General features: G+C 58.9%; 30 protein-coding genes and 1 tRNA gene (2 of these 31 only partly in view). 12 read left to right on the forward strand and 19 right to left on the reverse strand.

The annotated features are described in order from the left end of the window. Together Pan189_RS11835 and Pan189_RS11840 are read left to right on the forward strand one after the other, a co-directional pair. Positions 1–315, forward strand: the end of a protein-coding gene (locus Pan189_RS11835; protein ID WP_145364113.1) for an NYN domain-containing protein. The gene continues 576 nt to the left of window position 1, outside the view; only the last 315 of its 891 coding nucleotides appear in the window; the start codon falls outside the window, past its left edge; its stop codon occupies positions 313–315. 129 nt (positions 316–444) lie between these two features. Then, positions 445–1,263, forward strand: coding sequence for a hypothetical protein (locus tag Pan189_RS11840; RefSeq protein ID WP_145364114.1), 819 nt, complete (start codon positions 445–447; stop codon positions 1,261–1,263). Positions 1,264–1,329: 66 nt separating this feature from the next. On the opposite strand, the gene Pan189_RS11845 is transcribed toward Pan189_RS11840, so the two are convergent. From Pan189_RS11845 to Pan189_RS11855, 3 genes are all read right to left on the reverse strand, one after another. Continuing rightward, positions 1,330–5,124, reverse strand: coding sequence for a hypothetical protein (locus tag Pan189_RS11845; RefSeq protein ID WP_145364115.1), 3,795 nt, complete (start codon positions 5,122–5,124; stop codon positions 1,330–1,332). Positions 5,125–5,300: 176 nt separating this feature from the next. Then, entirely contained in the window at positions 5,301–7,592 is a 2,292-nt protein-coding gene (locus Pan189_RS11850; protein ID WP_145364116.1) for a hypothetical protein, read from the reverse strand. Then, the gene (locus Pan189_RS11855; RefSeq protein ID WP_145364117.1) at positions 7,589–10,027 is read right to left on the reverse strand and encodes a BatA domain-containing protein; all 2,439 of its coding nucleotides are present in this window, start codon (positions 10,025–10,027) and stop codon (positions 7,589–7,591) included. The genes Pan189_RS11850 and Pan189_RS11855 overlap by 4 nt, the downstream gene beginning before the upstream one ends. 45 nt (positions 10,028–10,072) lie before the next feature. Here Pan189_RS11855 and Pan189_RS11860 point away from each other — a divergent pair, with 45 nt between their 5' ends. Beyond that, positions 10,073–11,728, forward strand: coding sequence for a sulfatase family protein (locus tag Pan189_RS11860; protein ID WP_310820372.1), 1,656 nt, complete (start codon positions 10,073–10,075; stop codon positions 11,726–11,728). 77 nt (positions 11,729–11,805) lie between these two features. Here Pan189_RS11860 and Pan189_RS11865 read toward each other — a convergent pair whose 3' ends face one another. The 5 genes from Pan189_RS11865 to Pan189_RS11885 all read right to left on the reverse strand — a co-directional run bounded on the left by Pan189_RS11865 (position 11,806) and on the right by Pan189_RS11885 (position 17,486). Continuing rightward, entirely contained in the window at positions 11,806–12,621 is an 816-nt protein-coding gene (locus Pan189_RS11865; RefSeq protein WP_145364118.1) for a metal-dependent hydrolase, read from the reverse strand. Positions 12,622–12,783: 162 nt separating this feature from the next. Next, a complete protein-coding gene (locus Pan189_RS11870) occupies positions 12,784–13,428 on the reverse strand; it encodes a SpoVG family protein (RefSeq protein ID WP_145364119.1) in 645 nt (214 codons plus the stop codon). Between the two features lie 134 nt (positions 13,429–13,562). Next, positions 13,563–14,450: a 4-(cytidine 5'-diphospho)-2-C-methyl-D-erythritol kinase gene (gene ispE, locus Pan189_RS11875; RefSeq protein WP_145364120.1), complete on the reverse strand. Its 888-nt coding sequence runs from the start codon at positions 14,448–14,450 to the stop codon at positions 13,563–13,565. Between the two features lie 341 nt (positions 14,451–14,791). Continuing rightward, a complete protein-coding gene (locus tag Pan189_RS11880; RefSeq protein WP_310820374.1) occupies positions 14,792–16,123 on the reverse strand; it encodes a Gfo/Idh/MocA family oxidoreductase in 1,332 nt (443 codons plus the stop codon). 190 nt (positions 16,124–16,313) lie between these two features. Further along, positions 16,314–17,486, reverse strand: a complete 1,173-nt coding sequence (locus Pan189_RS11885) for a formylglycine-generating enzyme family protein (RefSeq protein WP_145364121.1) — start codon at positions 17,484–17,486, stop codon at positions 16,314–16,316. A 27-nt stretch (positions 17,487–17,513) separates the two neighbouring features. Between Pan189_RS11885 and Pan189_RS11890 the strand changes: the two genes are divergently transcribed. Both Pan189_RS11890 and Pan189_RS11895 read left to right on the forward strand, forming a co-directional pair. After that, positions 17,514–18,539, forward strand: a complete 1,026-nt coding sequence (locus tag Pan189_RS11890; protein WP_145364122.1) for an FAD:protein FMN transferase — start codon at positions 17,514–17,516, stop codon at positions 18,537–18,539. A gap of 320 nt (positions 18,540–18,859) precedes the next feature. Continuing rightward, positions 18,860–20,023 (forward strand): hypothetical protein, encoded by a 1,164-nt coding sequence (locus Pan189_RS11895; protein WP_145364123.1) that lies wholly within the window; start codon positions 18,860–18,862, stop codon positions 20,021–20,023. Between the two features lie 100 nt (positions 20,024–20,123). Here Pan189_RS11895 and Pan189_RS11900 read toward each other — a convergent pair whose 3' ends face one another. Continuing rightward, positions 20,124–20,918: an inositol monophosphatase family protein gene (locus Pan189_RS11900; protein WP_145364124.1), complete on the reverse strand. Its 795-nt coding sequence runs from the start codon at positions 20,916–20,918 to the stop codon at positions 20,124–20,126. Between the two features lie 253 nt (positions 20,919–21,171). Then, positions 21,172–22,419, reverse strand: a complete 1,248-nt coding sequence (locus tag Pan189_RS11905) for a lactate racemase domain-containing protein (RefSeq protein WP_145364125.1) — start codon at positions 22,417–22,419, stop codon at positions 21,172–21,174. 347 nt (positions 22,420–22,766) lie between these two features. Here Pan189_RS11905 and Pan189_RS11910 point away from each other — a divergent pair, with 347 nt between their 5' ends. Then, positions 22,767–26,096, forward strand: a complete 3,330-nt coding sequence (locus Pan189_RS11910) for a DEAD/DEAH box helicase (RefSeq protein WP_145364126.1) — start codon at positions 22,767–22,769, stop codon at positions 26,094–26,096. Positions 26,097–26,214: 118 nt separating this feature from the next. Here the strand turns inward: Pan189_RS11910 and Pan189_RS11915 are convergent, their stop codons facing one another. The 5 genes from Pan189_RS11915 to Pan189_RS11935 form a co-directional block, all read right to left on the reverse strand. Further along, positions 26,215–29,649: an AsmA family protein gene (locus tag Pan189_RS11915; protein WP_145364127.1), complete on the reverse strand. Its 3,435-nt coding sequence runs from the start codon at positions 29,647–29,649 to the stop codon at positions 26,215–26,217. Then, positions 29,646–30,914 (reverse strand): ArnT family glycosyltransferase, encoded by a 1,269-nt coding sequence (locus Pan189_RS11920; RefSeq protein WP_145364128.1) that lies wholly within the window; start codon positions 30,912–30,914, stop codon positions 29,646–29,648. The genes Pan189_RS11915 and Pan189_RS11920 overlap by 4 nt, the downstream gene beginning before the upstream one ends. A gap of 140 nt (positions 30,915–31,054) precedes the next feature. Continuing rightward, positions 31,055–31,513: an RpiB/LacA/LacB family sugar-phosphate isomerase gene (locus Pan189_RS11925; protein WP_145366173.1), complete on the reverse strand. Its 459-nt coding sequence runs from the start codon at positions 31,511–31,513 to the stop codon at positions 31,055–31,057. A 161-nt stretch (positions 31,514–31,674) separates the two neighbouring features. Further along, on the reverse strand, positions 31,675–32,469 hold the full coding sequence (locus Pan189_RS11930; RefSeq protein ID WP_145364129.1) for an MBL fold metallo-hydrolase: 795 nt from the start codon (positions 32,467–32,469) through the stop codon (positions 31,675–31,677). Positions 32,470–33,151: 682 nt separating this feature from the next. After that, positions 33,152–33,349 (reverse strand): hypothetical protein, encoded by a 198-nt coding sequence (locus Pan189_RS11935; RefSeq protein WP_145364130.1) that lies wholly within the window; start codon positions 33,347–33,349, stop codon positions 33,152–33,154. Between the two features lie 335 nt (positions 33,350–33,684). Here Pan189_RS11935 and Pan189_RS11940 point away from each other — a divergent pair, with 335 nt between their 5' ends. The 3 genes from Pan189_RS11940 (at position 33,685) to hemG (ending at position 37,036) form a co-directional block, all read left to right on the forward strand. Beyond that, positions 33,685–34,461: a uroporphyrinogen-III synthase gene (locus tag Pan189_RS11940; protein ID WP_145364131.1), complete on the forward strand. Its 777-nt coding sequence runs from the start codon at positions 33,685–33,687 to the stop codon at positions 34,459–34,461. A 62-nt stretch (positions 34,462–34,523) separates the two neighbouring features. After that, positions 34,524–35,585 carry a uroporphyrinogen decarboxylase gene (hemE, locus tag Pan189_RS11945; protein WP_310820375.1) on the forward strand — a complete coding sequence of 354 codons (1,062 nt, stop codon included), beginning with the start codon at positions 34,524–34,526 and terminating at the stop codon, positions 35,583–35,585. Positions 35,586–35,602: 17 nt separating this feature from the next. Next, positions 35,603–37,036 (forward strand): protoporphyrinogen oxidase, encoded by a 1,434-nt coding sequence (hemG, locus tag Pan189_RS11950; RefSeq protein ID WP_145364132.1) that lies wholly within the window; start codon positions 35,603–35,605, stop codon positions 37,034–37,036. 29 nt (positions 37,037–37,065) lie between these two features. Here hemG and rny read toward each other — a convergent pair whose 3' ends face one another. After that, complete coding sequence (gene rny, locus Pan189_RS11955) at positions 37,066–38,607, reverse strand: ribonuclease Y (RefSeq protein WP_145364133.1); 1,542 nt, start codon at positions 38,605–38,607, stop codon at positions 37,066–37,068. Between the two features lie 819 nt (positions 38,608–39,426). Here rny and tilS point away from each other — a divergent pair. The 3 genes from tilS to rimK all read left to right on the forward strand — a co-directional run bounded on the left by tilS (position 39,427) and on the right by rimK (position 43,762). After that, the gene (gene tilS / locus Pan189_RS11965; RefSeq protein WP_145364135.1) at positions 39,427–40,428 is read left to right on the forward strand and encodes a tRNA lysidine(34) synthetase TilS; all 1,002 of its coding nucleotides are present in this window, start codon (positions 39,427–39,429) and stop codon (positions 40,426–40,428) included. A gap of 173 nt (positions 40,429–40,601) precedes the next feature. Beyond that, positions 40,602–42,311 (forward strand): MFS transporter, encoded by a 1,710-nt coding sequence (locus Pan189_RS11970; protein ID WP_310820376.1) that lies wholly within the window; start codon positions 40,602–40,604, stop codon positions 42,309–42,311. 575 nt (positions 42,312–42,886) lie between these two features. Beyond that, the gene (rimK, locus tag Pan189_RS11975) at positions 42,887–43,762 is read left to right on the forward strand and encodes a 30S ribosomal protein S6--L-glutamate ligase (RefSeq protein WP_145364136.1); all 876 of its coding nucleotides are present in this window, start codon (positions 42,887–42,889) and stop codon (positions 43,760–43,762) included. Between the two features lie 5 nt (positions 43,763–43,767). Here rimK and Pan189_RS11980 read toward each other — a convergent pair whose 3' ends face one another. The 3 genes from Pan189_RS11980 to Pan189_RS11990 all read right to left on the reverse strand — a co-directional run. Beyond that, the gene (locus tag Pan189_RS11980) at positions 43,768–44,241 is read right to left on the reverse strand and encodes a response regulator (protein ID WP_145364137.1); all 474 of its coding nucleotides are present in this window, start codon (positions 44,239–44,241) and stop codon (positions 43,768–43,770) included. A gap of 184 nt (positions 44,242–44,425) precedes the next feature. After that, positions 44,426–44,496: transfer RNA gene (locus tag Pan189_RS11985), tRNA-Gly, on the reverse strand. A gap of 157 nt (positions 44,497–44,653) precedes the next feature. Then, a protein-coding gene (locus Pan189_RS11990; RefSeq protein ID WP_145364138.1) for an outer membrane protein assembly factor BamB family protein crosses the window boundary here: on the reverse strand, positions 44,654–49,173 show its 3' portion. It continues 58 nt past the right edge of the window; the window shows 4,520 of its 4,578 coding nt (coding positions 59–4,578); the start codon falls outside the window, past its right edge — the gene reads right to left on this strand; the stop codon is at positions 44,654–44,656.

A 49,173-nucleotide genomic window follows, 5' to 3' on the forward strand; every position in this document is an offset into this window, starting at 1 on the left:
CGGACCGGCGATATACTCGGGACTAACGAAGTCGACTATTGGCTCAAGGAATTCGGCGACGACTTGCCGCAGACATCAGGCGATGTTGATGACTCTCCGACAAATTCACCGCGATCTGGCGGCGGTCATTCGAATCGAAAACCGGATCGGGATTCGTCGACAAAACATGCCGCCGAATCCGATGCTCCCACCGTCGATTCCGCCGAAGCCTCGACCTCCGATCGAGAACCGCAATCGAGAGCCGGAGACATCGATTATTGGCAATCTCAGATCGATGACGTGATCCGCGAGGAACGTAATTCCGACAAGCGTTAAATCGTGACGGGACGCGATAAGTCATCTCAGCTCCGGCTGTCGCATTGACGGCGATGCTGCCGGACAGTCCAATACGGAACTGTACAAACTATGGTTAAGCGGTCTCACCAGCGCGACGCGAAGAGTTTTATGCGAATAACGAGCGTAGTTACCGGGCTTGTCTGTGCCACTTTGCTGACCGGATGCGGTTCGGGCACGTACGAATCGCGGATGCAGCAGGCGACGATCCCCTACTTCAAATATCGAAACGAAGTCGACGCGAACCTGTCGGCCGAATGGGCACGTGATACGCTGCGGTTTCGCGTGCCAAAACAGTTTCAGGAAGTGTTGGGGGGCAAACCCAAAGACGACGAACGAGATCCGCGACAGCCCGAATTCCTAGACGCCGATTTGCCCGGATTGGTGGCGGCGTGGACGGCCCAAATCGGCATTGATACGCCGGTCGAGCCTCGGCAACCGGGGGAAGAGCCGCGGGCCGCTCCGCTGCAACGACCGACGGTGCAGTCTTACGTCTACCTGCTATGGAATCGCGCGGTGAAGGGATCGCAGGGCGAAAATTTTGACTTGGTTGTCGTCAATCGAATTCTCGGCGGGCTCGGCCAATCGCGATTTACTTCGGAAGGATTAGCGTCGGCAACGAACTCGAAATTGGTGGGGGTCGGCGACTTCAAAGTCGAAAAACGGATCAGCCAGGTCGGGTTTCGGACCGAGGAGATCGTCGACGGCGTTCCGATGGACATCATCGTCGCGTTCTACCAGCAGCGAAGCGATCAGGTCGCCATGGTCTACGTGGTCCCACAAACTGCGAACTTCTCCGAGAGCATCCCGAAAAGAATTGATCTCTCGATCGAGTCTCTTCGCGTGGAATCCATGGCGGCTCCGGTTGGTGTGACTCCAGCGGGTGGAGAGCCTGCGGCGCCAGAAGGTGGCGGCGGACCGGCGTTTTAAGCCAACTATCCCGCTGATTGGTGCGACTCCGGTCGCAAGTAGCACACATGCGCTGTTCCGCCGGCACTACTCTTCTCCGGGCAGACCATTCTTGCCTGCGATCGATCGCGTGAAAGCATCATAAAGATCGCGGTATTCAGGCGGGGCTTTCGTTCGACGACCGGCCGAGCCACCCTGCGGTGACGAATCGATTTGGCGATTGCGGACCTCGGGAATCGGGTTGTCGAAGTCGATCGATTTGAGCATCTCGTCGAACTCGCGAGACTTCGCTTGCTCGCGTGCCGTCTCTGGCTTCTTCTGCGAAAGTCGATCTCGTAACCGCTGGCTGAATCGTTTCAGGTCGTCATCACCCCAGCCAAGTTTTTCGAGCAATTCCGGATCGGGTTCGCCTCGCTCCAAATCTTCCTCGAGCCGTTTGAGAACCAGATCGGTCGCCTGTTTCGCATAGTCGAGGTCGGCTTCTTCACCTCCGGACGATCCTCCGCCGGTGCCGCCTTCAGAGCTGCTTTCTCCCGCGGCAGTTCCGCCGCCTGCTCCAGCGCTATCTTTCGCAGAATTCTGGTCGTCGCTCGACGACTGCCCACCGGTTCCGCCTCCTCCTTCTGAGGAGCCACTTTCCGAAGAAGAGCTTCCGGCTTCTCCACTCGAAGAGCTCGAGCCGTCTGAACTCGAGCCACTCCCTTGGCCCTTGCCGGATTCACCCGCGGACGATGAGGACTCGCTGGACGACTCTCCACTCGATCCGCTGCCTTGCGATTCTCCATCCGATTTGGACTTCTCGCTCGAGCCGCCCGACTCAGAGGACTCGCCACTTTCGTCGCCAGCGGATGACTCGCTCTGAGATTTCTCACTTCCGTCTTTGGGAGTCATCGACGGATCGCTCTCCTCAGGCGAACCCGACTCACCGGGTGTCCCGTTCGGGTCCTGTTGATCGGTCGTCTCAGCCGTTCCCGTCCCGTCAGGTCCTCGGTTTCCCTCACTCGCTTCCTGAGAGCCTCCCGCTTCCCCTCCATCGGGCTGATCAGACTTCTGACCGTCGGGCTGGCCGGAACCGGCAGGTTCATCTGCGCCGGCAGGGGCATCGCGAGTCGACTGTTGGGTGCCATTATCTTCCGCGTTGTTGGGACTCTCGCGATCGACATCGGAGTTCCCGTTGCCTTCATTCGCTGAAGGATCAGATTGCCCACCATCGTCGGAGGAGCCGCGGTCCGGTCGGGCACCTTCGGGCGGCGGTCCCTCTTCGGAACGAGAATTTTCAGGTCGCTCACCTTCGTCGGGAGTCCGCTGTTCGGTCGCCCCCTTCGGTCCTTCGCGCTCGAGCGGCCCGTCGGCCTTAGCCGCATTCGGATCTCGTTCGTCCGAGCCGCGGGCCGGGCCTTTCTCCGAGCCATCCGCGGGCCGCGACTCTGCATTGCCGTCGTCCGACGCCGGGGTCTGTTCGCCAGAATCCGTTCCGTCTTCAGATTGCGCGGCGTCTCCTTCGTCACTGCCCGGTCGTTCGTTCTTTCCGCGTCCGGCCTGCGGATCGGCTTCGCCATCACCGGGACCAGTGGATTCTCCGCTGCCCGCGCCTTCATCGCTCGCTTCGCCGGCATCGGGAGCGCCGTCGGTCGCGTTGCCACCATCGCCCTCGGAGCCGTCACCCGGCTTGGGCATCCCGCCATCGGAATTCTGACCGCCTTGGGCGTCTTCCCCTTTCTGACCGTTCTCATCCGGTCGCTGTTCGTCAGATTGATTCGAGGGCGCCTCAGGGTCCTGTTCTTCTCGCCCCTGCGGATCTCGCTCCCCGGACTGATTCTCGGTTCCCGCTTCCCCGGTCCCGCCTGAGTCTTTCGGCTCGTCTTCTCCGTCTTTCTGCTCATCGAGTTCGTTGAAGTGCTCTACTGCCCGACGCAACGCCTGATCGTCGGCGGAACCATCATTGGCCAGCGGTTCGCTTGGAGAATTCTGTTCGCCGGATGAACCGTTCTTCGACTGCGAACCGTCCTGCCCGCCGGTATCGGACGAATTGGAGTCCTCCGAGTCGCCGGCGTTTTTATCGTTGCCCGGCTCTCCCGGTCCATCCTGCTTTCCGATCTCCTGCTTCGTTCCACTTTCGCCCCCTTCACCCTCAGACGAATCGTCGTCGGCGGACGGGTCGTCGCCGCGATCATCGTTCGCATCCGAGGCGTCGTTGCGATCTTTAACCAGTTCGTCCTGCTTGCGACGGTCTTCTTCGAGACGCTCTTCGACTTCTTCGGGCGAAACCGGTTCGATGATCGAGATACGGACCCGTTGGCTGTTCGTCGCATTCGGCTTGGGCTCGCGGTTGTCGAACGCTTTGAGCCAGAAGGTCAATTCATCGCCGGCTTCCAACCGGAAGTTCTCGAGTTTGAGCTGGCTTTGATTTCCGACCGACGAAGCCGCCCCTTTGGCCAATTGCAATTCTTTGGGCAACGCGGAACCGTTCTTCTCAAAGCGGACCGCGACCGAAGTGACCGCGAAGTCATCGCGCGCCGCCCACAGCAAAGGGACGATCGCGTTGGCCGGTCGCTCGATGTCGGAGCGTGGATCGCGCAGCAGGATTTCCGGATCGAGGTCGGGGCGAATTCGTACTTCGTAAACGGCGTGATCGCGACTCTTCAGGCCCGATTCGGAGACGCACTCGATGCGGTAGTACTTCGGACTCGATTGATCGGATCGCAACCGCAGCGGAAAGCGCGCGGTCAGCCGTTCGCCGGAAGAGCCGAGTTCGAATGAACGCTCTTCAGCGACCGCGCTGATTCCGCCCTCGGCATCGAAATTCGGGCTATCGGCAAAGACCAGCCGAGCCGAACGAAGTGGCTGATTCGCCAACGCCGTCACCGTAACTTCGGTTCCTTCGTACGCATCGATTTCCGGCTCGCTGCGGGTCGTGTCTTCGAAGCCCATGTAGTCGGGAAAGTCATAGGCGATCGTTTCCACCTCGGCCGAAGGGGGCCGCACAACTTCGATCCGGAATGGTCCGGCCGAAGCGTCACCCGCTTTGACGCGATAGGAGAAACCAACGTCGATGCCTAAGCCTTCCGGCCCCGACCACGACCGGCTCCACAGGCGGCTCACTTCGTCTTCGGCACTCAGCTTTAAGGATTCGTCAACCAGTCGACGATCATCGGTGGTCACGGTCAGGCTCACGACCTCGGGCTGCTTGCCGCCCAGATTGACTTCGAACAGAACCGGCTCTCCGGCCGCCAGCGTCGCGTCGCCGGGAAGAACCTTGAGAATTTCCGTTTCCGTGTCGACATCGACCGCGGCAGCCGGCAGAAAAGCCCGAACGATCGAATTGCCGATCGACTTCGGAGAGAAGACCGCATAGAGGCAGACCAAAACCACGGCTGCGAGGACGGCGTACGACAACCACAGCAATCGTCGCCGATCAATCGCATGATCGACGTCGACCTTGGTGAGCGCGGTCGCCGCCCGCTTTTGAATCGCCTGCCGCACTCCGAGATTGACGCCACCTGTTCCGCCGGCACCATCGACCAGACTGAGAAGCGACCCGCGCATCTCGGGACTGGAACGCTCGATCTGCCAAGCAGCGTATAACGAGTTGACCTTACGCCAATAGGGGACCACGACGCGCCAAATGATCCAGCCGAGGGAGACGATCGCCAATCCGCCGAGCATCAAGGCTCGACCGAGCTTGCTCATCCCGCCTTCAATAACCCAGTGATCCAAAATCGCGAACGCGAGCAGATAGACCAACCCGAGCAGAGCGATTCCAGCCAGCGACGTCAGGATGTCGGTCCATTTGATCGCGGACCGGGCCTTATCAACCTGAAAGTCGACGTACTCCTGAAAATCGAGGTACTTGCGGCTCGATTTTTCGACGGTCCCTGCCATCAGCTCCCCCGAATAGAATGACTCTGCTACCGATTATAGTCGGCGATCGCCTTGAAGGGACGGCAGTGCCAACACTTCTGAACAGAAAATCGCGGTCACCGCTCCCGAGCAATAACCGGTAATACCGTTCCAAACAGTCTAATTCTGTATTCGACACGCGGACATCGCCATTCGCGTTACGCGAGCCCCGATCGCTTCCTCACAATCCACTCCGCGGTCATCAGTGCGATGAAGGCGGCCAAGACCAACGGGTGATCCCACAACGTTTGACGGCGTGTGCGTTCAAGAAGTTCCTCGCCCGGGGGCGAGCGGTTCCAGCGGGCCAGCAACTGCCCTAATTCTTCGGGCGCGAGGAATGCTCCGCCCGAGAGATCGGAAATTTCGCGCAACAGCGTCAAATTGGCCGCGGGCTCGTCCAGCTCGAGGTCGCGTTGATCGACGATAAACCGCGCGAATGCATCGAGGCCGAGAAATCGTCCGCCCCGAGATGCCGACACTTTGGCCCAATAGTCTCCCGGCTGCCCGGTACCGTCGAAGGTCGATCTCCGGACTCCGTCGACATTGACCGAGTCAGCACTGACTGCAGCGGATTGACCATCCGGAATCAAAATTGTGGCTTTGATGTCGGCGTCGGCAAGGGTTTCGGCCGTTTCGTCTTGAACGCCGTATTCGAGCTCGATAGTCCCGTCAGGCAGGACATTGCGCCGGTCGAGTCGAACGAAGACCGGTTGATCCGTTTCGGCTTCTTTCCGGGCGAGCCACAAAATGACCTGCCGCCAGAATCGCTGATGTTTTTCGCCCAAGCCGCCAAGCACCCAGAGGAACGTCGTATCGCCCGCAAACGCCAGCACGCGTGAGCCCCCGACCTCCGAAGCCATTAGGAGCGGTACTCCCTTTTCGCTTTCCGCCCAGATCTCGACCAGTGGATTGGCTGCAACCAGACGATTCGCTCCTTCGAGCCTCGGCAACTCCGCCCATGCCTCGGCATTGTCGGCCCCCGATACCAGTTGCATCACATATCTGCGATCCCCGATCGACGTCGGCACCATCGCGACAGCCTCACCGATGTGCCGCTCTGCGGGAACGGGCTGCCCCGTTGGGATCGGCCGATCGTTCAGACGAACCGGGAGATACTGAGCGAGTGCCGAGCGGCCGTATCCGCCGGTCGCAAAATTCTGATAACCGCCGAGCATCATCAGCCCGGACCCATCGCGGAGGCATCGAATCAGGCGAGCCGTCCTATCGGAACCGAACGCTGACGCCGGTACATCTCCGATGATGTAAGCATCATAGAGACCGGGCTCGAAGTACTTCACATCGATTGAACTCGCAGTGCCGCCGGGCAAGACGGGGACGAAATCGAGTTGGATTTTGTCCGACGTGTTGATCAGCCGCAGAAATTTTTGCTCCGGTCGAAGTCGATCGAAATAGGCAACGCGAATACCGCCCTGCTTGACGGTGACGATCGTTTCGCGGCGATTGTTTTGCGTTCGCACTTCGCCGTCGACCGCTTCAATTTCCAAGCCGACCTTGATCTCTCCATTTCGATCGGGAATGAAGGACAGCTCGACGGGAATCCGTTCAGAATTGGAGACCGGTTTGACGGTCGTGACGGGATTGGCCCCGCCTCCGCCGGCGACGGGGTTCATCGGACCGCTCTCACCGAGCGTTTTGCCGGTTCGATCTTCGACCAATAATCGTACTGAGAATTCGCGTCCCGCTCCTCCGATGATTCGCACGACGCCGTTGACCGGGACGATCTTCTTTTCGAACACGACCGGATCAATTTGAAACTCTTCGACGGCCAGTTCCGTTCCGCCGCCGGTCGCCCCGTCACTACCGAACCCGACGGTGTAGATCGGAACGCCGGACAGACCCAACCGACGTGCGACGCCACGAACGTCTTCAGCCGGATCGACGTTCGGAGTTCGTTCCGCCCCGTCACTCAGGACGAGAACCGCTGCCGATCGATCCGATGCCCCGCCTTCGGCAATGCGAGAGAGAACCCGACCGATCGCGCTTTCTTCGCCCATCGCGTCGGACGACCATTGGCCGTCGTCAGCGTCGAGCAAAGTTAACTGCGCCGCAAAGTCATAGAATTTGACTTCGACCTGCTCTGAAATCGACCGGAATGCCGGCAATTGCTCTTTCACGACAGCGAGTGCTCGTTCGCGACGCGGCAGTCGTCCAGCGGTATCCGCGATCGTCATACTGCGGCTTTCGTCGATGAGGACATGCACCGTGACGACGTCGTCGGAACGATCGCGGAATCGGAACTCCGGACGCAACAAAGCCAACAGCACGAGTAGCAACGCGAGGAAGCGACAAGTCAGAATCGACCACTTCGCCGCCGGAGAGAGCGAGCCGATGCGACGTCGATAGGTCCACCACGTCATCGCGACCGCGACGACGATCACACCGAAAGTGACAGGCCACGACCAGATCGGACTGACGCCAAGCTCGATCACCGTCGGCCCTCCGTCGGGGATACGCCACTCGCCTCTTCGCCGCGACCGCCGTAGAAGCGATTTGCTAGAAGACCCTCACCAAAAAACGCCAGCAGCAAAATGATGATCAGGCCCGGCCCCGCTTCGACACCGAGTGTGGTTTCTCGCAACTCAAGGTTCACGCCGTCCATATCGGTGATGACGTCGTATCCATCCGGACCGAGCGTTTCATCGAGCCGCTCCGCCGGAACCCGTTCAAAATTTGATTCTCGGTCGGACGCATTCACGGCCAACCAAGTGGAATCGGTCGTCGAATCACGTCGAACCGTCAGCCGGTAAAGCCCGGCTTCCTCGAACGGATCAAGCGTGATTTCCGATTGCTCGCCACTGACCGGCAGAATCTGATCTTCGAGCGAGGGTAATTTCAACACAACGTTAGCTGTGTCGGTGGTCGCCGACTCGGAGAGCCGAACCGTCGCGATCTCTCCGGCCCGAAAATTGAGTCGCTGCCCGGACAGATCAATCAGCCAGCTGGTCAACTGGTCGACCAACGCCACGAACGCCCATTGAGCCGACGTCAAATCGTTCCAATCGGAGCTGCCCAGCCCGGTCGTCATGAGGGCCGTCCGACCGGCACCGACCGTTGCCGTCAGTAGCGCCGCACGCGGCTCGCCCGGTAGCGTATATTTGAGCAATTCGCGAGCGGTCGGGTCGACGGCGACCTTCCAGTGACGACGAATATCCCACGCGGTCAATTCGGTCAGTCCTTCGAACTCATCGAGTCGGCGGATGACTCGGTGTGACCTGTCGCCGGAGACCAAACGCTGCGGTGGTTCGAAAGCGAGATTCACGAGCAATTCCGCAGGCAATATCGACTGGGCCTCCGCCGAGTTATAGGCGAAGCTCTCGACCGCCGTCCCCAGCACCACGCCGAGACCTCCTCCGGCTCGGACGAATTTCCCGAGACGTTCCCACTGCCTGTCGGAAGGCTCTCGCACATCGACAAGCAGGACGGCGTCGAACTCGTCGAGCTTCGCGTCATAAAACGCGGAGGTGCTGATGCGGGTGACGACAAATCTCGCAAGGTTCTGTCGCACCAAGATTGAGGGGGCCAACGCTTCACCGGTCAGATACGTCGCCTCAAGCGAGTCGGAGACCAACAGCACCCGAGGCGGGTCGACGACCCGAACCACGAAGAATCGTCGGTCATCGGCCGAGAAGGGATCGCCGACCGTCGTACCCACGGTTCCGCGGACGAAGCCGGCATGATCGACAGGAATCCGAAATTCGAACGTCCCCGTTCCATCAGTCGAAATACTCTTCTGACCGCGGACGACTTCCGAGTCCGCCGATTCTTCGACTCGTACTTCAACGGGCACCTTCGACTCAGTCGGATTGACGCCGACGATCCTCCCGCGGAGCGTCGCAATGCCGCCAGCGAGCACGCCGTCATCAGCCAGTTCAACATCGGCGAGTCCGATATTCGAAGGTTCGGTCACACCGACATCGACGAAGAACACCGGGTAGGCGGGGTCGGCAACTTCTTCCGAAACAATCTGTGAGCTGTCCCAAGATGATGCAGTCAGATCTGTGAACACAAAGACCGCGCGAGCGAACGGGTCACGTCGAAGTTCAGCCGGGCCGTCTCCGAGGTCCTCGATCAATCGGGAGCGATCATCCTCGAGCGTCCTAATCGCTTCCCGAACGCTGCGATTTAATGCCCCTCCACCCGCTCTCGGTTCGAGGGAATCGATTTTCGCCCTCACTCCTTCTTTGTCCCGAAAGAAAACCGGCCGCACGTTCGTCGATGAGTCGGCCACCGCGATGCGCGAACCGCTCGGAAGGTCTGAGAGGTGTTGCTCCGCAAGTTCGGCTGCCGCCTCCAACCGGCTTTGTCCCTCGCGGATGTAGCCCATGCTGAGGCTTGTGTCGAACAGATAGACGGCGGCGAGCGGAACGTCATCGTCAGCATCCATCGAAGGCGACTGGGCATCAGCAAATACGCGAGAGCCGTAGGGCCAACCGACGAGCAAACCGACTACAACGACGACCAACGTGATCACCGCGGTCGCCGAAACTGACCGTCGATACGACTCTTCATGCTGTTGAGAAGCACGCCGATTCCAAAGCAACTCAGACACCAAGAATATCAGCCCTCCGGTCACGACAATCGCCAGTGCGGTAATCCACTCGGTCGATGTCGGTCGATAGCTCGCCGCCGGCAACAGCGGTCGGGCTAGCAGAAAGATAAATGCGGCCAGCAGGACCAGCCGCAGTACGAGCAACCAGAAGCGTCTGAGTCGAATTCGTCGTACATTCCGTTTCTTGCGCCGTGCGACGAGCTGCAACGCAGGGAACAGCATCCGCTTCGGCTTCGGACGCATCAACAGATGGATAATGACCGGCACCGCCAACGCGGCCAGGAAGGCGAGCAATCCCGGATGAATGAACGACATTCTCGAGCGACGTGATAGGCAAAGATTGGCGGCTGGATTCCGAATGTGTCATTCTACGCAGCCGAGCCGTCCTTCGCACCGGCAGAGGTCTTCATCGACCGGGCTCTTTACGCGATGCGAAGCTCTAATCGCTTTGAGAATCGTTCCCCGACCTACGCCACCCTCTCCAGAAATTTGACAATGCGCGTCTCGCTCGCCGCTCAATGGCTCTTTCTCACCGCAGTAATACCCACAGGATGGGACTGTTTCGTCAGTGCAGCTTCTGGATCGGAGTCGAATCCGCCGAACATTCTGCTCGCGATTTCAGATGATCAATCTTTCCCCCACGCCGGCGCATATGGGTGTCGCGGCATATCGACCGCCGCGTTCGATCGAGTCGCCGCGGCGGGTGTCCTATTCACGAACGGTTATTGCGCCTCGCCGGGATGCAGCCCATCTCGTGCGGCACTATTGACCGGTCGGCACACCTGGGAACTGTCCGAAGCCGGCACGCACGCGAGCTATTTTCCGAAAGAGTTCGACACGTTCCCATATATGCTGGAGCGCTCAGGCTATCACATCGGCAGTACCGGCAAGACGTGGGGACCGGGCAACTGGCGCGACGCGGGCTGGGACGAGAGCCCCGGCGGCCCGAAAACTATGACCGAACGAATGAAGTCCCCGAAGTTCATCGGCACCCCCGACTACGCCGGCAACTTCGAAAGTTTTCTCGACTCGGCCCCGGACGAGAAACCGTTTTTCTTCTGGTTCGGATCGTACGAACCCCATCGCCCCTATGAGCCCGGCATTGGCGTCAAAAACGGCAAGTCGATCGATGATGTCGAAGTCCCTCCTTATCTGCCCGATACACCCGAAGTCCGATCGGACCTGCTCGATTATTACTTCGAAATCGAATGGTTCGACCAGCATCTCGCCCGGATGCTCAAACGCCTCGAGCGCGACGGCCAACTTGAAAACACATTGGTGATTGTCACTTCTGACAACGGGATGCCGTTCCCGCGTGCCAAAGCGAATTGCTATGAAGCCGGCATTCACGTTCCGCTGGCAATCAGTTGGCCGAATTCCGTTCCGCCGGGCCGGCAGTCGGACGACCTCGTCGGTTTCGTCGATCTGACCGCAACAATGCTGCAGGCAGCCGATGTCGAGGCAGCGACGCCACTGTCGGGTCGCAGTCTTCTGAGCCTGCTGAAGTCGAACGCCGAAGGCGTCATCGAACCCGACCGCGACGCCATCTTCGCCGGGCGTGAGCGACATTCGTGCTCGCGTCACAACAATCTTGCCTATCCCATGCGGGCCATTCGGACGCGGGACTATCTGCTGATTCATAACTTTCGCCCCGACCGCTGGCCCGCAGGGCATCCCAAGGGCTTTCGCGATGATCCGTTCGGCTTTTACGACATCGACGCGGCGCCGACGAAGACACTGATGATCGAGCGGCGAAAGGAGCCGGACATGAAAAAACTGTTTGAACTCTCGGTCGCCAAGCGTCCGGAGTATGAACTCTTCCGACTTTCGGACGATCCGCACTGCTTGAAGAACTTGGCGCAGGATCGCGATTTGTCCATTGAGATGGCTGAACTCAAGGTCAAACTTCGAAAAGAACTTCACCGAACCAAAGACCCGCGCATCGGCCCGGGCGAAGGCAACGTCTACGAGACTTACCCGCGCTTTAACGTGATGCGCACATTCCCCCCGAATTAAATTCGGTTCGTCCTTCCAATACTGCGGTCGGACGCAGCAGTCCGTCAGCGTAAGGGAGCACGATTCGCAATCAACGCTTAGAGCGGTGCCGGGCCGAACTCGGCGGCAAAGCGGTCCAGCGTCTCGTCGCGAGGGCGTTGATTGGCCGGACCGCTTATAGCGGGACGCTTGGGATTCGGCGTCGCTTTTTGATCGGGCGTTGCTGGGCCTGTCTGTTGTTCCAGCGGTTCGACCTGTTCCACAATCATCCGCGGCGGCAGAAGGCGGTCGGACTTCATAACGACCGCGTAGCTCAGAAACATCAGCAGGCCGTACGTGATCGCATTGGGGCCGAAGCCGGGACCGAAGAATTTGATCGCTGTTCCCGCAGACTTCGCCAAGCGAGGGCGAATTCCGTTCCACTGCACACTGTAGAATTCGTCAAGCAACAGGTGAGAGAAGAAGCCAACCCCCACACCGGCTGCCATCAATAACCGGACGGACAACTCGGGGCTCTTATAGGCCAGGAACACAATCTGTGCCGCGATCAGCATCGCCGGCAGACTATGGAACATCCCGCGATGGACCGTGAACTTGTCGAGCAGCCAGGTGCCGCCGTAGCGGATCGCGGCATAGAGCAGAATTCCTGTCAGGATCGTCGCGTCGATCCCGCCGGTCACGTCGACCAGCCGCCGAATGGCAATCATCGGTCCGACCGCGGCAAGAAGTGCCGTGATCTCGCGAACCGGTCGGCCGCCGCGAGCATCGAGATCAGGCAACATTCCGCCGATCCAGGTCAGGCAGCCAGCGATCGCTCCCTGAACCGGATCGAACCCGAGCAGCAGCGTGGTCGCAGTACCGTAGCCGACACCGCAAAGTCCACTGACGGTAATGTGCTCGCGATATCCGGCCACCGGGAATCCTTTCCCTCAACGCGTTCGGCAATTTCCGCACTGCCGCCCAATCGAATTAACAATTGGCGATTGAGGACCTTCACGCTCGAGACGATTCGAACAAGCTCAACCGGCAAGGCTCGCGCGATCGGCGGGCAAACCGGCATGACGACGGGGTCGACGCTAAAATAAGCCCTCACCGAATTCATCGGTCGCATGAGCCTGTCGACTGCGGGATTTCATGTTCGCGTGGCGATCTCCGGCCGAATTCGTCGGTTTGCCGCCGCTTGAGTCCGACCGCGCCGGCGGGTCCACGCGGTGCTTCCGCTCGCCCTGCAGGAACGAAACGGACTGCGGGCGTTTATCCTCTTCAATGGGATTCAAATCTTCGTCGTGCAGGCCGGCGTAGCGCTCTTCGCCGTAATCGTCGTATTTGCAAATGTATTCGGGCGATTCGGAAAGCAATATCTCACTCTCGTACGCCGTGACGACCGCTTCCTGAATCATCTCGCGACAAGCGGCATTAATCGGATGAGCGATGTCGGCATAGAGCTTTGCTCGCCCCTCCGAGTCTTTTTCGGCGCGCTCGTCGCTCAGACGGGCACCACACTGATTGCAGTACTCGGCGCGCAAATGGTTCTTGCAGTGGCAACGCGGACAATGATCGGTCAGCTTGCGGCTGGGCATGGCGACGAAAATGCCGCGCCCGCCCTGAATGATTTTTAAATCACGAATCACAAAGGATCCGTCGAACGTAATCGAGCAGAACGCGAGCAGCCGGTCCTGCGCATCGGACATTAATTTGATTCGGACCTCAGTAATCTCCACTGCCGTCCTCCTTCTCGGTCGCACGTATTCAAGTTGCAGCCGTGCCTCCGGGCACGGGGAAGTGTCACACTGTCCGCAGTTGTCAGTTCAGTCGAAGTCAGTCGGAATCGTGCTCATGATCAATCCGCAAGGTGTCAGAGTGTGTGAGTCACGAAGACGTGACCCAGGCGTTGCTGTCGAAGTCGCTCAGCCACGCGACTTACTTCGCGCTTGGATCGACTAATCGCGAAACAGGTCGTTCCGCTGCCGCTCATAAGAACTCGGCCGGGAAGCTCGCGGCGCATCGCGTCACAAACCTTGGAGACTTCAGAACTGAGCCGCTGCGCCGGTTCCTGCAAACCGTTCGAAAGGGCACTGACAACGTCTGCAAAATCTCCGTGCTCAAGCCCACGGATCATCCGTGTCGTTTCTTCGGTATCCCCGGGTTCGACAGCCCGATAGACGGCTCCCGCGGAAAGCCCGGAAGCCGGTTTGACTAAGACAACTTGTAATCGCAGAGGCGACGGAATCTGTTCGATTTCCTCTCCACGCCCGCGACCAACCGCGTACGGGACGCCGGAAACGAAGAAGGCCACGTCGCTGCCGAGTTCGGCTGCCATTTCAGTAAGGCGATCGCGGCCCAAGTTGAGGGACCACAGATTATTGAGGGCGAGTAGCGTGGCCGCCGCGTTTGCGGAACCGCCGCCCAAACCAGCTTCGACCGGTACTCGCTTCCAAAGCGTGATCGCAGCACCGCTACGACAGCCCGCGCGCTCACGGAGAAGTTCAGCGGCTTGCATGATCAGATTGCGAGAGTCGACCGGTAGGGGCGTACTCAAACCGCCGGTGCAATCTCTGACTCGCAGCGTCAACGCATTGTCTGGCTCGATCGCGAACGCCAAATCGTCGCCGAACTCAAGCGCCGCAAACACCGTCTCAATATCGTGGAAACCGTCCGAGCGGCGCTTCCGGATATCGAGTGTCAAATTGATTTTGGATGGCGATCGGACCGTCAGACCACCGCCGTCACGTCGCAGAACCATCGCCGGCCGCGTCCTTTCACCGGTGAATCGGGCCGCTGCGGCAATCCCGACGATGCTGAGCGTCCGGAACCGAGCGCTTTCGTATTCCAAACCTGCCGACAATTGCCAAGATCACGCTAGGAGAGACTTCTCAAACTGTCAAGATAATTCCGATCCGTTCAGTACATTGGACGAAGAACGACGATTGCTGTTCTTCATCATTTTGACTGACGGCTATTGGCCAATCTGCTTCGTCGTCACGACCGACACTCCGTGAGCCCGTGCTAGAAATAAAAACGGCCCTCCCCACTGCGGGGAAGGCCGTCGTCATGTTTTCACTGCCGAACTCAAACGGAGGTCGATCAGATGAACGGTGAATAGACGCCCGGCATCGGAACCGGATACTCGCCTTTGTCATTCGGCATGACAGGAGGTTCGCTTTCCCAGGTCATTTCGGTGGGAACCAGCGACTTGTCAGAGGCCAGTGCCTTCTCCATTGAGATATCTTTGCCGGAGTAGGTCGCCATCCGGCCCAAAATTGCCGTCATGGTGCTCATCGCGCCGTATTCGCCTTCGTTGTAGCTCTTTCCTTTGCGAATGGCCTCTTGCATATCATCGTGCTCGATCTGATACGGATCGCCGTCGGAGGTCAGGCGGACCCGTTCAGAATCGGTCATCATGCGACCGCGACGGTCGGCCATGTCGAGCATACCTTTGGTCCCGTAGGCTTTCTCGGAAACGCTGTTCCAAACCCGAGGGATGTGACGGCACTCGCTGAACACGTGGGTATCGTCATCGAACTCGAATTGCACTGCAAAGTGATCGAAAATCTGACCGTACTTCGGATCGGTGCGGAACTGTCGACCGCCCATCCCGCGTGCCACCGTCGGATATTGGTCTTTGAACCAGCAGGCCACGTCGATGTTATGGATGTGCTGTTCGACGATATGGTCGCCGCAAATCCACGTGTAGTAGTACCAGTTGCGAAGTTGGTACTCGAGTTCGTTCTTGCACTGGCTACGCGACTTGCGCGGGTCCCACACTCCGGCACTGTTCCAATAAACCCGCCAGAACAAGACTTCGCCGAGGTCGCCGTTGCGATACCGGTCGAGCGCCTCGAGGTAGTTCGGTTGATGCCGCCGCTGGAGGCCGACGCCGACTTTCAAGTCTTTCTTCTTCGCCTCTTCAACGGCCGCTAGAACTTTCCGCACTCCCGGCGCGTCGACCGCAACCGGCTTCTCCATAAAGATGTGTTTGCCCTTCTCGACGGCGTACTCGAATTGTCCCGGTCGGAAGCCCGGCGGGGTGGCGAGAATCACTAGGTCGATGTCACTGTCGATCACCTTCTTGAACGCGTCGAAGCCGACGAATTGGCGGTCTTCGGGAACGTCAACCCGCTCGGGACGTGACTTGAACTGAGCCTGCAAGTTGCCCAGTTTACTTTGCAGATGATCTTCAAAAATATCGCCCATCGCGACCAGCTTGACGCTGCCCTCGGTGCTGAGAGCCTGCTTGGCTGCACCGGTTCCGCGTCCACCACAGCCGACCAGACCGACTCGAATCGTGTCGTCACCGCCGGAGTACGCCTTTGCCGAGCCGGCAAAGTTACTCAACACGCCGGTGCCGATCGCGGCGGCAGTCCCGGCCTTCATAAAATCACGACGGGACGAATCGATCCGAGGAGTATCTGCCATCGTCATACCTGCTTTTGGATTAAGAGCGAATTGCTCGGTCAGTTTTTAGAGGCCTCAAACAACCTATCAACATTGACTGATTGTTGTACGGCGTCAGCTGTTTGAACGCAAATGTCGATCCTGACGAGGCAAAGCGGCTCGTATGACGCATCAAGATCGGCCAGACCAATCCGGCCGAACCGATCGCGACCTAATCTTTCAGCTCCCGACGCACATCGGCAGGTGCGGAGCCATCGCCATCGTCGATCCAGCCGCCTTTAAGGCCGTCTTCAGTCACCTCGCCCGGCAATGGCTCCCAACCCATCTCGATCCGTTTCTCCTTTGCAGGAACGTGAAGCGGACGGACCACGCGGAAGCCGACATGCAGGGCGTCGGTAAAGTACCAGATACTCTGCGGAATCTGCGGGTCCTGAATCTTCCAATCAGGATTTGACGACAGACGTGATGCACTTCTGAGTTCGTCGGCCGGCTGATCCCACGATCCGCCCCGCGCCACACGTGGATACTCCTCGGTCGCTTTCGGAACGACGACCGGATTGACCAGCAGGTCGCCTTCCATGCCGGGGTAGAGCGTCGGCGTGTAACGGTCGAGGACCCACTCGGCGACGTTGCCGTGCATATCGAACAGGCCCCAAGCGTTCGGCTTCAGTTGCCCGATCTTCATGTATTGAAAGTCGCTCGTGTCCTCATTCCAGGCGTAGTCTTCCAGGTCGTCGGGATCATCTCCCCACGAGTAGGGCGTGTTCGTCCCGGCCCGGCAGGCATACTCCCATTCGGCTTCCGTCGGAAGCCGATAGTAGTGCCCGGTCTTTTCGCTCAGCCAGACGCAGTACATTTTCGCAGCCAAATGCGTCATCGAAATTGCTGGAAAGCCGTCATGACCCATCTCAAACGTCATGTCGACGTAGGGCTTGGTCGGCCGCGTGACGGCGTCGGCCTTCACGTCGAGATTCGTCGGTTTGATACCAGCCTGCTCACGACGGAGCTCGTCGAGGCGAAAGCTCCAGATGTCGTACTCATCCCACGTGACCTCGTGCTTGCCCATCCAGAATGGTGAGACCTTGACCTTCCGCTGTGGACCCTCGTCCGGATTGCGGCCCTCTTCATCGGCCGGGCTGCCCATCGTAAAGGTGCCCCCCGGGATTGGAACCAAATCAAACTTCACACCGGTCCCGCTAATGACTTCGGTGTAAGGTTTCATTTCCGAAGCCGGTCCGGACTCGGGCGTTCCCGTTTCGGCTTTTGCCGTAGCCGCTTCGGCTTCTGCGGCTGGCGCAACCTCAGCCCAAGAGGCAGAGGCCAAAATCACGGCGGAAAAAACGAGCCATTGAGAACCGGCGTATCGCGTTCGTATGGTTTCCATAGATATCGAGATCAGTCGAGGACGGTGATGATGCGGGGCGGGATTGTTGTGATCGGAATCCTGACGTTCGTCGCGGCCATGCCTTTAGGCTTTGGCGGCGAAACGAACGAAACGCCTAAACTTTCGAGATATGCGTTTCGGCAAATCCAGATGGGGGTTCCGTTCACTCTGATAATGTACGCCCCCGACGAAGCGCGAGCAAATCGGGCGGCCGAAGCGGCCTTCGCGCGAGCGAAAGAACTCAACGCGATCCTCAGCGATTACGACCCCGATAGCGAACTCCGCCAATGGCCGAAATCGGCACAACCCGGAGAACCGTATCCGATCAGCCGAGAACTGTCCGAGGTCTTGCATCGCTCGCAGGAAATCGCTCGAAAGACCAACGGCTCATTCGATGTGACGGTCGGTCCGCTATCGCGACTTTGGCGCATCGCCCGTCGCAAAAAGGAATTGCCGAACACCGAGGCTGTTGCAAGCGCGATGCAATCGGTCGGCTACCGACACCTCGAAATCGATGCTGACGAGCAGATGGCTACGCTGAAACGACCGAACATGCGGTTTGATCTCGGGGGCATTGCCAAGGGCTACGCGGGCGACGAGATGCTGCGAATCCTCCGGGAGCATGGAATCACGCGGGCCATGATCGACGCCTCCGGCGACTTGGCATTAGGCGATTCACCACCGACGAAAAAGGGTTGGACGATCGCCGTTGCCGCCCTCGACACGCCCGACAGCGAGTCGTCCAGAACCATCATTGCCAGAAATTGCGGCATTGCGACGTCGGGCGATGCCTACAACTTTCTCGAAATCGACGGCACCAGATATTCCCACATCGTCGATCCCCGAACCGGTTACGGCCTGACCGATCGCAGCAGCGTCACGGTCATTGCGAAGAACGGGACTGACGCCGATGCCTACGCGTCAGCGATTAGCGTCCTCGGGCCGGAGAAAGGCCTCGCATTGGCTCGCTGCACCGACGACCTCGAAGTACTCGTCGCCTATTCGGAGGCTGAAGAAATCAAAGTGTCGCAGAGTGCAGGGTTTCCGAAATAACGCGGCGTATCGAGGAAGAACTTTCCTTCGCGCGGGACGCTTTTCAGATTTCCGATCCCGTGACTCAGCTCTGCCCGAAATACTTTGACACCGCACTATTGCGCGGCTCCGCCGGAGCAATCGATCGAGTCCGCACTATTAGTGCCATCCGATTTTGCGGAGTTCCGTGCGACAACGGAGCAGCCGATTCCGATGTTTGAGACCAGAAGACAAGGAATCCGGCAGAGCGACGCTCGTCGATTCCATCTCCGTTTCCACACGACAATATCGGCCTGCACGGACGCGGGCCGAGCCAAGCAACAAGCACGGAAGCACGAATGATGTCTACGATCTCTCGCCTCGCGGTCGTCCTCTGTCTAATCCCCTTGGGAATGGAAGCCCGAGCGATGTCGCCCGACGACATATTCGCGTACCCGGCTTCCCACAAAACGTGCGACCGCGACTCGACTCACCAAAGTTGCGGCAATATGGGCTGCGATGAGCGCCCCCTTGATGTCGACTGCGGCACTGATTGTTGCGGAGAGATCGGCTGTGGCTCGGATTGCTCCGCCTGCGGCTTCGGACTCTGCGATACGCTCGGCGGGCTGATCATCCCGCAGCCGTCCTGCCGATACGACCGCACCAAATGCCACCCGATTCCCCAACAGGGTATTCTCTTCGGCTTGCTGCCGCCGGAGTATTTCCTCAGCGATCACTGCTTCGACGACTTCATCCAGCCGGTGACGAACCCGGTCTACGCGACCGACCCGCGGTCGTTCACCCGGGCTCGCTTCCTGTTCATCTCTCAGACCGTGCCCGAAGACATCTTCGGCGGAGGCGACTTCCAGGTTTATGCGCTCCAAGCCACATTCGCGATCAATGAACGATTTGCGATCATCGCGGAAAAAGACGGCTTCATCGTGACCGACCTGCCGGGACTGGCACCGCTCGGAGTGGGCGACGGCTGGGCCAATATCGCCCTCGGGGCCAAATACGTCGCACTCCGTGACGTTTGCAACCAGCAGCTCCTGACAGTCGGTTTGATGTACGAAACCGCCACTGGTGAAGCGGACGCCCTCCAAAGCGGGACCGATGGCATTTGGAACTTCTTCGCCAGTTACGGGAAAGAAATCTTCGACGATACTCACTTCGTCGGCGTGTTCGGGTGGTCGCTGCCCAACAACGGCAGCCTCGATTCCGAATCGATTTACTACAGCGCTCACCTTGACCATGAAGTCTTCGATGGGATCTATGCTCTCGTCGAGTTCAATGGGCGAACCTACATCGACGGCGCTGACGAGTTCCCGTTGCCGATCGAAGGCTTTGACCTGATCAATCTTGGAGCGGCCGGCGTCGACGGCCAGACGACCGTGACCGCGGCGATCGGCGGGGCCTATAAGCCCAACCCGCACTTGGAATTCGCCGCCGCTTGGGAATTCCCGATCTCCAGCAACCGACACCTGTTCGACAATCGAACGACGGTCGGAATCAGCCTGATCTATTAAGCGTTGAATCCGGCGAGTTCAGGGACGGAAGGCCGAGCAAGGGATTTCGCGAGTCGAGAGCGAAATCCCTTGCTTGCGATGCGGGCTTGTGTCGATATCCTCACTCCGCCAGCATCCTGAGTACGTCGTCCTTTAATCCGGGCACCACGGAAATTCCGTCGCCGCCGTAAATGGTGGCTTCACCTTTCCACGTCACGAAGTGCCCGCCCGCTTCTTCGACGATCGGCAGCAGAGGCGCCGCATCCCAGGCACTCATCGCCGGGTCGATCATGAGTTGAGTGCGGCCTGTCGCGACCAAGCAGTGCCCATAGCAATCGCCCCACCCACGGGTCAGCTTCGCCCTTCGGCAGAGCTCTTCAAACGTCGGTTGCCGGCCCATTGAGGCCCAGCGTCGCATCGTTGTGGTGCAAAAGACACCCTGTTCGAGCTTGGGAACGTCGTTCACTCTGGCTCGTCGTGGCTCCCGATTTCGAATCTGCCAATACGCCCCGCCTCCTTTGGCCGCGTACACGACTTCGTCCAGAGCCGGAAACCGCGAGACGCCCGCGAGTGCTTGCCCCTCGTGCTCAATTCCGATCAGCGTGCCGAACAGCGGCACGCCCTGCACGAACGATTTTGTCCCGTCGATCGGATCGAGAATCCAGCGGTACCCGTTCTTCGAGGGCACCTCTTCGAATTCCTCTCCGAGAACCCCGTCTTCAGAAAAGACGGTGTGAATCAAATCCCTGAGTTTCTCCTCGGCTCCCTTATCGGCCACCGTCACCGGGGTCGCATCCTCTTTCGACTCGACCACCAGATCGGGATTCTGAAAGTACTCGAGGATGAACGGACTGACGTCGCGCGCGATCTTCACCGCGAAGTCGAGTCGTGATTGAATTTCAGGATCAACGGGCATGGAGAGTCGAGGGTTAAGAGTCGAGGGTCGAGAGCACGTCCCGTGCGTCCGCCGACACTAAATTCGCGTCGGCACAAACTCAATCGTCCCATATGATCCCGCCGCGCGAGCAAGGGATTTATTCATCGGATACCGACCGAGTAAAGCGAATGACCAACGTCCGACGCCAACCGGCAAGAGTTGAACGAACAAAGCCCTGAGAGCGACGCCTCGCTTGCGCGTCGGGCTATCGAGCAGGGCTTTTTTAAGCGCATTACTCAAGCCGATGCAAATACTCCCCGGCTTTCCGCACGAGCAATACGCCCTCGTTTTCGCGATTGGCAAATGACTCAACATCGATCGTCGCCGGGTCGCGATAGCCGAGATTTATCTTCGCACACGTCTCCGGCGATATCTGTGATGCGAGCGTCACCTGCACGCGGCAGCGCTCTTCACCATTCTCGAAAGTTCCTCCGCCGCGAACATGGGTCGAGTGCGCGAGGACGCCCCACGGGTAGTCCTTGAACTTTTCCCACTGGCCGAGAAAGTAATCGCGGCAGTGATATCCGATCTCTTCAATCACCCGTCCATGAACCTGTGAAATCTCATTCAGGTGCGGTGCGTAAATGATGAGCTCTCCGCCATCGGCAACGACGGGTTCGAGCTTATACATGCATTTTCCGGCAACCCACACCTCGTCGTACATCGGCGGAGCGCAGGAGAGAACCGTGTGAAACGGCTTTGGCTTACGGACGATGTGGACGCGTTCGGAAAGATCGGCCGCATCGTGCCAGGCCTCCTCCGGCGTGCCGTAGAACATGCCGTGAATCGCCGCATCGGACCTTACAACGAAGGTGATACACCGCCGCCGGGTGGGGATCATCGCCCCCGCGCGATCGACGACCCGACGGACCGGCGTATCTTTCACGCCGATGATCCCGACGTTGGTGACCAGCGCCCCGAGCCAGTGGAAAAAATTAAGAAGCTCCGGCCCCGACAGACCGGGAAAGAAGTATTTATTCCCGCCTGAGAACCCGACGACCTCGTGAGGAAAGACCGGCCCGAGAACCAGCAGCGTGTCGTAATCGAGAATTCGCCGATTGATTTTCACCGGGACGTCGAGCCGTAGTCGTTCGTCTGAAAGCGCAGCCGTCTGCTCTTCCGTCAGCGTACCGATCTCAGTCAATGCTTCGGGTCGGTCCCATTCATGGTTGAGCAGTTCGACATCGCGGTAGCGTTCCGCACGTTCGGTCTCGGAAATGCCGAGTAACCGGCAGATATCGTCCTGAGGCATCGGGCGGTGCGTGCCCAAAGCAATCATTACGTCCAGCTTCGAAAGCTTTGCCCCCAAATGGGAATGCAAAGCGTCAAACAGCAGAGGCAGCGGCGCGGTGCGAGTCGCATCCGGAACGATCAGCAGCACTCGTTGACCCGCAAAGTCGTCAGCCGGCACGTTGGCGGAAATCCAGGTACGGACAGCATCACTGGTCAGGACCGGAGCGGTGGGCGGAACGTCAGACATCAAATGTCGCTCGGGAAAATACTTTTCGTAATCGATATTGCCGATTCGTACCGGCACGCCTTGAGGAATGCCAGCGGACGGCGGGGGGAACCGGTTCCGCGACGCTGAAACCAGCACGCAGCGCTTGACATCCTCGAAGCCGCGATCAGGATGGGGGACTTGGCGCGCCGGGATCACTCGGCGTCAGCCGACTTTCGCACACCCTGTTTCTCGGTGGTCGTACCAACCGCGTCCAATACCGATCGAAGCCTGAATCGCTTCGAAGAAACAAATCCTTGGTGTCGCGGACGAATCCCGACCGCACGGACCGCACTCATTTCCCGGGACCTTCCCGCCGACTCGCCTCAATGACACTCGCGGAACTTCTCGAAAAACAATTTCGGGCCGACCTCCGATTTCGGGGGGAAGCGTACGTCAAGACTGAACGGGTCGCGGTGCGCCGCGTCAAACCCGATCAGGTCGAAATCACAGTGCGCGACGGCGAAGATCACTTCGTCCAGTTGGACCGCACCGGCGGCAAATTGAAGCAGCACTGCACCTGTCCGCAATTTCAAAAGCTGGGGCTATGTAAGCACGTTTGGGCAGCGATCGTGATGGTCGATGCCGAAAAATTGCTGACGGCTGACCCAAGGGCCGGACACGTCCCCCCCTTCGCCGCCGAGCCGGAAGAACCGGCTTACTTCCTGCCAGAAGAAGATGAGGACGAGGATTACAGTTCGATCCCTGCCTCCGCATTAATGCGGGAAGGGGCAGGCGAGACTTCGACCGGGACTGTCGTTCGCAAGCCGAAGCTCAAAGGCTGGGAACGAAAGTTCGTCGGGCTGATCGAAGAGTTCGAGCGGCCCGGCGGTTCTCGCGGTTCCGATTCGCGCGAGCGCGAAATCTTTTATGAGATCGACGAGGAAGCGACCCGCAAAGAGCAACTTCTTGTTCTGCAAATTTCCCAGCGGCAGCGACGGGTCAACGGCCAGTGGGGCAAACTCAAAGCCCTGCGGATGCGTCCGGGCGAAATGAATCAGCTGGAACATGAAGACGATCGCACGATCTTGTCCTACCTGTTCGGCGGCACGCCCGATCGCTCGGATTGGGCCGCGCAGCGAACGGAATCGACCGCGGCGACGTCGAAGTTTCACGTGCCGCACGAGTTGAGCGTGCGACTGCTTCCCATGATTTGCCGCACCGGCCGACTCCGCTTCGCAGGGGCGTCCGAGAAGGGTCCCACTCTCTCGTGGGACGACAATCAACCTTGGGAATTGACCGTCAAAGTCGAACGGTCGGCCGATGAGGACGAGTGGTTGCTCGGCGGCGAACTCGTACGTCAGGATGCGATCCGCTCGATCTCCGATGTCCGGGTGTTGATCCCCGGTGGATTGGTAATCGACGACGATAAAATCGCCATGCTGCGTGACTTTGAAGCGTTCGCGTGGGCGAAACTTCTTAATTCTGACGAAAAGGTAACCGTTCCCGACGGCGAGGAAGTCGCGCTGGTCGATCGGCTGCTCGATATGCCCGTTCTACCGCGACTCGATCTGCCCGAGGAATTGCACCTCAAAGAAGAGCGGGTCAAGCCTCGCCGGCAACTCACGGTTCGATCTCCCGGCGGCCCGGGGCCGCGCACCGATCGCCTTCTGGCCGCAGTCGAGTTCGTTTACGACGGGGCCGTTATCTCCGGCACAAGTGACCGCTGGGCGATCGTGCAGCGCGAAAATGGTCGTTGTCTCGTGAGAGATGATGAGGTCGAATCGACCGCGTGGAATGAAGTCCTCGATGCGGGATTCCGTCGCCGACTCGACCATGGCGAGCAGGATGCGAATGTCGAAATCCTGTCGCGGGAATTGGGCAGTGCCGTCCGGAAGCTGGTCGAGATCAATTGGAATGTTCGAGCCGAAGGCAAGCCGGTCGCCAAGCCGTCGGAACTGTCGTTCCGCGTGGCCTCGGGCATCGACTGGTTCGAACTTCATGCCGACGTCGATTTCGACGGACGAACCGCGCAGTTCCCGGAAATTTTGGCGGCCTTGGCCCGCGGCGACAGCACCGTGCGGCTAGACGACGGGTCGCTCGGAATTATCCCGGAAGCCTGGGCGGCGCAATTCGGGCTGCTGGCGGGAATCGGCGTCGCGCACGAAGATCACGTTCGCTTTTCTGCCAATCAGGTCGCGCTGCTCGATACGCTGCTTAGTCGGCAGGATTCGGTGGCCTATGACGATACCTTCCAATCTCTCAGCGACACATTCCGAAACTTCGACGGAATTAAGGCAGTCACAGAGCCGTCCGGCTTCGGCGGAGAACTGCGGCCCTATCAGCGGGATGGTCTGAGCTGGCTGACATTCTTGGAGCAATTTCAACTCGGCGGCTGCCTGGCCGACGACATGGGTTTGGGAAAAACAGTGCAACTGCTGGCTCACTTGGAAGCCCGCCGCCGCACTAAGGAGAAAAGCAAAGAAAAGCTGCCCCGACCGTCGATCGTCGTCGTTCCCAAATCACTCTTGTTTAACTGGTTGCAGGAAGCGGAGCGATTCACGCCGGACATGCAGACGCTCGAATACACCGGCAGCGATCGTCACGATCTGGTTGAAGAATTTGCGGCGACCGACCTCGTCGTCACGACCTACGGCACACTTCGCCGCGACATCATGCGGCTTAAAGATTTCGACTTCGACTATGTGGTGCTCGATGAAGCCCAAACAATTAAGAATTCGAATTCTCAAATTGCGAAGGCGTCTCGCCTCTTAAAATCTCGACACCGACTCGCACTGAGCGGCACGCCGATCGAAAACCATCTGGGCGATCTCTGGTCGATCTTCGAGTTCTTGAATCCGGGCATGCTCGGACGCAGCCGATTGTTTAAATCGAACACTGCTGACGAAGCCGACGCGAAATCACGGGAATTATTGGCTCGCGCACTGAAGCCGTTTATTCTTCGGCGAACGAAATCGCAAGTTGCCCGCGATCTGCCTGAAAAATCAGAGCAGGTTCTCACCTGCGATATGGGACCCGAACAGCAAACGATCTACAACGATTTGCGCGAACACTATCGCGCGTCGCTGCTCGGTCGAGTCAAAAAAGACGGTCTTTCGAAGTCTCGAATGCACGTTCTTGAAGCGTTGCTTCGGTTGCGGCAGGCGGCATGTCACCCCTCGCTTCTAGGCGAAGGTGACCCGTCGCAGGAATCGGCGAAAATTGACCTGCTGATGCCAAAGCTCGAGGAACTGATCGACGAAGGGCACAAAGCGCTGATCTTCTCGCAGTTCACCAGCATGCTCAGCGTCGTGCGGCATCACCTCGACGAGCGCGGCTTTAAATATGAATATCTCGACGGCCAGACGCGCGACCGCGAAGCCCGGGTTAAACGTTTTCAGGATGATCCTACGACTCCACTATTCTTAATCAGCCTCAAGGCCGGCGGCCTCGGATTGAACCTGACCGCGGCCGATTACGTGTTTCTTTTGGATCCGTGGTGGAACCCCGCCGTTGAATCTCAGGCGATCGACCGCGCTCACCGACTCGGTCAGCAGCGACGCGTTTTCGCTTATCGCTTAATCGTCCGCGGGACGGTCGAAGAGAAAATAGCGGCGTTGCAGAATCAAAAGCGAGAGCTGGCCGAGGCGCTGCTCGAAGAAAAACGAGGCGGACTTGGCGACCTCACCCTCGACGATATCGACCTGCTGCTGTCTTAATTTTCGACACAACGAGCGCCCCCCTACAAGCCCGCAGCGCAAGCAAGGGATACCGTCGTAAGCCTCGCCACGCTCTTTCAGAAATGAGCGTGCCGCACAAATCAACAGGCGAGGGCTTCTAGCGGCGACGGCTCCCCGAATTCGACGAGGGGCGACCGTCTAGCGCATTACGCAGCCGCCGCATTGCGGTGTCGAGTGCGGGGGCCGCGACGACCCGAGCGGTCGGCGTTTCGACCTGCCCGCGTACTTGAATTCCGACCCACCCATTGGTGGCGCTCCGCATGAGCGTGTCAATAATCGGGATTGTCACTCGGCTCCGCGGCAACGTTGAAAAGAAGTCGAGCTTCAACTGTTCCTCGTATGTTGCCGTTCCGCGCCCGCGAAAGCTGACCGCGTCGCCGACCATGTCGATCTTGTCAAAAATAAATTTTTCGTCGTCCATCCGGAAATCAAAGAATGCGTAATTAAATGCCGTGCGGTCCGGTTTGGCAAAGTTCAAAACGTTGAAGAGTTGGGCGAAGACCGGCAATTCGTAAAGTGCGGCCGGACTTATTTTGACCTGACCACGGCCGACCATGCCTCGCTCAAGCAGCGCTTCTCCACGGACATTGGTCCATCCATTCATGACGCCTTCGAGGTTTTGTGCGCCGGAGAGGTATTCCGCCGCGTATTTCTCGAGCCGACCGCCGGAAACCTCCGTGCGGACTTGATAGGGATAGTTGTTGATCGCCTCCAACTTCGCATCAACCGTCACGACACCGCCGATAAATTCGCCGGCAATCCGTTCCGAAGTGGGGACGGAAGCAGGACGACGAGCAGAGAAGAGCTTGGGACTACCGGCGATGAAAACACCATCGGCATATCGGAACGGACCGCGGCAATTCTTAATAACGTGCTCCAGCGAGGTGACCTTACGCAGTTCGACTGCGCCGACGACGTCGGCATCCGACCCGTCATAAGTTCCCCGGCAACGGACCCGACCGGAAGCATTCAACAAGTCGATTCCGGCCGTAAAGTCGGTCCCCTCGAAATCAGAAACGAAATCCCATGCCGCAGTGACCGGACCATCCGCCTGTTCGGTCCCGCGCAGCTCGAGAAAATCGAACGTCAGGTCGATCACTCCTCGCGGATTAAGCGAATCAATTAAATCTTTCAAAGTCGGTGCGATCGCCCTGCGAAAGCGAGCCCCGGCAACAAACCCGTCGATCGATAATTGGTTAAACCTCAGTCGCCAGGTGTCGTCACGTTCTGCGACAACACTACCATGGCCGGTCAATCGTGCGTCGTCGTGCCAGCCGACAAACTCACTCACGCTTATCTTATCGTCGGCATACGAGAGCGATGCTTGAATTTGTTCGATCTCGTAGGGGAATTCGCGATGCAAAATACGTCCGTCGGTAAGGCGAACGGAATCGAGCTCGACTATGGGATCTGTGCCCGGTTGCCAACTCACTTTTCCGGCCACATCGACCCATCCACTGGGTCGTAGAACATCCCAGCGTTCCTTCAGGAACTGTGGAATCGCCGCCCTTAAATCACGGTCGAGGGCCATATGGTCGGCCCAAACCTCTAAATTCAGTAAGTCGGTACCGTCAGATTTGACCATGCTGCCCTTGCCCCGAATCACGGTCGGACCGTGACGCCCCGACACGTTGGCAAACGCCCAATTGTCTGTGACGGAGTCGAATCGCACATGCCCCTTGATTTCTTCGACCCGATAGGGGAAATGCTCGAAATTTGCGGAAGCCGACTGCATTGCAATATCGAGCACCCACTGTAGCGGCGCCTTGTTGATCGGCGGGCGATAGTAACGCAAACGAACATCACCGCGACCTGCCAAGCCGAGAGAAGTTAACGTCTTACGGACTTCAGGATTACAGGCGTCGTAAACCTGCTGCGTCAGTGCGGCCGAATTGGCATCGATCTGAATCGCCGCCTCTACCGGCTTTCCGACGTTGAGCACAACACCTTTTAACTTTAATCGTGTCGACCCGCCTTTGCCCTCGAAATCCAAATCGAGTCGATCTTTGCCCCGTTGCGTCATCGTCCCTCGAATATCCGTAACCGGATGCGGGAAGGGCTCGGGCAACGCAGTCATCCCCTTGGCGGTTCCCACGAAGTTTTGAGCCTTCCACAAACCCTGCGACGTTTTAATGAGGTCAACTCGGAAGTCAGCCAGACCGTCGGGTCGAATCTTCTCCAGGAGATTTCGGAGTTTCCGGGGCGTCCGGCGAACTTGATCGGGTCCGAATCGCACATCGGTTCCGGAAACCACGAGGTGACCGTGACTGTCGCCATATCGATACTCACCATTAACGTCGACAATGGCGTCGCCATCTCGACCTGTTAAATTTTTCACCGTGATGCCGCCGTTGTCGGCAACAATTTGTCCGGTTAAGCGTTCCAAAGAAATCGGCAACATTGGGTTATTAATCAGACCATCTTTAAGGTCGGCAAGGACGCGATACCCGACCGGCCCGCCTGATGTCGTTTGACCGACTTCAAAATTGACGCCCAGCTTGACTGCAACGCCGAAGTCAGGCGTCTTCCGAACCCCAACAGAGTCCGGCGACGATTGCTCGAAACGCTGCTCAGATTGATCGCCGACGGGTCGCTGCATCAAGTCTTCAACTGTTGGCGCGGAATCGTCAGTTAAGGTTGACGACCCATACGACTCGGCATCCGAAATAAACGCGTTCGCATCCTCGGAACGGCTGACCGTCCGGAAGGGCATCTGATGCGAGCTTGCCTTGGGTTCGTAAGTTTCGCCTTCGACGTATTGGACACCGTCCGGGTTAATTTGTTTGGTGATGCCGTCCACCCGCTCCTGAATATTGCCGGAACTGGCCAGCAGGAATCCGGCCAACTCGCCCGACGTATCGACGCCGTCAATGTTTCCGCTGAGATTCCATGTTCGTCGTTCAAAGTCGAATCGCCCCGTGACTCGGCACTGCGACCCGCCTTCGATGTTCGTCAATCCTTGAAGCACGTACTGCTTTTTGCCGTCCGGGATGAGCTGCAGGTTCGCTCCCGAAATCCGCAACGACAGCGGTTCGCTATCCCCGGGCTGCTCCAAATTCACGGTGATGACGGCATCTTCAATCAGCCACTCCGGGCTCGCCCGATCCGCGTGCTGCAGTTTGGGCGGAAACAGGTCGGAGATCGTCCATTGCCCCGCGATCGAACGAGTCAGATTGATTTGCGGACTGATGACTTTAATTCGGCGAACGTCGACTCGGCGATGCTCAATTAATTCGTCTCGATCGATCGAAATCAGCAATTCGGGGATTTGCACGATCGGCATCGCATCAGATGACGACTGCGACAGCGTCAGGCTTCGCAACGTGATCGAGCTCTGCCAGTCAAAATGAGCGGCATCGAGATCAATGACGACCTCGGGAAAGATTTCTGATAGGCCGCTCCGCGCTTCGGCCAGCAACATGTTGTCAAAGCGCGACCGAAACCAAGCGAACCCGATCGCCGCGGCGATCGCGCCGAACACGACAAGAATGACCATCCAGCGAAAGGTCCGGCGGAGGAAAGTCGCGTTCATGAGACTGACTCCGCACGAGACGCAAGGGTCATCCGAGATCGGTCGATGGCCGCGAGCATGCCGGCCGCAGAGAGGATCAACAGCGGATATTCAGCCGGTACGCGGTAGCGCAACGACCCGACGAAAACCAAATGGACCGCAGCGAAGAACAAGACGGGAAGTAGCGACACGGCTAGCGTTGCAATGCGTTTCCGCATCAACCAGGCACCGAGACCGGCTGCCAGCATTACGATCGATTCGAACAACCCGACCGTGACGGCAACCAGCGGGTGGCCGACCTCACTCGCCGCGGGCCATGGGCGCCAAAATCGCAATTGCTTCGCAACCGCCAGCGTGGCGGTCCTGAGTGGGTGGGACTTTGCGTACTCGACTGCCCGCTTCCGATAGGCCTGATCGACCTCGTACTCGCTCATCTGTGCGGAGAGCCGGTCCCGATCGAAAAACCGCATGTCGCTCGCGCCCGTTGCCTCGGGGTTGAGGCCATCATAGAGGCTCGGTCCGGCCCACAGGGTCGTCGGGACGATTCGCCCGCCCGTGACAATCCAATTTCGCCAAATCCAAGGTGCAAAGAGCGAACTGAACCCGACAAATGAGGCGACGACAGCACCGTAGGTCTTCTTGCGGCCGAAGCCGTTCACGATCGCCAGAACCGCCACCATTCCGATGACGGGGAACCAAGTTGGCCGCGCAAACGTCGCCGCGGCATGAGTAAAGCCGGCCAGCAGGCCATTCCAAAGACAGATGAGAGTCGACGCATCGGATTTGATCGACCGGATCAGGTCGAGCGAGAAGCCGACCGCGAAGATCATGAAGAAGGCAAACAGTGTTTCCGACAGAATTAAAACCGTTTGCCCAATGAACAGCGGTGAGATGGCCGCCAGCCCCGTTGCGGCCAAAGCCGTTCTGCGATCAACGACTTTCAGAGCCAGCCAATACAGCCCACCGACGGCCGCCGTACCGACGAAGGCCAACAGCACGCGAGCGAACAGAATCGAGTCACCCGCGATGGAGCGCGACAGAGCCAACAAGAGCGGAAACCCCGGCATACGATGTACACGCCGCGGCGGATCGTAAATCGCGTAGTCTGAACCGTTTACGATAGCACCGCCGAGTCGCCAATAGCCGTCGGCATCCCCGGCGACGAGGAATTGTCGGCCTTCCGTTTGCGAAACGACGGCATCGACCGCGACCGCTGCCACAAGCCGGAGCGTGAGCGCGACGAGGAGGAGGACGCAGAGCGGTCCGTGTGCGAGAAGACGGCGCATATCTGAACATTCGGCCCGAGGAGGGGCCGGAATCGTAGAATCCGCCGCGACCTACGGTCAATACGGCATCTCTGCGTGAGCAGAACCCAACGCCTTGAGACGTTGCGGCAACCGGCACAGACCAGATACCCATCCGAGCATCAGACGGTGGATCGCGCCGCAACCTCCGGAACCTGATCGAGCTTCTCAATCCGGGTCGCGTGACGTCCGCCTTCGAATTGGGTCGAAAGCCACTGATCGATGGCGGCGAGGACGGTTTCCTGATCGATCATTCGCTGGCCGATCGAAATCATGTTCGCATCGTTATGCTGCCGCGCTAGGACCGCTGTCTCGATATTCCAAACCAACGCGCAACGGATGCCACGAACACGGTTGGCCGCCATCGCTTCGCCGTTCCCCGAGCCCCCCAGAACCACTCCGCGCTCACATTCGCCGCTCGCGACCGCGACTGCCGCGGGGAAAATAAAGTCGGGATAATCGACCGGCTCGCTGGAGTCAGTGCCGAAATCCACCAACTCATACCCGAGTTCTTCGAGGTGCTTGGTGATCAAGAGTTTGTACTCAAAGCCCGCGTGGTCCGAGGCGATTGCTATTTTCATGCGGTCACTTGGCGGAGACGGCTCGTCGGATGGGATTTCGTCAGGGATGCTCATGGCCAGAAGCCATGATTCGAGTAGATCAACGCTTATCTGACTCTGACTGCCGGAAATCTGCAAGAAGAGAATCGCCAGAAATCAGTTCGCACACTGACTCGGCACGATTAAAAAGCGATTCGGAGACCGTCGTAGGCCAGTTCGACCCCATTTGGTAAGCGACGATTTGTTTCCTCGTGCTCCATCTCGGCAGAGATATGGGTGAGAAACGCACGCCGAGGGCTGACCCGTTCGATCACTTCCAGTGCTTGATCGATCGTGAAATGCGTGGGGTGAGGTCGATCACGCAACGCGCCGAGCACGAGCGTGTCGAGCCCTTCCAACAGCGGCCAAGACTGCTCGGGAATCTCACTGACGTCGGTGCAGAAGGCGACATCGCCGAAGCGAAACCCCAGCACCGGAAGCCGTCCGTGCAGCAGCCGAATCGGTTGTACGGACACGCCGAGCAACTCGAAGGGTTCCAACGCGACCCGGCGGAAGGCGAACTTCGGAATGGCAAATCGGTGAGCCGGTGGCGTGTCCGCGCTAAAAGCGTAGTTGAACGACTGTCGGATTTGCTCCTCAACCGGTTCCTCACAAAGCAGCTCGACGGGAGCCTCGAGTTTGAAGCCGCAAATCCGAAGGTCGTCGAGGCCAAAAATGTGGTCGGCGTGAGAATGGGTGAAAAGCGCCGCATGGACGATTGGAATCCGCTCTCTCGTCAATTGGATGCGAAGTTCCGGCGGGGTATCGACGACAAAGTTTCCGTAGGGTGCCGGGACGAACACGCTCGTGCGAGTCCGATTGTTCTTCGGATTGTCCGATAGGCACGCGTCGGTTTCACAACCGATCGCCGGTGTCCCCACGCTCGAACCGCTGCCAAGTACGATCAGTTCTCGCTTCATAGCTTGAGCGAATTCCATTTGGAAGTAGCGGGTTCCGCCGACGTTGCTGAAAAGCCGACGTTAATGAAATGTCAGTCGGTGCGATTCGTTGCGATGGGGTGAGCATAGGGGGAGGAGCCTTGAAGACAACCGATCGGCCACTCCGTGTGTTCGCCGGTGTCGGGGACTCTCGAGATCACTAATCGACGGACCCAGTTCGGGTATTGCCCGCCAATCGGCTTCAGCCATGGCCTTGCAGGGAAATCGCCTAAAGTACGAACAACCAGTGCCCGCTATTTCGGCGGCATTGGCATCGCCCATTTCTCACGGGACGCTTGGCAACGGCGCAACCGCTTACAAATTATTGCTTTAAGAATTTCGCACTGCGTTGAGGCGGACTGGCACACATTCTGCATTACCTACAAACGTCGTCGAAAGGCGACCACTCAATTCGACTTGCGTGAACCGGCCGGAAGCATAGCCGGTCCGTCTCTGTGTGGGAGCGGTACCGGGCGAGCGCCTATGCTTCCGGTCGTTTTTTGCGCTCGTGAGAGCTGGCGAAGAACGCGTCGACGATCATTGCCGCGATTAGATGGTCTTTAGACCTCGCGCGGCAGCGGGCGAACCTCTGGCGTGAACCGAGATTTTTTTCGGGCCGGTTTTGAAGCGGCACAAAGCGAGTGCCGCAACTGCGTCGATCTCGGCCTTCTCAACCGGCGCGCTACTCGATCACTTCGCGGGCGTTGGTCCGGTAGCGGTGGTCGATCTCGTAGAGCCAGCGGCCATCAACGATGACCCGACCCGTCAGTTCATAGGCGCCGGGAGCCAGGGAAAGTGGCAGGCCCGTCCCGATCTCCCAGACCGGGAGATAGCGTGCGGTTTCGAATCGCTGGGACGCGATAGCTTCAGTCTGTGGCATGAGCGGTACCTCCCGATGAGCGAGCGATGCCAAGCGGGAGCGAAAGAAGGGATGAAGAGATTGTCAGCCGGCGGGAACAAGATTTGTGCCGCCAGTTCAATATTGCACGAAAATCGACCTTCCGTGCCCGAATCTGAAGCCGATCCTCCGAAGGATCAGAATTTCCCAATGCGTCAGAGCGGTTTGTAGGCCGCAAGACCCGCATTGATGCGACAACCGGAACCGGTCTCGATAAAATAATTTCGCAGACCCGCCAAGAGCATCGACGGCCCGGTTCAGCGAAAGGTCATTCTTTGTTTCGAATTTGCAGCTTCGAAAGCCGCCGCGCGTCCGATATGCAACGTTTGATCGAGCGATTTGGCGGCGTAGCGACCGTCGCGCCGTCGATGAGGGAGATCCCGCTCGAACAAAATGACGAGGCGCTCGCATTCGGGGAACGACTCTTCGCGGGTGAGATTGACGCGGTCATCTTCCTTACCGGGGTCGGCGCTCGGGCGCTGGTCGATGCGCTGTCGACCCGATATGCAACTGAGGACGTGCTGTCCCAGTTTCGCCGGACGACCTTGATCGTCCGCGGTCCGAAGCCGACGGCCGTGCTCAAACAATGGAAGCTCGACATCGCCCACCGCGCGCCGGAACCGAACACGTGGCGGGAGCTGATTGAGACACTTCGCCGAGAGACTGACCTCTCTGGCAAGACCGTCGCTGTGCAGGAATACGGCCGCCCCAACGAGCAGTTCTACCAAGAATTGAGGGCGCTCGGAGCGACGGTCATCGCAGCCCCCGTCTATCGCTGGGCTCTGCCGGAAGATACGGCGCCGCTCGAAGCCGCCGTGCGGTCCGCGACGGATGGCGATTTCGACGCCCTGCTTTTCACGAGCGCGAACCAAGTCGACAACTGCCTCGAAATTGCCGATCGAACCGTCGGCAAAGATCGATTTATCACGGCTGTAAAGCAGAGTGCGGTTTGCTCGATCGGACCGACGTGCTCAGAAGCGCTCGTCTCGGTCGGCCTAATGCCCGATGTCGAGGCATCGCCGCCGAAAATGGGTCAGCTCGTCCGTGCGGCGTTCGAGTGCCTTGCCAACAGGGCTGAGGAAAGCCGAAGCTGAGTCCAACGCAACTTTGTTGCGGACCAACTTTTTTAGACGCACATTCTTCTGAAACGCCAACTGTGACGACGCCAGAACTTGATGCCAGCCGATTCATGAAAGCGGTCCGCCGGGAACCGGTCGACACGACCCCGCTGTGGATCATGCGTCAGGCCGGACGCTATCTGCCCGAGTATCAGCAGATCCGTAAGGGGAAGACGTTCCTCGAATTTTGTAAGAACCCCGACCTGGCCGCCGAAGCAACCCTCTCTGCACGTGAGGTCCTCGGCGTCGATGCGGCAATCCTGTTCGCGGACCTGCCCACCATCCTGGAACCGCTGGGCTTCGGACTCGACTATCAACCCGGCCCGGTCATCGACAATCCATTTCGGATCGGGTCGACGATCGATGACGTGCGGGAACTCGAAGATGTCGGTGAGATGGGCTATGTCTTCGATACGGTCCGGAAAGTCCGCAAGGGACTGCCTGACGATATCCCCCTGATCGGCTTTGCCGGCTCGCCGTTCACACTCGCTTCGTACGCGATCGAGGGAAGCGGATCCAAACATTACATTCACGTTAAGACGTTGATGTATTCGGCTCCTGAATTGTGGCACGAGTTCTCATCGCGTTTAGCCCGAGCGATCACGAAGTACCTGATCGCTCAATTAAACGCCGGTTGCCAATGCGTGCAATTATTCGACAGTTGGGCCGGTTGTCTCGGCCCGAACGACTATCGCGAGTTCGTGTTGCCGCATCTGAAATCGGTTATTGAACAGGTATCGCCGCACGGCCCGGTGATTAACTTCCTGACCGGGAATCCGGCGCTGTTGCCGCTTTGCGCCGAAGCTGGCGGCGAGGTCATCGGACTCGATTGGCGCGTCGACCTCGCCGACGGCTGGAAGATGGTCGGACACGACAGGGCGGTGCAGGGGAACCTCGAACCGGTCGTGCTGTTCGCGGAGCTGCCGACAATCGAAGCGCGGGCGAAAGCGGTGCTCGATGCTGCCGCCGGTCGGCCGGGACATATTTTTAATCTCGGCCACGGGGTGATGCCGGGGATGAATCCCGACCACGTTAAAGCGCTCGTCGAGATCGTGCATGAGCACGGATCGAAAACAAACGCCGCCTCAGATTTTGCTTAAGCCTTGGTAATCCTCGTATGACCAATGCAATCGAAGTGCAGCAGCGGCGCCCGCGAGTGGCCGTCGTCGGCGGTGGTCTCGCCGGGCTTGCGGCGGCAAATCGTCTCTGCGAAGGAGCCAGCGGTGTTCGACCGGAGGTCACGCTATTTGAAGCGGGCGATCGACTAGGCGGCGTCATCAAGACAGAGCACGACGCCGGATTTCTAATTGAACACGGGCCAGACATGTTCCTGACGAAACCGGCGATCGTTTCGCTGTGCGAACGTCTCGGCTTGGCGGACCGGCTAATTGCGACCAATAGCGAGAATCGGCGATCGCTCGTGCTGAGAAACGGGCGCCCCGTCCCTATTCCCGAGGGATTCTCATTACTTTCGCCCGGCAATCCCTGGGCAATTCTTAAGACACGTCTTTTCTCGCCGCTTGGTAAAATCCGCCTGGGTGCCGAATTCTTTATCCCCGCCCGTCGCGACGATGCGGATGAAAGCCTGAAGTCCTTTGCGACCCGCCGACTCGGGCGGCAGGTGTATGAGCGACTGATCGAGCCCCTCGTCGGAGGCATCTATACGGCTGATCCGGCGAAGCTGAGCCTTAATGCGACCCTCCCCCGATTTGTAGAGATGGAACGCAAGTCAGGAGGACTAATTAAGGCCAAATTGGCCGAGAGAGGGAACGCAACACAATCATCGGCAGCCGGCACCGGTGCCCGCTACGGCATGTTCGCCTCGTTCCCGAATGGTGTTTCGGAATTAATCGGACGACTGGCTGAACAAGTTGCTGACCGGGCGATAATTAAAACGTCGACACCGATCCAAGGAATCGATCACACCGAAGACGGTTATATTATCTCGACCGAAAACGCCCCGGCAGAAACGTTTGATGGCGTCTTAATGGCGGCATCGGCTCAAACAACGGCCAAGCTATTAAGGCAGATCGATGAAAAGACGGCCGATCTGCTCGACGGGATCGAATATGCGTCGAGCGCGGTGGTGGTGACGTGCCATCGACTTGAAGATATCAATAACCCGATGGACGCCTTCGGCCTCGTGATACCATCCTTGGAACACCGCAAACCGCTTGCGATCTCTTACACATCGCGCAAGTTTCCGGGCCGCGCGCCGGAGGGCACGATCCTGCTGCGAACATTTCTTGGCGGCGCAATGCATCCGGAAATCTTAAAGAACAGCAATGAAGAGCTGCTCCACATCACGCTGCACGAACTCGATGCGATTTTCGGATTGCGGGCGGAACCTCTCCTGTCGCGCGTCGTGCGATGGGATCAGGCGATGCCGCAATACAACCTCGGCCACTGCGAACGTGTCGATCAGATTGATCTCAGACTCGCCGACTTCCCGACCCTCGCCGTGGCAGGGAACGCCTATCGCGGCGTGGGGCTGCCCGACGTCGTCGAGAACGCCGAGCAAGCCGCGATGAAGATTCTGAACGCAATTTAAACAGACCGGTCGTAACCCGACATACTGAATCAGCGCGCGAATTCAATGCTTCGAGTCTCACGCAGAACCGAGACTTTAATTTCGCCGGGGTATGTCAGCGTCTGTTCGATCGCATCGGCAATTTCTTTGCTCATCTTCGCGGCCTCGCGATCATTAACGGCGGTCGCGTCGACGACGATTCGAATCTCACGCCCCGCCTGCACCGCGTAGCAGTGGTCGACGCCGGGGAAACCGTTGGCGAGCGCTTCCAACTCTTCGAGTCGGCGAACGTATTTCTCCAAGGTCTCGCGCCGCGCGCCGGGCCGCGCTGCCGAGACCGCATCGGCCGCGGCGACGAGCACGGTGAAGATATACTCCGGCCGAATGTCGTCGTGATGTCCGCGGGCGGCGTGAACGACCTCGTCGCCTTCGCCATATCGCTTCAGAAGTTCGGCACCGACGGCGGGGTGCCCGCCTTCCATCTCGTGATCGGCCGCTTTGCCGATGTCATGTAAGAATCCACAACGGCGGGCCATATCACCGTCGAGTCCGAGTTGCTCGGCCATCAGGCCGGTCAGGTGAGCGACTTCGATCGAGTGCCGCCGCACGTTCTGGCTGTAACTGGTCCGGAACTGCAGTCGCCCCATCAGGTCAAGAATCTTTTCGTGCAGCCCGGTCAGGCCGGCTTCCTGTGAGGCCTCGATTCCCATCTTGCGAATGTGGGCGTCCATTTCTTTCTGCGTCTCTTCGACGACCTCTTCGATCCGCGTCGGGTGAATGCGGCCATCTTCGATTAACTTTTGCAACGCGAGTTTGCCGATCTCCCGGCGGACGCTGTCGAAGGCGGAGACCACCACGACCCCCGGTGTATCGTCGACCACGACATCGACTCCGGTCGCTTTCTCGAAGGCGCGAATGTTTCGCCCCTCGCGACCGATAATGCGGCCTTTCATCTCGTCGCTGGGGATGTCGACCGTTGAGACTGTCGTTTCGGATGTGTGCGGCGCGGCGTAACGCTGGACCGCCATGCCGATGATTTCTCGGGCCTGCTGATCGCATTGCTCTTTAATTTCCGACTGATGCTTCAACAGCAAAGCGCCCGTCTCGTCCCGCAATTGCTTGTCCAGCCGATCCAAGAGCAACTCGGTCGCCTTGGGCTTGTCGAGTTCGCTGATCTTGTGCAGCAGGTCCTGCTCTTCCCGCAGCACGCGATCGAGTTCTTTCTGCCGGCTATCCATCGCCTTGCCGCGATCGGAAATCTTCTTCTGCTGCGTTTCGAGCATCCGTTCTTTTTTGAGGTACGCCTCCTGCGATTCATCAAGCATCGCCTCACGTTTATCGAGGCGTTTCTCCTGTCGGCGGAGCTCGTCGCGATCCTGATCGAGTTCTTTTTCCGCCTCTTCGCGACGCTTCAGCAGAAGCTCTTTGGCCTCAAGCTCTTTCGACTTGAGCAAATTTTGGCCTTCCCGCTCGGCATCGGCGAGAATCGCGTCGCGATCCTTATAGGCAGCCCCGCGACGGAGCCGGTCGAAGAAAAATCCCAGCAAACAGCCCACGACGAGCGCGATGGCGCCGATCACATAATCATTCATCTGCGGCCTCAAACTTCGCCGCGTCGAGCACTGTCCCCGTCAGGGAATACGTCGTGCGGCAAAGGTTAAAATGTTTGGCGGAGGTACTTCAGATGCCGCCGAAGAAAAAGGGCGGAATCCGAATAGATCGTTACCTACCGAACGGCGAGCCGACTGCTGAAGCAGACGCTGCTATTCGGGATGCCCCGGCAAATAGAACCGCGGACCGACGAGAGGTCTCAGGCGAGGGGAGCAGGAATCAGCGGATCGGGACCCGTCCGGCGAAATCGGAATTTCTGCGGGACGAAGCTATCGCAAGCGTCGGCGTCGTAAGTCGATCAGCAGGTTGGTCGGTGATCCAAATTCGAGTTGTCTCGCCGAATCGATTGATCTCAGTGGCGAAGTGGTCCGCAAGGCGATGAGACATCTCACGGTCCTTACTTGGATTTCGCTCTGATCGGTTGTCTGCTGCGTCGACAGTTGCCCAAAATGCCACCAGAAAAGTGACAAGGATGATAAGGAATATCGTGACCATTCGGGCATAGCCGGTTAACTTGCGGAATCCGCGAACACCGTCGCCCCATCGATGATGGCCCAACGCCGGACGACGTTTCATGGTCGACCGGAACACGTTCGCCGGACGGTCGGAAGCCGCGATTGGCTCCGTTCCGTCCGTGGGCAGATGGTATTCGTCGATGCGGAAAGGTTCAATCGACGCGGCCATTCCGCCACATCTTGCAACGAATGAGCGGGGTTTCGTTCGTGTTTTCGACCGGCTTATTCCGAGTACGTGACCGGTGAATTCATTTCCGACCCGCGACATGTCCGAAAATTTCGTCAATGATTGATACCGTTCGCCGGTGCTTAGCCCGGTTCGAACTCTCGCCTCGTCAGTTGCTCGTTGCCGTTTCCGGCGGCCCAGACAGCATCGCGCTGCTGAGGGCACTCGCGGAAATCGCCGCCACAAGTCACGGCGGCGCACCGACTGCCGCGCATGTCGATCATCGACTTCGCTCTGAATCATCCGAGGATGCCGCATGGGTCGCTGACGAATGTCGACGCCTCGGCATCGCGTGCCACATTCGGACGGCGGATGTCCCGCAGGCGATGGCGAGCGAAGCCGGATCGCTTGAGGAGTCGGCCCGCCGACTGCGATATGAGAACCTGACTGCTCTCGCCGATGAACTGGATTTGCCGACGGTCGCCACCGCTCATACACGCAACGATCAGGTCGAGACGATCTTGCATCACATCGTCCGGGGGACCGGTTTGGAGGGGCTCGGCGGAATGCCGGAGATGCGGCCGCTGAATGAGAAGATTCAGTTGCTCCGACCGATGCTGGACGTCAGCAAGGCAGAGGTCCTGCGTTATCTCGAGAGCTGCGAGCAGCAATTTCTCGTCGATTCGACGAATCGCGACGAACGATTCACTCGGAATCGACTGCGTCATCAACTCATCCCGCTCCTGACGCAGCAGTACAATCCGGCAATCGAGGAGAGTTTGTTGCGTCTTGGGCAAACGGCCTCGGAGGCCCAAGCGGCCCTGCGAAGCATCGCGATCGAGAAGTCACGGACCGCGTTGATCATGCGGGAAGCCGATCGCCTTGTCGTTGCGACCGGACCGATCGCCTCGCTACCAAGGCATCTGATTCGCGAGGTATGGGTGGTGTTGTGGAACGAATCGAATTGGCCCCGCGCCGGGATGGGCAAGGCGGAGTGGGAGGCCCTGGCGGACGTGACCGTCGGCAATCGCACCGCCGTTTCGCTCCCCGACCTCGTCGAGGCCCGCCGTCACGTCGACCGAGTCATCGCGATTCGTCGCATTCGCAGTTCCAACGAATGAACTCATCGACGTTTCTGGATTTCAACATGCGGCACGTTTAGACTGCGCTCCGCCATCGGTGTTGATCACGCGTCACCGGAATCGATTCAAGTCGATTCGACGTTTTGAGTCGATTCCAACGGTCCACACAACTTGTTCATCCATCCTTGACCATCCACTGAGGAGACTGCCCCGTGAGCGCCGAAGGGAGCAGCACCGCTGCCGCGAAACCCAGCCACAACCAAGTCCTGTTTTGGGGCTGCTTTATCGCCCTAATTACAACGTCATTCGCGTTCGTCGGGCGATTAAGCCTGTTGAATGTCTGGGCCGCCGAGTTCAGTCTCGATCCGGCCGAGACCGGTCGGCTCGCCGGGATCGGTATCTGGCCGTTCGCGGTCAGCATCATCGGGTTCAGCCTGTTCATCGATCGCATCGGCTACAAGACGGCGATGATCGTCGCCTTCATCGGGCATTTAACGTGGACCGTGATGGCGGTCACCGCCTACTACGTTGAAGACAAAGAAGTCGGTTTCCAGTTGCTCTACTGGGGCAGCCTGATCGTCTCGCTGGCGAATGGATCGGTCGAAGCGTTCATCAATCCGGTCGTCGCGACGATGTTCAGTGATGCCAAAACAAAATGGCTCAACATTTTACACGCGGGCTGGCCGGCCGGACTGGTCGTCACCGGTCTGTTCGTCATGGGGGTGGATGCCTACGACGCCGGTGCTGAGTCGGTCACTCCGTGGGCCGTCAAAGTCGGGGTCATCGGCCTGCCGACCTTAATCTACTTCATCATGCTGATCGGCCAGAGCTTCCCGGAGAGTGAACGAGTCGCCGCTGGCGTCAGTTATCGCGACATGTTGCGAGAATTCGGGATCGGCGGAGCGCTCGTTGTCGGATTCCTGCTCACGCTGCAGTTGATGGACTTCTTCTCGGGCGGAGACACCGCGACATTGGCGTTGTGGCAGAAGCTGATGTTTATCGGCATTGGCGTCGGGGTTGTCGCTGCATTCGGGGCCTATACGCGGTCGATCGGTAATCCGATGTTGCTGTTCCTCATTCTGATCATGATGCCGCTGGCAACGACGGAAATCGGAACAGATGGTTGGATCACCGCGATCATGGAAGGAGCTGCTGAGAACATTCCCGAAGGCGTCCCGTTCCACCCCGCGATGGTTCTGGTTTACACGTCGGCGATCATGCTCGTGCTACGGTTCTTCGCCGGTCCGCTCGTTCACTTGGTCTCGCCACTCGGCCTGCTGGCGATCAGCGCGATTCTGGCGATCGGCGGTCTGACCTGGCTCAGTTCCGCTCAAGCAATCGGGATTCTTGGTGCGGCAACGCTCTACGGCGTGGGTAAAACATTCTTCTGGCCGACAATGCTTGGCGTTGTGTCCGAGCAATGTCCGCGAGGGGGTGCCTTTACGCTCAATGCGATCAGCGGCATCGGAATGCTCGCCGTCGGTACGCTCGGATTCCCTTATATTGGCATCCTGCAGTCGGACGCGCAGAAGAGCGCTCTGGTCGCCTCCGAAGAACTCAACGAAGCATTACCCGGTCTGGTGGAAAACGACAAACTTCAGCCGGTCACGCCGAAGGCGAGCTACGAAGTCCTCAAGTACACGGCAATCGATGATGCCGCTTTGACATCGCTGATCGAGGAAGAGGCCGGCTCCGCGGAAGCAGCGACGGAGTTGAAGGAGAAGGTCAAGAGCGTGCGTGACCGCAGTAATCAGAAGGCACTCTTAACAATGGCTGCCTTCCCGACCTTCATGCTGGTCTGCTATCTGATTCTGGTGATCTACTTCCGGACCAAAGGCGGTTACAAAGCCGAGGTACTAACTCATGATCCCGGCGAGAAAGCCGACGAGTTTGCCGGCGGAGTTGCCGCGGCAGTGGAGTGAATCAGGAACGCTGATTCAACATCCGCCAAGAAATTGCGATCGGCCGCCCGAGTTTTTCTCGGGCGGTTTTTTGTTGGAGCGGCGCTGAATCTATTGAAGCGCTCCCTGTCGGCCGCGGCTAAACATTCGCCACACGCAAAAAAACGACCCCGGCTTCACGTGGAAGCCGGGGTCCGGAATTAGTCTCGTCAAATGCGTCTGTCGTTGCGATGACACGTGGTCGAAGCAATTCGAGTCGCGAGACGAGGAGGTGGCTGTCAGACGGGACAGCCCGCCGGCGGTCCGCTATGCGACACCACCTCGTTGGCAATTAGAATCAGATATCACTCGACCACCTCCTTTCTCAAATCGAACTTGCCCGCTACTGTCGGAGCCAATCTCGACACCTTCACGGGCGGGGCGACCCGTCGTGCTGCGTTCGCACGACCCGACAGGGGAATCCTGACCAATTTCTCGCCGAAGGCAAGCCCCGTTTTCAACTTTTTTAGCGCTGCCTGAACCGGTGTCGCACGATAGGCTCCTCTCGCCCAGTCCTTCGCGACTTGTTTGAATGCCCCCCGGAAGACACCACGTTTATGAAAATCGCGATTCTGTCACGGGATGAGTCGCTCTATTCGACCCGTCGGCTGACCCACGTGGCCGAGCGAAACGGCCACTCCGTCCGGGTCATCGACTATCTTCGCTGCTCGATGGACATCACGTCAAAGCGACCGCGGGTTCTCTATCAGGGCGATGAGCTCAAGCGATTCGACGCGGTCATCCCGCGTATCGGTGTCTCGCAAACATTTTACGGGACTGCCGTCGTGCGGCAGTTCGAAACAATGGGGGTCCGCTCACTAAATTCGTCGACCGCTATCAGTTGCTCGCGAGATAAGCTCCGCTCGATGCAACAGCTCGCCGCGGCCGGCCTCCCGATGCCGACGACCGGCTTCGCTCATCTGACAAAAGACATCGGAGCCCTCATCGATCTAGTCGGCGGGCCGCCGTTGGTCATCAAGTTGTTGGAAGGAACGCAGGGCATCGGTGTGATTCTCGCGGAATCGAGGAATGTGGCCGAAGCCGTCATCGAAGCCTTTCGCGGACTCGATGCGAATATCCTCGTCCAACAATACGTCGCCGAAGCCCACGGGATCGACTACCGCGCTTTGGTCGTCGGAGGTGAAGTCGTTGCTGCGATCGAACGGCGGGCCGAGGCAGGGGGGTTCCGGTCGAATCTGCATCGCGGCGGCAAAGCCCGTCGCATCGATTTGTCGACAGAGATGATCGATGTCGCCGTCAAAGCCGCGGAGGTCAGCGGCTTGAACCTCGCCGGCATCGATCTCCTGCCGTCCGATCGCGGCCCGCTTGTGATGGAGGTCAACTCCTCACCCGGGCTTGAGGGCGTCGAGAAAGCGACTCAGATCAACGTCGCCGGCGAGATCATCGGATTTCTTGAAAGTGATTCCGAATGAGGAGATCACCCCGACTGCTGCGATGAGGCAGCCGGTCCCGGCAGGATCATATCCGCCCGCCAAAAGCGACTGAGTTCCTTGATGACCTCCAAGAACCGGTTCATATCGATCGGCTTGGTGAGGTAACTTTCGACCTTAAGCCGCTCTGATACGATTCTGTCTTCCTCGCTTGTCGATGCCGTCAACACGACGATCGGAATTTGAAGTAAATCAGGGTCCGCCTTAATCTCCTGGAGCACCTCTCGCCCATCCCGCTTCGGGAGTCCGAGGTCGAGCAGAATCAAATCCGGACGGGGCGCGCGGCTGAACTTACCGCGTTGAAAAACGAATTCAATCGCTTCTTCGCCGTTAGGCACCCACGTGATTCGGTGCTGAAGATGGCCCCCGCGCAAGGTCGCCATCGTCAAACGGGCCGCCGTCAAACTGTCTTCGACGAGCAGTATCTCCATCGGCCGGCCGACGGTGCGATCACGCTGCATCGCCCATTCCTTCGCTGGAACCGGACTGAAACCGACCACGTTATTGAGAACGATTCCGAATCACGATCCACCCGCGAACGCGGACGGGTCACTAGAGTTCAGACGTTCCTTCGGTGGGCGGCAGTCTCCAAAACATGTTGCCTCACCGGTTTAGCCTACGCGGAAAAACGCGGGCCAACGGTGAAGCGGGTGAAGGGAATCGAACCCTCGCCTAAAGCTTGGGAAGCTTTCGTTCTACCATTGAACTACACCCGCGCGTCTCGTAGCACGCTAGTCGGGGACGGCGTGTCGGTCAACAGTCGAGCGGACGCTGAAAGGGGGCCGCGGCTGGCGAGGCGAACCGACAGACTAAGCTGCGGGGCTGAACAGACATCTCGAACGGCTTTGCCAATCGAGCAAAGCTTCGCTCGCTCTATTTGAATCGAAGCCGCACACCGGAGCGGAGGCCAAGCAAATCGAGCGAACGATTTTCGGCGTCGGGCCGGAACATCACCAAACGATCGGAGATGATGTTCGACGATTCGGCGAGGACTTCGCCATCGGCCGCGTCGATGACTTCGACCCCCAAAACGACACTGCTGCGCCGCGAACGATTTCGCAGGCGAGATACCGCGATCAGAACCGGCAAATCGAGGTCTGGAACCGAAACGAATGAGGTTTGCGGCAACCGCCGTCGCCAAAGCTCCCGACCCGACTCGGCTTCAAACGCGATCAACAAGCCCTGCACATGACTGACCGGCAAGAACGAATCGTTCACATAATAATGGTCATAAGGCCCGTCTCCTCGCTGCGGCGATTGAATGTTGACATAGAGGTTCGTGCCCTGCCGGAACATACGGAGCGAGGAAGCCTGCTCCGCCTCCTCAACGGCGATCCGAGACTGCCACCGCGGAGTACCGGTCGCGGTATCAAATGACCGCAGCCGACCGTCTTCGGTCAGCAATAGCAGCGTGTCCGCGTTTGAACTGGAGGCCATCAGCAACGTCTCTCTCGCATCGATCGGTTCGTCGATGTCGTTGCAGCCGAACTTCGGATCCCACAGCCGGGCTCGCAGTCCGTCGGGGTTTTTCGCCACATAGAACAGTTTTCGTCCGATCGGTCGGCGCTGCCGACTCAGGTCGATCGGGAGAACGCCATGATCGATCTCATCGCCGGTCGCCGTTGCGTAAACCGTGTATTGGCGGCGATCGGAACCGAACGTCGTCACCGTATGCGAATCGGCCGCTAAACCTGCGTATTGATCGGTCAAGAGTCCCGAGTCGCACTCGCCGCCGCTGCGAACCCACCGGGTCGACCCGTCCGTCGGATCGAGAACTCCCAGTTCGCACCGGGTTTGATAGATGCAAAAATCGGGGCCGAACGCACCGAGGTGCGGTTGCTCCGTAATGCGATCCCCGACCTCGACCGACCACAACGGCCGATCCTGCGGAAGTCCGGCGAGAGAGACGCCCATGATTCGTCCCGCAGTGGCGACCGGCAGCACACCGACGCCCGAGGTGGGACGAAACCGCAACGCCGTTCGAAAGTTCGAGTTGGTTCGAATCCGGCATCGCGTCGCGCCGTCCATCAGGTCAATCACAGCAAGTTCCGGCGCGTGGGCCTCGCCGATGTCGAGAATCTGATAGCGATCGCCGGGGCGAGTTGAAAGCCGACGCCGCTGCGTGCTGAAGACGTTCGAAATGAGTCCTCGCGATTCGTCCCAAAGCAGCGGCTCGATCTCCACGGTGGTGACGCCGGCAAAGAACTTTCGTTCTGCCAGCGCCTGACGTAACGCCGTACGATCAGCATGAGCCAGCCGATCCACGACGCTGCCGCGATTTGTTGGGACTCTCGCAGTCAGCGGTCGTTTAGTCAGCGGTCGTTCGGCAGACACGGTAGCGCTGGCAAATCGGACGGCGCTGACAGGCTCATATTGACGGGGCTCCTCCTCAATGATCGGATCGACTTGCGACAAGAGCCGCGCCGAATGACGACACTCCGAGCGTGCTGCCGCCAAACGCACGCTGAATTCGCGGAAGTGATTCGAGAATTCTTTGGTTGTCGCCATTTGGGCCAACAGACGGTCGCACTCGGCGAGATCATGCCGTGTGAAGGCATTCCGCAATTCCGCCAGAACCGTGTTGCCTGTGACGAGACCGTCGGGATCAAAATGGGTCGAAAAACGCAAGGCAGTCTTTGGCACCACCGCTTGATCGCAAAGCGTCGCGCAGAGGCGCTCAATCGCTGACTCGCCGTCTTGGCCGAACACGGTGCGAATTCGTTCGCCGAAGTAAATTGCGGTCGCGAGATGCGATCGGCGGATATCCCGATCATTCGGATCGAGTCGTAACGAATCGGAACGTTCGACACGAATCAAATCCTCGAGGGATTCAATCGCGAGTGAGAGGTCGCCGCCGGAAATTGCCGCATTCGTGGCGGCCATCGAAATCTCAAGCCGTTCAGCCCTTCCGCTCGACTGAGCCAGTAGCAGTTCTACCTGCCGTGACAGATCCCGCGGCGAAGTGCGAAGTCGACGGAGGCCGACTTCTCGCCGCAGGTGCCGAAGCGATGGGTCCGAAAAAGCCTGCTCTGTTTTGTCGCTGACTGAAAGCGCCTCCTCGGCGAGATCGAATCGATCAAGCGAAAGTGCAATCGCCGCCAACTTGAGACGTTGTTCGTTAGAAGCGGCCTGCGGATCATTCGACGCAAGATTGCTGAACATCACCCCGGCGGGCTCGAACACGTCGAGCCGCCCGGCCGTCGCCGAGACGATTCGGTCGGCTCCGTAAGCGAAATTCCCTAACGTGATCGGCGCGCCCCGAGAAACGACTTCGGCCCCAAACAGCAGTCCGGGCGTTTCAATTGCAACTTCGCGGGTCCGTCCGGTCGAGACATCGATCACCACAATGCCGCCCCGAACGGCCGGCATAATGAATCCGTCTTCACACAACATGCCTCGTCCAGAGGCACGGCCGAGACGCCGTTCCCATAGCGTCGACCCGTCGGCCAGCAACATGCCCCGGCAGCGACGTGCGCCGGCCACGAGCAGCACGCCATCGGAAATGCACAGGAAACGCTCGATATCTTCAGCGGGGACCCGCCAGTGTTCGCGCCCCGAAGTTGCTTCGAGACAAACGATTTCCCGAGTCGACGGCGAAACGGTAATGACGCGGCCGTCCGCAACGGTCATGTTGACAACTGGCGTCTCCGATGCGGAGCGACGACGCGACGAGTGCCCGAATCCGTCTCCGTCCGCTTGATCGTCGAGCGACCGTCCCCAAAGGAGATGGCCCGTAATCGCATCAACGGCAACGACGCGTTCTTTCCCGACGCCGCAAATGACGATCCCTGCTGTGACACTCAGAGAGTTTCCGCACCAGCCGGCTCCGCGTTCGTTCCAGTGCGGACCGTCGCTGTAACCCAAAGGCTGCACACACAAAATCTCACCACTGGCCGCGGACACGACCACGAGATTTTGCTCGCCGGCGACTTCCGCCAAGACAAACAATTGACCGTCCGACACAACCGGCGGGGAGGAGAAATAGCCGTTCAAATTGGCCGCATCGCGGGGAGCCGTCGCGGCAGAGACGGCGACGGCTTTCAGGTCGAGGCTCCAAGCTTCCGATGCGATCTCGGAATCGCTCGCCGACTGTAAATCGACGGCGACAAGACAATTCGGCAAGCTCGCTTTTCGTGGCGGAGTGGCTTCAACGGCATGATCGCTCGCCGAAGCGACAACGAGACTCTTACTACCACTCTCATCGGCGGAGTCGAACAAGAACAGCCGACGACCGTCCGATGCGATACATTCGAAGGCCGACGTGAACTGATCACTTCCCTTTGCGGAAAGGCAAGCAGCACGCTCATGCCGCCAGACCTGTGCTCCCGTTTGGGCACTAATGCCGACGGTTAGCCCGGACCGACTCGTCCAGCAGATGGTGTCACCCACGATGACGAGATTGCACGTGGCCGGCGTCTCGCCCGAGTTTGACCGGCTTCCGCCCCTACCGTATGAGCCGCGAGTAACGTCAGACGCATGGATTGTCAGGCGAGGATCGAGCCAGGGAATCGAACATTGCCGACGACGGCAACGATCGATTTGGACGCTCGACTGCAGCCACTCGTCATCGTTTCTCTCCCTCGGATGAGTCGCCAGCATTCGGCCACGGGCGGCGATCGGATGATTGAACTCGGAGTTTGGTGCGGCAACCGGTCCGGTGAGATTGCCAAAGTTCTGAGGCGGTCCGACTTCAAATTCAGAAATCTCGCCACCGCGCCCGCAACGTTCCATGGCGAGAGAAAATTTGAGATAGGTCGTCGAAGTACATCGATTTCGGTGCGCGGCTTCGTTGACGAGGCGAAGCCACAGCCGAGCCGCCAGATCAAACTCACCTCGGTCGAAGGCGCGACTGGCGAGATGATCGACGACTTCGAACCCCGCAGCCGTCAAGAAATATTCAGCGGCGACTTGTCGCCATCGGCGAACCATCGACGCGTCGTCATCGGTCGCAAGTATTGATTTCGCCTCGGGTTCGGCAAATAACTCGTAGACACCGGGTTTGCTGCGCACGAGCTGAAGCACCATGGCTTCGGCCTGCCGCGAGGCCCCCACGATCGTTTTGTCCGGCCGGCGATCGACGAACGAATCAACGGGACGGCTCAGCAGGTTTTGCAGAACGCGAACCGCATTGACGTCGTTGTCCTGCTGCAAGGCGATCCGCGCTTCGCTGATCGCGAGCACATCCTGCCTCTCAAACACCAACATCGAATCGACCGGCCGGGTCGGCAGCGTGTCGAAAAAAGGTGACCGATCACCGTTTGAGTTGCTCGCCGGTTCAGGCTCCTGCTGCGGCGGGGGGTCGGCACCGAGTTGGCAGATTGCCTCGCTTGCCAAAAGAAAAACGCCCGCCAAGACGGCGAGCGTTACTCTGAGTGGAGCGGTCCCGAAGGTCG

The sequence above is a fragment of the Stratiformator vulcanicus genome, from assembly GCF_007744515.1.
Lineage (GTDB): Bacteria > Planctomycetota > Planctomycetia > Planctomycetales > Planctomycetaceae > Stratiformator > Stratiformator vulcanicus.

Coding starts and splice junctions, on each gene's coding strand:
- Pan189_RS11900 (WP_145364124.1), bottom strand. CDS start 20,918: ATGCCCGTTGATCCTGAAATTCAATCACGACTCGACTTCGCGGTGAAG.
- tilS (WP_145364135.1), top strand. CDS start 39,427: ATGATTGATACCGTTCGCCGGTGCTTAGCCCGGTTCGAACTCTCGCCT.
- Pan189_RS11920 (WP_145364128.1), bottom strand. CDS start 30,914: ATGCGCCGTCTTCTCGCACACGGACCGCTCTGCGTCCTCCTCCTCGTC.
- Pan189_RS11940 (WP_145364131.1), top strand. CDS start 33,685: ATGCAACGTTTGATCGAGCGATTTGGCGGCGTAGCGACCGTCGCGCCG.
- rimK (WP_145364136.1), top strand. CDS start 42,887: ATGAAAATCGCGATTCTGTCACGGGATGAGTCGCTCTATTCGACCCGT.
- Pan189_RS11910 (WP_145364126.1), top strand. CDS start 22,767: ATGACACTCGCGGAACTTCTCGAAAAACAATTTCGGGCCGACCTCCGA.
- Pan189_RS11880 (WP_310820374.1), bottom strand. CDS start 16,123: ATGGCAGATACTCCTCGGATCGATTCGTCCCGTCGTGATTTTATGAAG.
- Pan189_RS11885 (WP_145364121.1), bottom strand. CDS start 17,486: ATGGAAACCATACGAACGCGATACGCCGGTTCTCAATGGCTCGTTTTT.
- rny (WP_145364133.1), bottom strand. CDS start 38,607: ATGAATGATTATGTGATCGGCGCCATCGCGCTCGTCGTGGGCTGTTTG.
- Pan189_RS11905 (WP_145364125.1), bottom strand. CDS start 22,419: ATGTCTGACGTTCCGCCCACCGCTCCGGTCCTGACCAGTGATGCTGTC.
- Pan189_RS11925 (WP_145366173.1), bottom strand. CDS start 31,513: ATGAAAATAGCAATCGCCTCGGACCACGCGGGCTTTGAGTACAAACTC.
- Pan189_RS11915 (WP_145364127.1), bottom strand. CDS start 29,649: ATGAACGCGACTTTCCTCCGCCGGACCTTTCGCTGGATGGTCATTCTT.
- Pan189_RS11980 (WP_145364137.1), bottom strand. CDS start 44,241: ATGCAGCGTGATCGCACCGTCGGCCGGCCGATGGAGATACTGCTCGTC.
- Pan189_RS11895 (WP_145364123.1), top strand. CDS start 18,860: ATGTCTACGATCTCTCGCCTCGCGGTCGTCCTCTGTCTAATCCCCTTG.
- Pan189_RS11840 (WP_145364114.1), top strand. CDS start 445: ATGCGAATAACGAGCGTAGTTACCGGGCTTGTCTGTGCCACTTTGCTG.
- Pan189_RS11935 (WP_145364130.1), bottom strand. CDS start 33,349: ATGCCACAGACTGAAGCTATCGCGTCCCAGCGATTCGAAACCGCACGC.
- hemG (WP_145364132.1), top strand. CDS start 35,603: ATGACCAATGCAATCGAAGTGCAGCAGCGGCGCCCGCGAGTGGCCGTC.
- Pan189_RS11890 (WP_145364122.1), top strand. CDS start 17,514: ATGATGCGGGGCGGGATTGTTGTGATCGGAATCCTGACGTTCGTCGCG.
- Pan189_RS11930 (WP_145364129.1), bottom strand. CDS start 32,469: ATGGAATTCGCTCAAGCTATGAAGCGAGAACTGATCGTACTTGGCAGC.
- Pan189_RS11855 (WP_145364117.1), bottom strand. CDS start 10,027: ATGTCGTTCATTCATCCGGGATTGCTCGCCTTCCTGGCCGCGTTGGCG.
- ispE (WP_145364120.1), bottom strand. CDS start 14,450: ATGGTTCTGCGACGTGACGGCGGTGGTCTGACGGTCCGATCGCCATCC.
- Pan189_RS11845 (WP_145364115.1), bottom strand. CDS start 5,124: ATGGCAGGGACCGTCGAAAAATCGAGCCGCAAGTACCTCGATTTTCAG.